A 57,671-nucleotide genomic window follows, 5' to 3' on the forward strand; every position below is an offset into this window, starting at 1 on the left:
AAACAGACCCGGCAATGGGTCGATGCCGGTTATGGCGAACTGACGATTTCGGTCAATCTTTCGCCGCTGGAGCTGGCACGGCACGAGGATCTGATTGAAAGTGTCGGCGATGTTCTGGAACGGTCACGTCTGAACCCGACCCAGTTGCAGTTTGAAGTCACCGAAAGTGCGGTGATGGATAACCCGCGCGAAGCGGCGATCACACTTGGCATTCTGCGCAATCAGGGGATCCGGATTGCGATTGATGATTTCGGGACCGGTTATTCATCGCTGGCCTATCTGAAACGGTTCCCGGTCGACAAGATCAAGATCGACCGGTCGTTTATCATTGATCTGGACAGTCGCGATGGCAATGCGGCAATCGTGCGCGCGGTGGTCTTCCTGGCGCGGTCATTTGGCATGGCGGTCAATGTCGAGGGGATCGAGACGGAAATGCAACTTGAACGCATCGTTTCCGAAGGGGTCGACGAGGTGCAGGGCTTCTATTTCAGCAAGCCAATCCCGGCCAGCGATTTTGAAGTGCTGTTGAAATCGAACGTGACCACGCCGTTCGATGTGTCCTTTGGCGGGAACTCGCGGCCGCACTGATCATGCAGGCGACCGCATTCCCGGTTTTCAACAGGTTTCGTCCGTTATCACGCGGCGCGGTGATCCCAGAAATCACCGGCCTTCTGGCGCACGCGATCCCGGTCGATCACGACCGTTAAAGGGCGTGACCGGCTTTTGCGCAGGACACCCTGACGACGTAGATCGGCAATCATGCGGCTTGCGGTTTCGGTGGTTGTGGCGATGATGCTGCCCAGCTTGTCGCGTGTCGGTAGAGGGCAGTGATCATCCTTGGCACTCCAGAGCAGGAACCGGCAAATCCGGCGCATCGCCGACCCGGTCCCCAGATTGACCTTCCAGTTATAGCCATCGACAACCTCGCGTGCGAGCAGGCGCAGGATTGCCTGTTGCAGTTCGGGGTTGTTTGTCTGGGCCATGCGAACACGCGCAACCGGAATGCGCATAAGCACCGTCGGTGTCAGGGTTTCGCTGATCAGTGCCAGACCCGGTTCGACAACGGTCTCAAGTCCGATGAGGTCGCAGGGGCGAAACACGCGGCAGACCTGACGTTCGCCATCTTCGGCATAGTGACATTGCATCACAAGGCCCGACAGGATGCGATAAATATATTCGCTGTCCCCTTCGTGATGTCCGATGGCTGTATTGGCCCCCATATCAAGGGCCGGGTTTTCAGCAAGTTTCTCAAGATGTTTCAAGGCGTCTTCGTTGTTCATGGGGGAACTCCCGATGGCACAAGGGAGATACGCGGCATCTTGCGGGGTGCCGCGTATCGACACCAGATCTTTTGTCCGGCCGGGTGGCCGGTTTGCTTTGTCTAACAATCAGGCCGCGCGTAATGCGCGGGCGGGCCGGGCAACAAACAACCAGTCCAGCAACCAGATCACCAGCATGGATGCACCGACAACCGGGTAAATGATGCCGCCAATCGCAAGGATTGCCGTGACACCGACCAGACTTTTTGTCCTTCGGGGCAAGGGTGGTACGCCAAGCGATCCGGCAGGGCGGCGTTTCCACCACATAACCCCGCCCGAAACGGCCATAAAGACAATTGCGGCACAGACAATCATCAGGAAAATCTGGTTGATCACCCCGTATTCCTGACCAAGATGGACATTGATCGACCATTCCATGATCCGGCCAAAGATGCCGTAATCCTGATATCCCATATTGATCAGTGGTCGACCTGAATACTGGTCCAGATGAATGACACGCTGTTGGGACAGGTCATCGGGATAGATTGATGCACTGTAAACACCGGTTTCGCCACCTGGCAGTGAAATCGCATAGCCCGGCGCAATGCCAAGTTCCTCGAACTTTGTCACGGCTGCATCAATGCCGATGGGCGTTGGTTTGACACCCCCGGCATTTGCGATGCCGTCAACCGACATCGGGATCGGGGCGTTTTCGGTGGTCCAACCGGTTTCGCCAAATGCGTCAATCATCGGCACGGTCGAAAGCGGTACTTCGACGCGCACACCCGATGGGTAGCCGCTGGGTGTGCCGTTGGCGAATTCGTTGGCATATTTGCCCCAGAACACCGACCAGAACATGCCGGTTGCGGCCAGAAACACGATAAAGAAGCCAACAAAAATACCGGTTACCGCATGGGCATCGCGCCACCAGCGTCGACGCGCAGGCGTATCGCGCACGGTCAGTACGCCGCCCGTCTGATCGCCGCGCGGCCACCAAAGGTATGTGCCGGTCGCGACCAGCAGGATGCTCCAGCCCGCGGCAATTTCGATCAGGTAATTTGCAATGGTGCCGAATTCGGCCAGGCTGTGGATGCGGCGCACCAGCCACATGATTGTGCCGCGATCAGGCATCGACCCCTGAACCAGTCCTGTATAGGGATCGACATAAACCGACCGACGATCACCGCCCGATGTGGCAATAACGATTTCGGTGCTGCGGTCCGGCGAGGCCGGCGTGATGATTTTGACCGGTTTGTCACCAACGAAATAGCGCACGGCGTCGACCTGCGTGCTGATCTGAAGCGGCGGTACATCCAGAACATTGACGAATTTCAGATCGGAATAAACCCAGTCATCGATTTCGTCACGGAAAAGATAGGCCGCACCAGTAACGGCCAGCAGAATCATAAAAGGCAGGACAAAAAGTCCGGCATAGAAATGCCAGCGCCAGACAGCGCGATAGAGGTTGCTTGTCCCTTTGGGCGCATTTTTGGCATGTGCCGATGTATTTGGCATCACGATATCCCCAATTCGGTCGCGGGTCTGTTGGAATACAGGCGCATAGGCCGGCCAATCCCTACCCGGAACTTAAACAATCTGAAATTGGCCGTGCTGGGTGGTCCGGCGCCAAGAAGGGCAACAGACATCATCCATCAGGCCGGGAGACAGTCAGACGGGAAAGGGCGGGGCACGCGGTGATGCCGCAATCGGGCAGAAGTCATGCAGGCGTGCCGTGATATGAAGGGCGGTGACCGTATTGGACATCCGCACGCGATGGATCAGGGGCAATTCCGGTTCGACGGGCAGGCCGACCGCATGATTGCCAAGGCCGCAAATTGCGCACTGGAAACCTTCATAGGCACTGGAATGGGGGGATGATCCGCCTTCTTCTGTAGCACCGGCAGGGACGGATATCGTCTTGATGCCATTGGCTGTACAGATGATCAGCGGAATAAAGTTCTGATCGGCGTTGCTTGCGGCAACGGCCGGTGTATTGGCAAGCGCGACCGGCGCATGCATAAAGCCGAACATCAGGGCATTCGCCAGCAAAAAGCACGCGACAGCAACCGACAGGCTGCGTCTGAGTGCCGAATATGTCTGGCAGGTTTTGATCACGGCTTTCAATCCATTCCGGAAAGATACACGCCTTCAATAATCCCTTGAAGACGGGGTGTCAAAACTTGTTGGTGTGAACCACTTATCACCGATTTTTTATAATCGTTCCTGTAATAATTGAAATCCGTTGGTTTGCCTTGGATACGGGGAAAGGTCGTCTTGATCTAACGTTCGGAAAGCCCAGGAAATTCCGTCTCCGGTTTACACGGCTTGATCGCCATCATGGCTATCGCGTCCCTCATGATGCTGTTGGCAAATAGTTTTCGGCGAAAACCCCGTTTCGGATTAGGCTGTTCATCCTGCTTTGGCCATTCGGGGAGAAGCCGATATGCAAGCCGATCAGCCCGGCGGTATGCGATTGCACACAAAGCCTTTGTGGTCGGCTGAGCGTGTCAACCGCGCGGTGCTGGCGTTAACCGTGACCGGGATTGTTGCGCATTTTGCCCTGATGCCGATAGGAATGGCACCGGTTTTCGGGGTTGCGGCAACGGATTGGCCGCTATTTATTCTTTTGGCCTTGGGCGGCGGGGTTTTGCTTTTTGAAATTGCCCAGAAGGTGCTGCAACGCGATTTCGGGGCGGATTTTCTGGCCGTCATTGCTTTTGTCACCGGTGTTATTCTGGGCGAATATCTGGCGGCGTCGCTAATTATCCTGATGCTAAGCGGTGGTCAGGTTCTGGAAGCCTTTGCCATGCGAAAGGCGTCATCGGCGCTGAACGCGCTGGCGGATCGCATGCCGACAATCGCGCATCGCAAAGACGGTGAAAACATCACCGATATCGGGCTTGATGATATTGCCATCGGCGACCTGATTGCCATTTTTCCCCATGATACCGCCCCGGTGGACGGGGTTGTTGTGGACGGTCATGGCAGCATGGATGAAAGCTATCTGACCGGGGAACCTTATGTTGTCAACAAGGCACCCGGGGCATCGGTGCTTTCGGGGGCGATCAATGGTGATGCTGTGCTGGTGGTCCGGGCCGAACGGCGTGCACGTGAGTCGCGCTATGCCCAGATCATGCAGGTGATGCAGGAAGCCGAACAAAAACGCCCGAAAATCCGGCGGCTGGGCGACCAGATCGGTGCATGGTTCGCGCCCTTCGCGCTGCTGGTGGCGTTTGCTGCCTGGTATCTAAGCGGCGATGCCGTGCGGTTTCTGGCGGTTCTTGTCGTGGCAACACCCTGTCCGCTTTTAATTGCCATTCCGATCACGATCATGAGCGCGATTTCCATGGCCGCAAGGCGCGGGATCGTGATCCGCGATCCGACGGTTCTGGAACGGTTGCCAACCTGCAGAACCGCAATCTTCGATAAGACGGGCACCCTGACTTACGGGCGTCCGGAACTGGTCGAAATCCTGCCGGCTGCGGGGAACTCGGCCAGCGATGTTCTGCGGCTTGCTGCCAGTCTGGAACGGTATTCGAAACATCCATTGGCGATGGCGGTTCTGGCGGCGGCGGATGCGCGAAAGCTTGCACTGGGTGATGTGGTACGGGTTTCGGAAAAACCGGGCCAGGGTTTGACCGGTGTAGTTGATGGCCATGAAATTGCGGTGACCCATCGTAAAAAGCTGATTGCAGGCGATCCGACGATGGCCGATATCCTGCCGCCCAGTGTCAGCGGGCTGGAGTGTGCGATTATGATAGACGGGGCTTATGGTGCGACCTTTCGTTTTCGCGATAGTCCGCGTTCGGACGGCAAACATTTTGTCGGTCATCTGGCGCCGATCCACCATTTCAAAAAGATCATGCTTTTATCGGGGGACCGCGAAAGCGAGGTCAGCCACCTTTCGCAATTGCTGGGTATTCAAGAAAGCCTTGCATCGCAAAGCCCGGAACAAAAGGTTGCCATCGTGCGCCGCGAGGCGGCAAGTGCACCGACGCTTTTCATGGGGGATGGCATTAATGATGCCCCGGCATTGGCGGCGGCAACCGTTGGCATCGCTTTTGGCAAGCACAGTTCAGTTACCGCCGAGGCCGCAGGTGCCGTGATCCCCGAAAGTTCGCTGCAAACCGTCGATGAACTGTTTCATATCAGTACCGCCATGCGCCGTATTTTATTGCAAAGCGTGATTGGCGGTATGGTGTTATCGATCATTGCCATGGGCTTTGCCGCCTTTGGCCTCATCAGCCCGGTGACAGGGGCAATTCTGCAGGAAGGTATTGATGTTATTGCGATCCTCAATGCTTTGCGCCTTGCACTTGTGCGTAACATCAATGCAGATTTGGTAGGGGATGAGGGCGAGTACAGGCTATAGTTGCAACTGGCGTCTTTGAAGCAAAGGAACAGGGTAATGACACTTATCGTGAATGACGGCACGCCGGAAATGCGCGGACTTCTGGAAAAGGGGCGCAAACGGTTGCGCATCGTCGGACTGGTTTTGCTGGTGCTCGGTATCCTTGCCGTTGCCTTTCCGTTTGCGACCACAATTGCCTTTAAAACCGTGATCGGCTGGTTGTTTATCATTGGGGCTGTCGGGCACTTTTACGGTGCATGGAATGCCGATACCCCGACACGACGCTGGATCGACATCGTTCAGGGTGTTTTGTTCGGGCTTGTTGGCGGGTGGCTTGCGTTCTTCCCGCTGACCGGGATTGTGACCCTGACGGTTTTGCTGGCGATCGCCTTTATCCTGCAGGGGGTTCTCGAGCTCGTCATGGCGTTTCGGCTCAGCCAGTTTCCCGGTTGGAAATGGATGCTGTTCTCTGGCGGGATTGCCGTACTTGCCGGTATCCTGATATTCGCCGAGCTGCCAAGTTCGGCCACATGGGCCATAGGGCTTTTGCTGGGTATCAATCTGCTGTCATCAGGTTTCAGTTACCTGATGGTGTCGATGGCGATGGGCAAGGTTTCCGTCCGCTAGCCACTGCCGGTCATGGATCATGCGGAAAGGCGCCGGGCGCGATCAGTTCAAGGTCAAGTTCCTTCATCACGACCTCAATCGGGGTGATGATGGTTGTGCCCGGATCGCGTGCGGTACTTTCCGATCCTGCAAACAGCAACCCGACGCAGACATTGTCATCGTCATAAACCAGCGAACCGGAATCACCACCGCGTGAAAAATCGCCCTGACCCAGCGGTTGGGAAATGATCACCTGATCGACGAAAACCGCGTTTCCGGCTTCGCCGTAATTGACCTGAACGGTGGCATAAAGACCCTGTATAGATCCCTTGGTATGGCCGGTGGTGCGCCCGGTTTTATGAACTGCCGTGCCAAGGTCGCCATCGCCAAGATTGCGGGTTTTTCCCGGTGTTTCCGGCCCGATATTCTGCGTGTGCCAGCGGACATATTCGGTCGCGGGTTCAAGCGGTGCGGCAATCGCCGCATCCATACGGTTTTCGGCATTGTCGCGAAAATCGATCGGTACAAACCGGGCCAGACCGGCAATAACATCATTCGAATCATGGCCACCATCGGCGATGCCTGGTTGCAGGATGGCATCGCCCGGCCGCGCATCGTTCGAATTGGCCAGAACATGATTGTTCGACAGGATGACGACCGTGCCGCTAAGCCGGTCACGCATCAATCCGCCCAGGGTTCCGGCGGTGATATCTGCATGGCCGATGCTGATGCCGCTGGTGGCCGGACGTTCGCGCGCGGTTAACGGACGGCGCGAGAAGCTTGCTTCCTGCACATCGGTAATGAAATCGACCGTGCCACCGCTACTGGCGGGGTGCTGTACCAGATTGGGGATGCGGTGCGACAGTGCAAGCTGGCTTGCCGCGATTTTCCGGTTCACGAAAATGACGATGGCAAGCTCGCCGGTATCAGTGCCCTTGACGGTTTTCCGACCCAGCGAATAACCGTTTATCTCGCCGCGTTCCAGCAGCGGATCGAACTGGTTGGTTTGACGGATGAAGTCCCGATATTGCGCAAAATTGGCCCGTGTCATGGTTGGAATTCCCTACTGCTGTTATCACGGCTTGCCCCGGATTATTCCGGCTTTCATCGCCGGTTTTATTCAGCATGGCAGGGGTTTATGGCACTCAAAAGGCTGTAAAACCCTTGCCTGGAATCAACTCTACGTCGTAGCCGTCAACATCATGGGGAACGCCGTCTGGCCAGCCGGGACAGGATACATAAACATGAATGCATTGGCGGTCGGGATGGATGCGCGACACACCGGCCGCCACGCCAACCACACCCGAGGCCGCCATAACCTCGGCCCGGCAATGTTCTATCGCTTCCTTCAGGGGTGGACGGGACATCGGTTTATCCTTTTATGTGTCGGTCCATTTCGCCCTTCGGATATGGGGTGAAAGGTCGCGTTGGTCAAACGCGCTTTGTCCATGGCCTTAAAATGCCCGAAGGCCTGTGGTCGGCAGCAGGACGGAATAAAGCGATCCGGTCGCGGTGATGAACAGGCGATTGTTTTTCGGGCCGCCGAAACAGACATTCGAGACCCGTTCAGGCACAAGAACCTTGCCGATCAGATCACCGGTATCGGTTAGGCAATGCACACCATCGGTGGCGCTGCACCAAAGCCGTCCGGTATTGTCCAACCGGAAGCCGTCAAACAGCCCGTTGCTGCATTGGGCAAAAACGTCACCTCCTGCAAGGCTGTTGTCATCGCGGACATCGAAAACCCTTATGTGGCGTTCGCCGCTTTCGAAATGGGTGGCACCGGTATCGGCGATGTAAAGTTTGCTTTCATCGGGGGAGAATGCCAATCCGTTGGGGCGTTTGAAATCATCGGCAACGCGGGTGATTTTGCCTGTCACGCGGTCAATCCGGTAAACGTGGCAACCATCCATTTCCGGGGCGGCGCGAAAGCCCTCATAATCGGAATCAATGCCATATGCTGGATCGGTAAACCAGATCGAGCCATCAGATTTGACGACAAGGTCATTGGGACTGTTGAACCGTTTGCCCTCATAACGGTCGGCCAGAACGGTCAAGCGACCGTCATGTTCGGTACGTGTAATGCACCGCCCGCCATGTTCGCAACTGAGCAGCCGACCCTGCCGGTCGACGGTATTACCATTTACATAGCGATCACGCCCGCCCATCAGAATGCCGGTCTGACCTGTAGTCTCGTCAAACCGCATCAGACGGTCATTCGGTATATCGGAAAAAACCAGCGATTTAAGCGCAGGGAAATAGGCCGGGCCTTCGGTCCAGCGGCCACCTGACCAGAGTTTTTCGATCACCGCACTGGTTTTCACCAGCGTTTTAAATCGCGGGTCAAGGATTTCAAAATCCGTTTCGGCCATATCGGTTTCCTTCCTGTAGGGCGAGTGCTACAATATTCATAGCAATAAAAGGCCAATTCGGCAAATGCTACCATTTGTGTAGCGCGTAAGAGGGACCGAAGGATGAAAATACCTGCCCCCGGAAAACCCGTTCGCGGTTCGCAAAGTGGCGCGCCGATCATGGCACTATTCGATCTTTTGGGGCGGCGTTGGGCGATGGGAATTGTCTGGACCCTGTCCGAACAGGGTCCCTGTACCTTCCGCGAACTTCAGGAAAAATGTGATAACCTGTCGCCCACAACGCTCAATACCCGGATCGCCGAGCTGCGCGCTGCCTGTCTTGTTGATCACGATGCCACGGGATATCGCGTTACGCCGCGCGGACGGGAACTTTATGAAATGCTGGTGCCTTTGGGATTGTGGGCGAAAGAGTGGGGGAAAGACTTGCAAGGTGTCCCAGGTACTCAATCCTGACCGGGGCGCAAAAATGTGCGCGTCTGTTCAATCGCTTCGCGCATGCCGACCCGCTGGACATTGACGTCTTCGGGGAATGCGCCCAGCAATCGCGATGGCATCCGATTATCAAGCAGCACAAATACCCCACGGTCTTCCGCGCGGCGAACAAGGCGGCCAAAGGCTTGCTTCATCCGCAGACGGGTCAGCATGTCGTCGTACCGCGCACCATGAAATGCGGCCTTGCGTGCCCGGTGCAGGATATCGGGGCGGGGCCATGGCACGCGATCAAAGACGATAAGGCGAAGGCTATCCCCCGGAACATCGACCCCGTCGCGTACCGCATCGGTACCCAATAGACAGGCATCACGTTCAACCCGGAAAATATCGATCAGGGTGGATACATCCATGCCGTCAATATGCTGCGCCAGAAGTTGCAACCCGGCATCATCTAGCGGCCCGGTCAGGCGTTCGTAAACCGCCCGCAAACGGTTGATCGCGGTAAACAGGCCAAGTGCACCGCCACCGGACGCGAGAAACAGTTCGCGATAGGCCGCTGCCACATGGTCGGGGTTATCGCGCCCAAGGTCATTGATGATGAAAACCTTGGTCTGTTTGGCGTAGTCATAAGGGCTCTTCATCGCCGCCCGGATCGCAGGCATCGGCATGTGCGACGCCCCGGTGCGGTCTTCGGCAACACCCCAGTCAAACATTTCATCGCCCGTGCCATCGCGGAGCGTGGCCGATGTGATCACAAGCCCATGGGCTGAGGGGGCAAGGGCCGCGGTCAGGGGCAGTGTGGGGTCGATATGATGGCGGTGCATGCCAACATCGAAATCGCGGCCAAACTGCCGTTCAATGGCAAACCAGTCGACAAATTCTGGTGGGGTGGCATCGACAAGGCTTTCAAGCATGCCGCGCCACGCCGCCACCTGCATGATCGCACGCCGTTCAAGGGAACGGATCGCGGCATCAAGACGCTGGCGTTCGGCACTTTCAAGCTCGTCTGCCTTTTCATCCAGCATATGGGCGATGATCTTGATCAGGGCCTTGGCCGGTTTTTCAAGGGCGGCCAGCGCACGATCAAGATCGGCCGCACTGGCCAGAACCGGGTCAATGGCCGGTTTGCAATCGGTTTCAATTGAATAACCCCGGTCGCCTTCGGCGGCACGTGCCATGACCTGTGCCCGCACATGGGCAAGGAACAATTCCGCTGGGCCCTTGGCATGTTCGGCACCGTCATGAATGCGCATCAGCCAGCCCTGTTCTGGCAGGCATTGGGCAGCCTGGATCACAGCATTGACGGCATCGCGGAGTTCGTCCCGATCCATGATCAGGGTTTCAAGCCGTTGCTTAAGACCACGGGCACGCGACTGGCCCTTGTTTTCCGCCCCCAATAGCCAGCGACGTAGCTCCGCGCCTTCCTGGCCGGTCAGGTGGGCGGAAAAGGCTTTGTCGGCGGCGTCAAAAAGGTGATGCCCCTCGTCAAAGACATAACGTGTCGGCATCGATGCATCGTCAAGCCCGCCAAGCGCAGCCTGAACCATCACCAGTGCATGGTTGGCGACCACGATTTCGGCCGACCTTGCACGTCGGACGGTTTTTTCAACAAAGCAGCGCGAATAATGCGGGCAGGCGGCATAAATACATTCGCCACGCTGATCGGCCAGTGCACCGGTAAAACGGTTGCCGATCAGTTCCGTCAGCCATGCCGGGAAATCACCGCCGACCATATCGCCATCACGCGTTTGCGATGCCCAGCGCGCCATCAGCCCCAGCGGGATCGCCTGATGGGGTTGTTGCGCCAAGGGTCTCTGGGCTTCTTCGAAATTCAGAAGGCACAGGTAATTTTCGCGACCCTTTCGGACAACCGCCTTCAGGCGTTTGTCCTTGGGATCGTCATAAAGACGGTTTAGTTCCTGATCGATCTGACGTTGCAGGTTGCGGGTATAGGTTGAAATCCACACCGCCCCGTCATTCTTCTGCGCCCAGATCGATGCCGGGGCAACATAGCCCAGCGTCTTGCCCGTCCCGGTCCCTGCCTCGGCCAGAACAATATTGGGCGTGCCTTCGGCGGTTCGGGGCGCGAAGGCCGAACAGACGGCGGATGCATAATCAGCCTGTTGCGGGCGTTCCTCCGCCCCTTCGCCCAGAAGCTTTTTCAGCCGTTCGCGGGCATCCTTGGGATCGACCGGAATATTGCCGGGCGGCGGCGGTGGGGCATGTTCGGCCCATTCGCCCATTTTCTTCCAGACTTTAAGGCCTTCATAGACGGCAAATTTATGCGGCCCGTCGCCATCGGCACCAAGGGCGGCCAGAACCGGCACCCCCCACATCCAGTGTCCGCGCGCCATTGGCCATGCGATGGAAAGGGCACGTGCACGTTTTTCACGCGGCAGGGTGGCAAGTTCCTGCAACAATCGTTTCATCGCCTCGGCCAAGGCTTCGGCCTGTCCGATCAGATCATCAGACGCCCGCTGCCCGGTCGCCATGGCAAGCCCGCGTGGGGTAGGGACGCAAAACTGCGCCGGGCGGACAAAGGCAAACAGTTCCAAAAGGTCATGGGCCGGAAACGGATCGGATTTCATCCGCCGTGCCGATGCCGGGGTATGCACAAGGATTGGACGTTGGGATCGCGCGCGTTTGGCGGCCGCGCCATGCGGCAGTTCCTCGACCTCGCCATCGGGTGACAGGAAAACAGCGTGCCGCAATCCGACGACCATGACAGGTGCGTCGGGCGGCATGAATTTCGGCGTGGGATCAGAACGATCATCGAACATTTGGGGGACTATAATCAGGTCCGGCCACTGGTGCCACCGGGGAAATTAACCTATCTTCGGATTTTCGCGTTTTCATTCCCAAAGATGGTGCGGGCGTTTCAATGGGCAAGGCAAAATCAGAGAACCAGTGTTTCTGGCGCGATGCCGGTCTGCCGTTTGTCGAGCTGCGCCGGGTCGATGACGGGCGGGCTGTTTGTTATGAACGCCACAGCCACGACACGTTTTCAATCGGCATCGTCAAGGGCGGGCGCAGTACCTATTGGAACCGGGGGAAGACCCATGAAACCGGCAAGGGATCGGTTGTTGTTCTCAATCCCGAGGATGTTCATGGCTGTAACCCGGTGCCGGGTGGTGGATGGTGCTATGATATGTTGTTTGTTGATCCGGCGTGGCTTCTGGATTTGCAAGTCGAAATCGATGCCGATGCAGCCGGGCGGTTTGCGATGTTTTCCGACACCATCAGCCATAATCCGGTGCTGTATTCCGGTTTGCAAAACCTTGCCGATACATTGATCAATCCTGATTGTGATCGGTTGGTCAAGGAAAGCACGATGGTCTCATTCTTTGCCGATCTGCATGTGGCGCTTGACCGGCGCGGTATATTGCGCAGGGATGCCGGTGCAATGGATAAAAGCAAAATGGATCGGGTGGCGGACTATATCCGGACCTATTTCGCCGAAGACGTCAATCTGGATGACCTTGCCGCTGTGATCGGGGTTTCGCGATCCTATCTGGTGCGCGCGTTCAAAAAGGCACATGGCATGACGCCCTATGCCTATCTGATCAATTGCCGGGTGCAGAAGGCGCGCCATGCGCTTAAGCGTGGGGAGCGGATTGTTGACGTAGCCCTTGATTGCGGCTTTGCCGATCAGGCGCATTTTCAACGTGTTTTCAAACGCCTGATGGCGACCACTCCTCGCCATTATGCGATGGCGCATGTTGCCTGATGCCATCAGTTGACGATCAGATAAGCCGCACTTGCGATCAATAGGGCGGCCATGATCCGGTTAAACAGCCGGATATGGGCGGCATCATTTAAAAATCGTCCCAGAAACGCCCCAGCATAAGCCCAGCATGTGACCGAGGCAAAGCATACCGCGAAATAAAGCACAGTGAATTCCCATACCAGTGCCGGTGCGCCATTGGCAGCGTAGGCCCCCATACCGGCAACCGCCGCCAGCCATGCCTTCGGATTGACCCATTGTAGTAAGGCACCGGTCATCATGGATGGGCCTTTTCCCGCGCGGGTTTTACCAAGTTCACCCGACGCGGAGGCAAGTTTGAAGGCCATGAACAGCAAAAAGGCGACCCCGGCCCATTGGATGATTGTCGTCAGGTTTGGGAAAATCACCAGCAATTCATGCAGGCCCAACCCGATCAAAAGCAGCAACAGGCAAAAGCCGCTGGTGGCCCCGAATACAAGCCGCAGGCTGGGACGGAAACCGTAATGCACGCCGGAACTCAAAATCAGGATATTGACAGGTCCGGGTGTGATGGAGGCAGCAAGTGCGAAGGCAGCCATTGAAAGATAAAGGCTTGGGGCGGCGGCAAGCATGGGGTGACGTTCCTCTGGTGTTTTTGATTGATCCCAGAATGCGCCGCGGGCTTGCCGGTTTATTGAACGATATTGCCCTGCCTGTTGTAATCTTCCTTAAAAAAAGCGGCATCCGGGAGTTGGCCCGAACGCCGCCTTGGACGGATCAATTACCTCGGGGGAGGTGATCCGCTTGGTTTATGTCAGCTTCATCAGCTGTTCCGCACAGGCGTCGGCGATTTCCTTGGTCGGGGCATCGTTACCGGGCATGGTGGCCCAGCCGCCTTCAACAACGAAGTCATCACGCTTGTAAGAGCTTTCCTCTTTAAGGGCGGCAAGCTGCATGGTCTGGTTGTTTGGTGTCTGGGCTTTGAACTGTGCCACACAGATCGGTGCAAGAGCGGTGATGACCGCATCCTTGCTTTGATTGTTAGCCATTTCGGTTGCAGTACTACCCGAAACGACCCAGCTTGCGCTAAAGCCGATAATTGTGATGGCAACCGCACCGATGACACCGCCCCAGATTGCGGGTTTTACCCAGACTGGAATTTCCATGTTCATAATATACTCCCATTGATTTTGTGAAATTTATAAACAATTGCTCGTTTTTATTTCGCAAAACTAAATCACGTGGGGTTAATATTAGCAAATGAACTATATTTTTATATAATTGATGTGGCTGTTGTGTTTTTTAAAATTTGCGCGTTTCGATTTTTATTGTGGATTTATTTTGGTGAATATTATGTGTGTCCAAGCAGGCTAACGATCCAACCCGCCCCACCGGCAATCATCGCATAGCGTGCGGCTTTGCCAATCGTCACCAGCACGATAAAGGGCACAAAGCGCACCCGCATGATACCGGCAAACAGTGTCAGCGGATCGCCAATGATTGGCAGCCATGCAAGCAGGAGCGACCAAAGCCCGTATTTGCCAAACCAGTGTGACGCGCGATCAAGCGCACCGGGTGATACCGGGAACCAGCGGCGATCCCTGAAATGATCGATATAAAGCCCGAGTCCCCAATTGACGCATGATCCCATGACATTGCCAAGCGTTGCCACCACGACCAAAAGCCAGACGGCATAATCGCCCGATGCGACAAGGGCCGCCAGCGCTGCCTCGGACGTACCGGGCAGGATGGTAGCGGAGGTAAAGGCCGAGAGCAGCAACGCAAAAAGCAAGGTCTGCATTCCGTCGGGGATTGGAGGAGAATGGTCAGGATTTGATGGTGAATTTCTGAATATTTACCGGCTCGGCAAGAACTTCTTCGCCGCCCTCGGCAAATGCGCGCAGATAAGGTGTGTCGAAATGCAGCGCCAGATCTTCGTCAGAACGCCAGTTTTCATACGCCATCCAGGTCGCCGGATCGTCGTTGGACTGGTGGATATCGTAGCTGATGCAGCCTTCTTCGGCGCGTGATGGTTCGACGAGTGCCAGAAGACGTTTGCCAAGTTCGGCTTCCTTGCCCGGCTTGGCGCGTGCGATGGCAATAACGGTAAGTTGTTGGGACATGGATGTTTCCTGTCTGATTTATATGGCAGTTTGATTGGTCAGGATCATCGGGGCAGGGGCCGGATCGGGCAACAGTTAAATTACCGGTAAAATAAAAGCCCGGTGCGGGGAGAGCACCGGGCTTGGCTTCGGCAGTTGCGGATCGGGGGAGGTCCCTGCCGAAGAGGGGAGGTTTTCGATCAGACGATGTGCGAGGTTACGTCGACATTGCCGCGGACCGAGTTGGAGTAAGGGCAGATTTTGTGAGCTTCTTCGACCAGCTTTTCCGCGTCGGCCTTATCAAGGCCCGGCAGCGAAACATGCAGGTCAACTGCAAGGCCAAAACCACCAGCCGCACGCGGGCCGATGCCGACAACAGCCTTGACCGAAACATCAGACGGAACTTTCGGGCCGCCCTGGGAGGATACGAATTTCATCGCGCCGATGAAGCAGGCTGAGTAACCCATTGCGAAAAGCTGTTCGGGGTTGTTGCCTTCGCCACCTGCACCGCCAAGTTCTTTTGGCGTGGTCAGTTTGACATCGAGGCTGCCGTCTTCTGTTTTCGCACGGCCGTCACGGCCACCGGTTGCACTTGCTGTTGCGCGATATTTGACATCTACAGACATGGTTTTCTTCCTTTGTTTGAACGTGATGGTTCGAAGGTTTCGATAAACCGGCTGATCAGGGCGTTGGTTCGGTTGTGCCCCAAGTGATATGTCGCCGGGTGGGTGGGGGCGCAACCGCGCCCCCGAAAGAAGTTGCAGAAAGTTCGGATCATTCGCCGTAGAAGGCGTTCTTCAGAAACTGGCTGGCCTGGGCGGTTGCGGCCTTGGCAGCCGGGGTATCGGCAACGGCATTGAGCATGACGAAATCATGGATCGTACCGTTATAGCGAACCGCGGTGACATCCACCCCGGCCTGGCTGAGCTTGCGGGCATATGCTTCGCCCTCGTCACGCAGCACGTCGTTTTCATCGGTGATGATCAGTGCGGGTGCCTGTCCGGCCAGCAAATCCTGCGGGGCGTGGATCGGCGTTACTTTCGGATCGGTGCGGTCCGTACCTTCGGGCAGGTACTGGTTCCAGAACCATTCCATTGCCGCCTTGGTCAACCACGGGCCATTGGCAAATTCGGTATAGGATCCGTTTTCAAAATTCGCATCGGTCACCGGGTAGAACAGTACCTGAGCGATGATTTCCGGTCCTTTGCGCTGTTCAGCCAGCAGGGAAACAACCGCGGTCATGTTCCCGCCGACACTGTCCCCGGCAATCGCCAGACGGGTCGGGTCGACGTTAAGCTGTTCGCTGTGATCGGCGACATATTTGGTGACGGCATAATCCTGTTCGATTGCGATCGGATATTTGGCTTCGGGTGAACGTTCATAATCAACAAAGACGACGGCGGCATTTGCCTGTACGGCGATTTCGCGGATCAGGCGATCATGGGTTTCCTTATCGCCCAGCACCCAGCCACCACCGTGGAAGTATACGACAACCGGCAGGCGGTCGGTGTTGCCTTCGGGGCGGACGATCCGGACCCGGGTTTCACCCGTCGGGCCAACCGGGAAGACGGTATCGGTGACGTCGGCGGCGCGTTTCGCAATCGGGCCTGCCTGTGCGCCGGCCAGAACGTTGCGTGCATCAGCCGGGCTGAGCGTGTAGATCGGTTCGCCACCCGAAGCGTTCAGGACATTGATGAAGTTCTGAGTGTTGTTTTCGAGAACCGGATCGGCCAAAGCGGTCGTGGCGGTCAGGGTGGTTGCCAGAGCAATCGCAGCGGAGGCAACAGTCGTTTTGAATGTATTCATGATCTTGTTCCTTTTAGCTGTCTGTTTAGAGCCGCTGTGCGGCGTTTTCCGTTTCGATGATTTTGTTATATCGCACGATTTAATCGTGTGCGATATAAATTTGAGAATGCGAGCCATGCAATTAAATCGCTTGTAATTTAGTCGTGTGCGATATATTAATGTGGGTTTGATCTCAAAACGGCCCTTACGTTAAGCCGCAAAGCAGACAATCGGAGCGCCATCCGACAGCCTGGGCCGGACAAAGGAGGACGCCACCATGGACGATCATGATAGCAACGCGCTCAGGCTTGAAAACTTCCTGTGCTTTTCGGTCTATGCCGCCAGCCACGCCTTCAACCGTATCTATAAGCCGCTGCTTGACGCGCTTGAGCTTACCTATCCGCAATATCTGGTGATGGTGACCCTGTGGGAGCAGGATGACCAGCCGGTGCGCAGCATCGGTGAAAAGCTGTTTCTGGAATCCAGTACGCTGACACCGTTGTTAAAACGTCTTGAGGCGGCGGGGCTTGTCAAACGGACCCGCGATCCGAAGGATGAACGTTCGGTGCGCATCACCCTGACCGCGGCGGGCAAGGCACTGCGCCAAAAAGCGCTTGATGTGCCACGCTGCATTGGCGAAGCGGCTGAACTTGATCTTTCAACTGTCAAACGCCTGATCGATGATCTGGGCCAGCTACGCGATACGCTTGAAGCAAACGCATCGCGGAAATAGTGGAAGCAATCGGCGTGTTGTGCGCTGACCCTAGCGTTTGCGTTTGTCGTGATGATAGGTCAGTGCCCAACCCAGCACTGTTTTAACCGGTCCTTCGGGCAGGGGGCGATCCAGCGGCAAGATGATTGCCCGGTTGCCCTCGCATTGCAAAATACCTTCAAAATGACTACGCACCCGGTCAATCAAGTCCGTCTGGCAATTGACATAGATGGCGATCTGACCCGCGGTCTTTGATTTCCAGTCGGCGCGAATGGTGGTGCCCGACCGGGACGGCGTCAACCATGCGGGTTCGCCCCATTTCAGGGTTTCGGTGATCTTGCCGATTGCGGGATCAGTCGCCGCCAGTTCGAAAATCCATCCCCGGACCTCCATCAACGCCGCGCTTGCTTTGCGGGGATAGGTGGCGAATTTGGCAGCTAATTCTACAGCCAGTCCGGGCGGGGGCCTTTTGGTGTTGATGGCAGCGGTTTGGGGCTATTGGTTCATGTTTCCGACCGGAATATCTGGCTTTCTATCCCGTCAATATAGTCCGGATAAAGAAAGGGCGCGACATCCAACCGGACATCGCGCCAAGTTTGCTGTTTTAACAGCAGGGAGGCAAAGACAGACGTTCAGGCAACCAGTTTCCGAACATGCTGGCGCATTTTTGCCAGATGATTGGTATCAAGCGGCAATTGCAGGATGCTGCAATCGCCTTCCTGGCGTGCAAGGCGGGCGCGAAGCGCATCGGGGACGTCCTGTAGACGCAGATCGACGATTTCGCCCGGTGTCACGGCAAGGGCCGGGCGTACCACCAGATGGGCACAGGAAATTTCCGTCGCACTCCCCTGCCAGTTACCATGATCCCCATCGGTCCGGGCGGCAACCGAAATTGCATGGCTTTCATAAGTGTCGTCATCGACATCATTGCTTTGCATGGCGCTCAGGAAGATCTCGACCTCGCGACTGAGCAGGGCGGCCTCGGCAGCGGTGGTGTTGGCCGCGTTATTAACTTCCTCGGCATCGGTTTTGACGTCTTCGACGCGACCGCGAATGCCGGTGATGTTGCTGGCAACGCGACGTGCGCTTTCGGAAACGAAATCGACACTGCGCGAGATTTCCTGCGTGGTGGCGTTCTGTTCCTCGATCGCGCCGACAATGGCCGATACATACTGGTCGATGCTGTCGACGATTTCGGAGACATTTGAAATTGCCTCGGCCGAGCTGTTGGAAACCTGCTGAATGCGGGCGACGCGATCCGAAATTTCCTCGGTCGCCTTTGCCGTCTGGTTGGCCAGCGATTTGACTTCGCCTGCGACCACGGCAAAACCTTTGCCGGCATCACCGGCACGGGCGGCTTCGATGGTGGCGTTCAGCGCCAGAAGGTTGGTCTGCTCGGCGATCTGGGTGATCAACTGCACCACCTGACCGATTTCATCGGCAACGGTCTGCAAGCTGCGCATTTCATTTTTCGAGGTTTCCGAATAGGTGACGGCGTTGCGGGCAACATCGGAAAACTGAGTAATTTGCGATGAAATTTCGCCGATGGCGGCCACCATTTCCTCGGTCGCGGCACTCAATGCCTGCGCGTTGCCAGATGATTCTTCGGCCTCGGTCGCCACAGATGTTGCGAGATTGTTGGTATCGCCCGAGTTGGCATTTACAGTGTTGGCGCGCTCGACCATTTCTTCGGAACTGCCAAGAATACGGGCAAAGACCGCACCGATCGAGGACCCAAAAACACTGACCAGATGGTTGCGTTCGGCCTGACGTTGCCTTTGTTTTTCCTCGATCCGCTTGTGGGCTTCTTCAAGCTCACGGGCACGGATCATGTTTTTCTGGAAAACCTTCATTGCAACGGAAATCTCGGCAACCTCATCCTCAAACCGGCTGTTGGGGACGGGCGTGTCGAGCTTGCCATCGGCAAGTTCGCTAAGTGCGAAGGTCAGCCGCTTCATCGGGATCGAAATGCTGCGGCCCAGAAGAACCGCCATCAGGATGCCGAGCAATGTCGCCAGACTGGACAGAATGGCAATCATCATCTTGCCGTTGCGTTCGTCTGCAAGGGCCATATTCATAGAGGTTTGGGTAAAACTGGAAATCCGATTGAGCAGGTTTTCAATCTCGGTATTGAGGTTTTCCTGTTCCGCTTCGGTGCGGATCACGGCCTCGATCAGGCTGGCGCTGTTGATGTCACCTTTAGCGACGCTGTCAAAGATGCTTTCGACATGATCTTCATACACGCGATGTTCCGTTTCGATCCGGTCAAGCGCGCCGGAAACAAGATCAAATTCCAGCCTTGTGTCTTCAGACAGCGAGGTTTTCAGAAATTCATCGACCATGGCGCGAGCGGCGGCAATTTCGACATCGGTCTGGGCTGCGATTTCCTCGAAATGGTGACGAACCGTGTCAAAAGTTTCGGTTTCCGCATGGGCGTTGACATTGCCGATGCGTAGGGCGCGTTCCATCAGGATGGCCTGTTCGAGCTGGTGTTGGGTAATTTTCTCCAGAAGCGCATTTAGCGGCAGGTCGCGATCAGCAACTTCTTCCAGTTCGTGGCCTATTTTCGTCATGGTATAGACGCCAAATCCGCCCACCAAGACGGTCGACAGGATCAAAAAGCCGACGAGGCTGAACAGGCGGTGCGAAATCCGTAATTTCCGAATAGCGGAGATCATGAGATTTACCCTTCCCATACTGGCTTCCGGTGCAGACCGGTAAAGCCGAAGTGAATTGACTAAGCGGAAGTATAGTTATTTCCGTTAGCCGCCATATCCTCATATGGGGAGGTAAATGCGATGCGTGTTGTTTTTTCACTGATAATTAAATCACGGGTTGCTTTCGTGCGAGAGGGCCGCTGCTAGATGCTTTGGAACAGAAGCCAGATCGCGGCACAACCCAGCACGACATGCTGGATCACCATCGCGGGTGCAATCAGGGCAAGGGTTCCGGTCAGTGTTCCCCATGCGTGAAGAAGGCGGGCAATCACGAAGGCCGCCGCAATCAGCCAGATGATGCCCGATGTTGCCAGAACAGCCTCGAGTGCCAGGACGACCAGAATGCAGAACGGGGCGTTTTCGGCAAAGTTGCCATGAGCCCGGATCCGGCGCAGCAGAACCTTGTCCCCGCCATCGCCAAGCGAGAGTTTAAGATCGCGCCGCCGCAGGGAAACATTCAGGCTGAGCACAATCAACATCAGGGCAAAGATGCCGGTCAGGCAGACGGTGACGGGGATCGGCAGCATGGGCATGGTCCTTTATCGCGTTATGATAAAACAGCTTTGCCCGATTGGCGGTCGGATGCAAGGGCTGCATGAAAACAGGCCGGATATTTCCGGCCTGTTTAGGATGCGGGCTGGACGACTGTGTTCGGGATTATTCGGCAGCGCGCAGCATTACCGGTTTGTCGGCTGCATATCGGATGCCCGTGTCCGGTTCGTCATTCTGGGCACGTTTCATGGCGGTGATGAACTCGCCGATTTTACCGTTCAGAAAATCGGCCTGATGGGCGGTGTGATCGGCATTGTCATGCACCGTAACCGCGCTGCTGCCGACGTTCGTCACGCTGGACTGAATGGTGGTGACATTTTCCGAAACCCGCTTGGCACTTTCGGACACGAAATCGACATTTCGCGCGATTTCCCGCGTTGTGGCATTTTGTTCCTCGACCGCACCAACGATGGCGGTGACATAGTTATCGATGCTGCCGATGACCGTGCCAATATTGTTGATGGCTTCTGTGGAATTGCGCGATACGCTTTGAATACGTTCGATCTTGCGGGTGATTTCATCGGTGGCCTTGGCCGTCTGATTGGCAAGGCTTTTGACTTCGCCTGCAACCACGGCAAAGCCCTTGCCCGCATCACCAGCACGGGCTGCTTCGATGGTGGCGTTAAGCGCCAGAAGGTTGGTTTGATCTGCGATCTTGGTAATCAACTGAACGACCTGGCCGACTTCATCTGCGACTTCCTGCAAGTTTCGCATTTCCGCCTGTGAGGTGGCAGAATGTTCAACTGCATTTTTTGCAATGCCCGAAAATTGCGTGATCTGGGATGATATTTCGTCGATGGCGGCGACCATTTCCTCGGTCGCGGCACTTAGTGACTGGGCACTTGCAGATGATTCTTCGGCTTCGGTGGCGACCGCGCCGGCAAGTGATCCCGCCTGTCCGCTTTGGGTTTGCATCATTTCGGCACGTGCCAGAACATCCTTGGCACTTTTGACGATATCGGCAAATGTTTCGACAAGGGTTTCGCAGAATTCCTTTACCAGACGGTCGGTTTCAGCGCGGCGTTTCTCATCACGTTCCCGCCGGGCGACCTGTTCGGCTTCAAGCGTGCGGGCCTTCATCATGTCGGCCTGAAAGACCCGCATTGCATCAGCCATGTCACCGACTTCGTCGCGGAATTTGGAAGCCGGAACCGGCGTATCAAGCTTGCCCTTTGCCAGATCGGCAAGCGCATTTGTCAGGCGACGCAAGGGCAGGGTGATGGAGCGGCCCAGAAGCCAGGCCAGTGCAATGCCCGACAGCAAGACAATACCGGACAAAGCGGTAATCAGTGTCTTGCCCATCCGTTCATCTGCAAGGGCGGTGTTCATGGAGGCAGTGGTATAGGCCGCGACTTCGGCGACAAGATCTTCAATCGCGGCATCAAGATCGTTTTGCAACCCTTCGGTGGCGATCACGGCATCAGCAACGTCCGACGGGCTTGCGCCATTATCGAGTGCTTTGAAGATATCGTTTACCTGTGTTTCGTAAGTGCGGTGATCGGTTTCGATACGGGCAAGGGCGGCTTCGACACCGGAAAATTCTGTTCGGGCTTCTTCGCTGATTGTATCTGCCAGATAGCTGTTGACCATCTGATGGGCCGTTGCGAGCTCGCTATCGGTCTGTTTTGCCAGTTCTTCAAAATGATGGCGGAGGTCGGCCTCGGTTTCGGTGGCGGCATGGGCATCGACATTGCGATAGCGCAGCGTTTTTTCCATCAGAATGGCTTGTTCGAGCTGATGTTGCGTGATTTTTTCAAGCATCAGGGTCAGGGGTAGATCGCGGGCGGCAACCTGTTCAAGTTCGTTGCCTATCACCGTCATCTTGTAAATCCCGACCGATCCGATCAGGCAACTGAATGCCAGAAGTATGGTCGCCAGTCCGGCCAGGCGATGAGTGATGCGAAAATTTCTGAACATGATGAGGCGACCCTTGAAGCCATAACTATTCGGGGATTATTACAACGTGAACACACTCATGCAGTTTAGTAGCATGTGCTAATTCTATTTTTGATTACAAGAGTATGTCCGGGAGAAATACAAGCTGAAAAAGTCTGATTATTGACATGAGACAAAGTCGCAAAACCAACGCTTTGTCTTCATGGACAGATTAGAATTTTTTCAGATGTCATTTCGCCGGTTTCGGGAGAGATACGGCGTGGCGGAGCGCCGAACAAGGAGCGGAATGGATAAAAAGCATTCCGAATTCTGCGCCGATTTCTGGAACCGGAAGGGTACGAACACGTTTTGTCCCGGGTAAGAGCTTTGCCGACAATCAGGATGGCAATATATTGCCATGATTGTCTGTCATTTCCGGCAATTCCTTCGAATGTTCAGTCTGTTGTATAACAAAGAGGGCAAAATTGCATAATTACGACACGAGCATCCCGCATGCTGCTGGTCAGGAGCCCGAACATCGTTTCGGGACGGACGGTATCCGTCCGATGGATCGTCCCAGTCGCATCACCCGGTTTTTCATGGGGATTGTTTCCCGCGCAGAACGGTTGAACCGGAAATATGCAAAGTTCGGCAATCCGGCAGTTTATGACAATGCAACCTTTCCCTGGGCTGCGGAAATCGAAAAAGAATGGCCTGCCATCCGCGAGGAGCTTGACCAAATTCTGCGGCGCAAGGACGAGTTGCCGTCGTTCCATGACATTTCGACAGATGTCAAAGAAATCTCCAGCGATGCGGATTGGAAAACCTTCTTCCTGTTGGGGTTTGGTTTGAAGTCCGCGCAAAACATCCGGGCTTGCCCCGAAACCTGGCGGATCATGAACAAGATCCCCGGTCTGACGACGGTAATGTTTTCAATATTCGAACCGGGAAAACACCTGCCGCCGCATCGCGGCCCCTATAACGGTGTGTTGCGGATGCATCTTGGCCTGATCGTTCCGGACCAACCAGATAAGCTTGGCATTCGGGTGGGCAACCGGACATGCCACTGGGAAGAGGGCAAAGTGCTGATTTTTGATGATTCCTATGAACATGAAGCATGGAACCATACGGATCAGACGCGGGTTGTGCTGTTTGTCGATTTCGTCAAGCCGATGAAATTTCCCGCCCGGCTGGTGAACTGGTGCCTGATGAACCTTGCGATTTTCACGCCTTTCATCAAGGAAGGGCTTGATAACCACAACAAGTGGGAAAAGAAGTTCTATGCCGAAGCCGAAAAAATGCGTAACCAGACAGATAACTGATCGTAAAGCTTGCCTTGTTGTCTTGACCTAGCGGGCAAGCTGCTGCCGGAGCCACTGCCGGAATGTCCTGAAAGCCGGGCTGTTTTTGCTGTTTGCCCAGCACAGATAATAGTGGCGCGTATTCTGTTCGGAGCATGTGTCATCGCCAAGCAATTGTATCAGACGCCCGCTGGTCAGATATGGGGCGGCATATACATGCGGGAGCCACGCGGCGCCATGCCCGTCTAGTGCCGCGACGAGTGTCAGCGCGCTGGGCAGTCGGGTGATCCTTTTATGCGCCAGATGGGCAACGCCATGATCATCGAACCAATGCGACATTTCGATGTCCCTGTCCTCGTCAAGTATCCATGGCAGCCCGACCAGATCCCGGGGCGTTTGAACAGAAACAGATTCAAGAAGCGAGGGGGCCGCGACGACGACATCCCTGCTTTCAAGAAGCCGTTCGCTGTTAAGTCCGGGCCAGTTGCCATCACCATGCCGGACCGCGGCATCGAAATCACCGTGTTCAAGATCATGCATGGCCGCATCGGCATTGATACGCAGGTCGATTTCCGGGTGACGTTTTAGAAACTCGCCAAGGCGCGGCAGAAGCCAGTATTGGGCGAAATGCGGTGTCACCGTGATGTTGAGGATATTTTCATCGCGCCGATATTGTTCGATGTCTCCGGCAATTGCCCTGAAATTCCGAAGCAGATTTTCGGCCAGATCGGCTGCTTCGGGCAGCATGACCAAGCGGTTGCCTGACCGCGTAAACAGTTTACGTTGCAATCGGTCTTCAAGACCGCGCAGATGCTGGCTGACGGCACCATGAGTCACGCTCAGCATTTCCGCAGCCGCCCCGACAGAGCCGGTTTCGTGAACTGCGGCGAAAGCCCGAAGGGAATTCAGCGGCAGCCACGCAATATCGTTTGACTTTATCATGATAGAAAAACTAACAGAGGCGCAGCTTTTCTGGCAAGCATGGATACTTCTGAAATGTTAGATTTATGGCATCGAAAGGCGAAGGAGAAGACAAGATGTCATGCAAATTTTCTAACAATCGTATCAAGGATGTCTCTCGCCATCCGGTTTCTGCCTTTGGCGCGGATCAGGAATCCCTTCACCAAATTCGCGAACAGGCAAGAATTGAGCGGGTAAAAGTTGTTCGCCAAGGTTTTGCGATGTTGAGGCGAGCCATATTCAGGCACCTTAACCCGGTAGATCACAGTCGCGGCAGCGAGGAAGCCCGTGAAATTTCTGAGAGGCGATGTGCAGGCATTTGAAGCCCGCGGTGGTGACTTCAGTCGAAGTCTTGTGCCTCTAAAACCGAGACATTCCGAAACGACTGAAATCACGTAGCGGTTTTCGGAGCAAGGGTCCACTATTCGGACCGACGCTTTAGATATGGCGCAACCGGTCAAGGAAGTTTTTGACCTGGGTGTCGAGGTTGCGGGCCTGTGCGGCAAGTTCGGTTGCCCCGGCCTGAACATTGGATGCGGCATCTCCGGTTTGTTGGGACGTGTTGCGCACAATCCCGATAGAGGATGATACCTCGTTCGTGCCCGCTGCCGCCTGTTGCACATTGCCCGAAATTTCGGCGGTTGCGGCACCCTGCTGTTCGACTGCGGCCGCGATGGCACTGGTGATTTCATTGATATTGGAAATCGTTTCAGTGATTTTTTCAATCGCGCCCACGGTATTGTGGGTTTCAGACTGGATCGATCCGATTTGCTGGGCGATATCCTCGGTCGCTTTGGCGGTCTGGTTGGCAAGGTTTTTGACCTCGCTTGCGACGACGGCAAAACCTTTGCCGGCTTCGCCCGCACGCGCGGCCTCGATGGTCGCGTTCAGCGCCAGAAGGTTGGTCTGGGACGCGATATCATTGATCAGGCTCACAACCTGACCGATGCGATCAGCGGCCTCGGCCAAGCCGGTAACCATGGCGTTTGCACGCGATGCTTCATCAACCGCATTGTTGGCAATTTCCGATGATCGTGCGACCTGCGAACTGATTTCCTGAATGGAAGCGGAAAGTTCCTCGCTCGCCGAGGCGACGGTCTGGACATTGGCACTGGCCTCGTCGGCGGCAGCGGCAACCACGGTTGCCTGCTCGGAACTTTCATCGGCCGCACGGCGCATCTGGCGTGATACCTTTTCCATGTCGCCCGCGCTATCGGTAACTTTTACAACGATGGAGCCGACCGATTTTTCGAACTCGTCAGCCATCTGAAGGCGGGTGCGGTTTCGTTCCTCGCTGGCGCGGTGTTCGGCTTCGCGTTTATCACGTTCGGCCTGCTGCATGCCTGCCGATGCCTCCTTGAAAGCTTCCAGCGCCTTGGCAATTGCACCGATCTCGTCGGAACGGTCATGATAGGGGACCGTGACATTGAAATTGCCCTTTTCCAGATCGGCAATCACACCCGCAACACGGGTCATCGGACGGGCAACCATGGCGTTGGTCGATAGCAGGATCACCGCAATCACCACAATCAGCAGAACCACACCACCGATCAGCGTTGCATTGCGCAGGCTGTCAGCCGGGGCAAAAACGGTTTCGAGCGGCACGTTGACAACCACACCCCACTGATTGGGATATCCCTCGATGGCGACCGGCACGATCAGGTGCATGAACTCGCCGTCATCAATCTGGCGCGACTGGCCCGATTTCATCGCATCGAGGATAGCGGCATCGGTAGTTTTGGCAGCATCCAGTTTGGTTCCCCGAATATCGGGATTTTCATGTGCAACCCATGTGCCCTGGGCCGAGACAAGATTGACGGTACCCGTACCAAAGGGGGCGAGTTGGGCAAACCGTTCGGAAAGTGCATTCAATTCAAGATCGACGCCCATCACGCCAAGGAATTTTCCGCCGCTGTCCTGCACCGGATAGACAAATGATGTCAGAACCACATCGCGGCCCTGAATGTCATAGGTGATGGCATCGGTCAGGTAGGGCTTATTGGTGCGTTTGGGTTCGGTGTAATATTCATTGACCTCTGGATTATCGAGCCCGGTCAGGTGGTAGGGGGTGATGCCGCCACCGAAGTTATAATAATAGGTGACGTATTTTCCGGTGCCGTCGCCAAACGGTTCGCCTTCGCCCTTGTAATCGGCATCCTTGCCATCAAGGGCATCGGGTTCGAAGCCCGACCAAGCCCCGGCAAGTGACGGGTTGTCGATCAGCGTGCGATTGAGGATTTCGTTATAGGCCTTGCGGTCTGCGCCGCCCTGCTCACGGAGTGCGCGAAATGCACCGGCAAGGTTTTTGGCAACCAGCATCCCGCCATTGAGCACGCGGCTGGCCTGCTCGGCGTGGAACTGTCCAACGGCACGGGCTTCGCCCACCGTAAGTTCTTCGGTTGTTTTGCTGGTTTGAGCCGTTTGCAGGAAGATGCCGACGATCAGGCAGAAGGCGATGGCAAGTGCGCTTACGCAGGTCAGCTTGGCGCCTAGAGACAGGTTGGAAAATCGCATTTAAAGGTCCCCTCAGATAAACCTATACCTCTGAAGTAATCCTGGTGGTCCGTCCCTGTGCTGCCTTATTCAAGGACTTGGCAGCTTTTGATAAGGAATGGTACCACGCAACCTATACTTTCGGTAAGTGGGAATTATCTGATTTGATGGCTTTTAAATGCGCGATTGTTTTATGAAATTTTCGCGTTGTGGTGTGTAACTGCGAAAAGTTGTTCGGCGGGTACAGGTTTGCTGAACAGGAAGCCCTGCAATTCGGAGCAACCCTGGGCGCGAAGGAAGTCCCGCTGTGCGGCGGTTTCGACCCCTTCGGCGGTAACTTTAAGCCCAAGGGTGCGTGCCATGGCGATCATGGCCTCGGCCAGGGCGGCATCATCGGTATTTTGTGGAATACCGTTAATAAAGGCGCGGTCAATTTTGATGCGTTCAATTGGCAGGCTTTTGATGGATCGCAGGCAGGAATAGCCGGTGCCAAAATCGTCGATCGCGACCGAAACACCGACTGCACGCAATTCATGGAGCGTATCAATCATGATGTCTTCGTCCTGAATCATGCTTTCGGTGACTTCGATTTCCAGCCATTTCGGATCAAGTCCGGTATTGGTCAGAACACTGTGTACGGCTTTGGCAAAGCCCGGCGAGCGCATCTGACGAACCGAAACATTGATCGCGATGCGGATCGGATTTTGACCTTCATTCTGCCAGCGGCTTGCCTGTGCACAGGCTTCTTCGACAACCCATTGGCCGATTTCGACAATCAGGCCGCTTTGTTCGGCGACCGGGATAATTTCGGCCGGACCCAGCAGGCCGTTTTCCGGATGGTTCCATCGGATCAGAGCTTCAGCCCCGGTCATTTCACCAGTATGGGCATCTACCTGCGGCTGGTAGTAAAGGCTCAATTCACCCTTTTCAAGGCCGCGTCTGAGTTCGAGGCTGCGGGTCATATAATGCGTGGCACTTTCGGTCATTTCCGATTTGTAAAACGCATAGGTACGGCGCCCCTGATCCTTGGCGGCATACATGGCGGTATCCGCCAGCCGGATAAGGTCCTGCGGCGAATGGGCATTTTCGGGATAAAGGGCAATGCCGATACTGGCGGACAATGTCAGTTCGTGACCGACGATGTAGAACGGCTTTTGCAACTCGTGAATGATCTGGCTGGCAAGGTTGCCCGCGGCAGCCTGGCTATGCATGTTCTCGCGCACGATCAGGAATTCGTCCCCGCCAAGGCGTGCGATCGTATCGGTGCGATCAGTCAGTGCCTTGATGCGGGTTGAAACAATCAGCAGGACCTGGTCCCCGGCGGCATGGCCCAGCGTGTCGTTGATGTTCTTGAAATCATCGAGATCAAGGAACAGGCAGGCGACAACCGCCCCGGTCCGCTCACAGCGTTCAATCGCACGGTTCAGGCGGTCAGTTGCCAGCAACCGGTTGGGAAGGCCGGTAAGCCCGTCATATTGGGCCAGATAATGCAGCTCCTGCTCTGCCTGCCGGATAGCAGTACGGTCGGAAATCATGGCGACGAAATGGGTCAGAACCCCGTCATCATCCTCGACCGCGATGATCTGCATCACGATTGAAATCGGGTTGCCCGACATATCGCGCGTATCAATCTCGCGGTGCCAATGGCGACGTGTGCGCAGCGTATGGAACAGTTCCTGATAGAAGGCAGGCGGAAACTGTTCGGGCACGATCATATAGGGAGGGGTGCCGGTCACAGTCAGGGGATCGGCACCGGTGATCTGGCAGTAGGCACGATTGGCACTGGTGATGTTCAGGTCCGGATCAAGGATCAGGATACCATCCTGGGTCGTTTCGAAAACCGTCATTGCCTGACGGAGTTTGTCATTGGTGATGCGCTGATCGGTAATGTCCTGCATCACACCGATGATGCGCTGGGTGCCCTTGCGGTCATTGATATAGGATTTACCGCGGGCCCGGAACCAGCATTGATGGCTGTTATCGTGGGATTGGCCGCGAAATACGATGTCGTAAAATTCGCCATTCAGGACGGCGTACTCAAATGCCTTGCGGACCATGTCCCGGTCTTCGGATGAGACACGTTCAAGGAAACCATCCCAGCTTTCGGTGATGGTTTCGGCATCATGTGTCTCGCCGGGGATGAATTTTCCAAGACCGGTGCTGTGCATTTTGCGGGTGGAAACATCAACTTCCCAGCAGCTCATCTGGGCAGCATGCATGGCAAGTGATAGCCGTTCCTGACTTTCGCGAAGGGCCAGTTCGACTTCGCGGCGTTCAAGAGCCATTTGGATGGTTGCGTGCAGTTCGCGTTCAGAAAACGGTTTTAGCAAAAAGCCGTAGGGACGGGTTTTTCGCGCACGTTCCAGTGTGGTGTCTTCTGAATAGGCGGACAGATATATGATCGGGATCATCAGATGTTCAGGAATACCCGCCGCGGTTTCGATGCCGTCGAGATCACCGTCAATGCGGATATCCATCAGGATGATGTCGGGTGCATCGGTTTCAATCGCCTTAAGGGCATTGATCCCGGCACTATGGACCGATGTCCTGTCATAGCCCAGCCGCGCAAGCTGTTGGCGCAGATGCAGTGCGACGATCCGTTCGTCTTCAACAATCATGACATGGATCGGTTTGCGCATGGCGATCCTCAATCCTGTATCGTGAATCGAATGGTGATGCGGGTCGGTTTGCCGGACCGGATATCCAGCGTTCCGCCCAGTTGATCGGTTAGCAGTTCAACCAGTTGCAAGCCAAGCCCGTCGCTGCTGTCGACACAAAATCCGTCGGGAAAACCGACGCCGTCGTCCGTCAGGCTCAGTTCGATCAGGTTGGAATCAAGTTCCTGCGCCACCAAGCTGATATTGCCGGGGCTGTTCCCCGGAAAGGCGTGTTTGAGCGCATTGGTAATCAGTTCGTTGGCAATCAGGCCACAAGGCACGGCCTTGCCAATCGGTAGCGACACTGATCCCAGATCGCGTTCGAAATTGATGCGGTCGGGATCGGTATTGAAGGTCACCAGCAGCGAATTGATCAGTGCATCGCAGAAATAGTTGAAATCCACGCGCGAGACATCCTCGCTTTGATACAGGGTCTGGTGAATCTGGGCCATTGACCGGACACGGTTGCAGCTATCGCGCAGGATTTCGCGTGCCAGATCATCCTTGACGTTTGCGGTCTGCATATCAAGCAGGCTATGGACGATTTGCAGGTTGTTTTTGACCCGGTGATGAACTTCCGAAAGCAGAATTTCCTTTTCCTGCAGGGATTTTTCAAGCCGTTCCTGACGGCTTTTGCGATCAGAAATATCGACAATCGCAGCCAGGACCTGCACGCGGTCACCTTCGGCAATCGGGTTAAGGCCGATTTCGACGGGAAACTCGCTGCCATCCTTGCGCAACGCATAAAGATCACGCCCTGGCCCCATCGGGCGTGGGCCGGGGGAGGCGATGAAGCTGTTACGAAGGCCTGCGTGATGATGTCTGAACCTGTCAGGAACAAGCACATCGACCGGCTGGCCCAGCAACTCGTCGCGGGTATAGCCGAATACCTTTTCTGTTTCGGCGTTGACCATTTCAATACGGCCTGTGGCATCGACCAATATCATCGCGTTCGGCGCATATTCGACAACGCGCCGGAAACGATGGTCTTCCTCGAATGCAACATGCTGTGCGGTCATCGTACTTCCCGAGCCATCGGTGTGCGACGCCGACAAATCCTGAGTGCCTGAAGTGTCAGCCAATCACTAATTCTCCCGTGCGTGGCGATAAGTTGCCTGAATTGGTGGTTTGTCCACCTGATCGTCGCCAGTTTGAATGACCCACTCCCGGATCTGTTATTGTTTTGTGGCTGCACGGATAGTTCTTCAACTTTGTCCATATCTGCGTTCGACAAGTGTTTTTCAACCACTCGTCGGTGTAGGTTTATATCTTTTCACATTTTTGGCGTATGTTGCTGATCTGATAAGCGAATTTTGCGCATCTCATCGCCAGTACTCTCTGCCAGAGTAGGAATGAGCGAGGCGCTTTACCTGTGAAATTGCGCGCTGCAGCCCGGTCATGCCCGATCCGGGCTTGATCTTGCGGGCCTGCGGGGATAGCTTCGCGCACGCGCGAAATCCGGGTGATTTCATGCGTGGCCGAATTTCCAGATAATTCAACGATACAACTGACAAACAAGGTTTCAAAAATGACAGCCGATCTTCGTGATGCCGCACTAAACAGCAACGTCTGGGCTTTTCAGGAAGCCCGCAAGCTGGTTGAGCGGTATAAACAGAAGAAGCCTGAAAAGGGCTATGTGCTGTTTGAAACCGGTTATGGGCCGTCGGGCCTGCCGCATATCGGGACCTTTGGCGAAGTTGCGCGCACGACCTATGTGCGTCGCGCGTTCGAAACCATGTCCGATATCCCGACCAAGCTTTTCTGCTTCTCGGATGATATGGATGGCCTTCGCAAGGTGCCCGATAATATCCCGAACAAGGACATGGTCGCGCAGCATCTTGGCAAGGCGCTGACCAGCGTGCCGGACCCGTTCGGTACGCATGAGAGCTTTGCGCATCATAACAATGCGCGTCTTTGCGATTTCCTTGACAGCTTTGGCTTTGATTACGAATTCAAATCTTCGACCGAATGCTACCGTTCGGGCATGTTCGATGCGGCCCTTCTGCGTCTTCTGGAACGGTATGATGCAATCCAGAAAATCATGCTGCCGACCCTTGGTGAAGAACGCCGCGCGACATACAGCCCGTTCATGCCGGTCGAAGAGGGTACCAACAAGGTCCTGATGGCCAAGGTGACCAAGCTTAACGTTGAAGCCGGGACCATCGTTTATGAACATCCCGAAACCGGCAAGCTGATCGAAACCCCGGTCACGGGCGGGCATTGCAAATTGCAGTGGAAGCCGGACTGGGCGATGCGGTGGTATGCGCTTGGCGTTGATTACGAAATGGCGGGCAAGGACCTTATTCCGTCGGTCGAGCTTGGCAACAAGATCGTCAAGGCGCTTGGCGGTACCCCGCCGGAAGGCTTCAATTACGAGCTGTTCCTTGACGAGAACGCGCAGAAAATCTCGAAATCCAAGGGCAACGGCATTTCGATGGAAGACTGGCTGAAATATGCGCCGGAAGACAGTCTTTCGCTGTTCATGTTCCAGAAGCCGAAAACCGCAAAGCGCCTGTATTTCGATGTTATCCCGAAAACGGTTGATGAATATCTGACCTTTGCCGACAAGCTGAAAACCGAAACCGACCCGGAAAAGCTTTTGCAGAACCCGGCATGGCACATCCATGAAGGCAAGGCACCGGAACGTGATATTCCGTTGTCATTCGGTATTCTTCTGAATCTGGTTTCGGTCTGCAATACCAGCGACCCGGAACTGCTTTGGGCGTTCATTTCGCGTTATGCCAAGGGCGCAACGCCGGAAAACGCGCCGTATCTCGACAAGCTGGTCGGCTATGCGATCAACTATTACAACGACTTCGTCAAACCGACGAAAAAATACCGTGCCGCGACGGATGCCGAAAAGGCAGCCCTGACCGAGCTTCGCGATATGCTCAAAACCCTTGATGCCGACACCGATGGTGGTGACATCCAGACGCAGGTGTTCGAGGTGGGTAAAAACCACAATTATGAAAACCTGCGTGACTGGTTCAAGGCGCTTTATGAAATCCTGCTGGGGCAGGAACAGGGGCCGCGTATGGGCTCGTTCATTGCGCTTTACGGTATTGATGAAAGCATCCAGCTGATCGACCGTGCGATTGCCGGTGAAGAACTGGGCGCGTAAACGTTCGGGTTTAAAGACTGCCGTGAAATACCAAGCGACCCGTCATCTGGCGGGTCGCTTTTTGTTTGATCCGGTTTCATTTCGTTCAATAAGTTTGATGGCATATCCCGGATGGTGATGCTTTTGCATCTGACCAAGGCGGAGTTGACGATGGGTTTCTGGCAAAAGGCGATGATTTCGGTGGCATGCAGCCCCGCACTAAGACGTATGGGCGAGGCAGTTGGGCGGAAAACCGGGCTGGCGGCGCAATTTGTGAGTGGTTCCGATGGAGCCGATCATGTGGCACGAGCACGAGAACTGGACGGGCAGGGTATCCGGATTTCCAGCTTTTATCTGGGTGAATATGTCACAGACCCGGCACAGGTCACGCGCACGGTTACCCAGCTTGCCGATCTGGTCCCGAAGTTGGACGAGGTTGGGCTTGATGTCCATGTTTCGGTTGACCCGTCGCAGCTTGGTTATATGCAGGACCCGGCGATGTTGCGGAACAATGCGCAAAAACTGGCCGGGATGATTGGTGAAATCGCGGCCGGGCAAAATGACGAACGTTGCCGTCGCCTTATGATCGACATGGAAGATTTCGACATGATCGATGATACGTTGGCGTTGCATGATCAATTGCGTGATTTGGGTCTTCCGGTTGCCCAGACCTTGCAGGCGCGGCTGTTTCGGACCGAAGGCGACCTGATGCGGAAGATTGATCAGGGCGCGATGGTGCGTCTGGTCAAGGGGGCGATGGCCCCGCCTGCCAGTGTGGCTTTTACCCGACGTTCCGATATTGATGCCAATTACCTGAAGCTGGCAGATATGATGTTGTCCGACCGGGCGCGTGAGACAGAATTTTCCCCGGTTTTCGGCTCTCATCATCGCGAGCTTCTGGAAAAGATTGCCAGCCTTGCCGACGCACGTGGCTGGCCGCGCGATACATTTGAATTTGAAATGCTTTACGGTGTCAATCAGCCGTTGCAACGTGATCTTGTTTCGCGTGGTTACCGCTTGCGGCTTTATGCCCCGTTCGGGGAAGACTGGTGGGCCTATGCCTGGCGGCGTGTCGGAGAAAATCCGCGGAACCTTGGCCTGCTATTACGATCCGGGTTTAATCGTTAAACATGCCGGTCTGCCATCGGGTTGCCAGAATGATAGAATTGAATTTCAAACGAAATCAGGAATTTCCATTCACCGGCTTCATCGGTAGAATGCCGGTAAATGATAGTCAATATCAACGGGCAAACATCGAAAGGATGACCGCATGAATATGGTCAAGATCATGATGGCGGGTGCAATGGCGATGCTGCTGTCGGCTTGCGCGACAGGCCCGCGCGTCTATACCGATGCCGATCCGGCGGCCGATTTTTCGCGTTACCGGACCTTTGCCTTTTATGAGTCAGCCGGAAAGTCGGACGAAAAATACGCCACCCTGCATGGTCAGCGGATCGAGGACGCTGTCAGCGCCGCGTTAGAGGCGCGGGGATACAGTGTTGATATCAATACCCCCGATATCCTGATCAACTATCATCTCAAGACCGAGGAAAAAACGCGGACATCGCCGCCGGTCTATTATGGGGGATATTACGGCTATCGCAGCGGGATGTATGTCGGCTGGCCGGGCTATGTCGAACCGGGATATGTTGACAATTATACCGAAGGAACGATCACCGTCGATATGGTGGATCGCCGGACAGACCAGATGATCTGGGAAGGCACGGCTATCGGGCGCATCGATAGCGAGTTTCGCAATAATCCCGATCTGGGCGTGCGCAACGCCGTCGCCGCGATCTTTGGCAAATACCCCTATGTCGCTGGCAGCAGTGTACCGGTGATGCCTGCTGCACAGTAATTACGGGATATTTTCCAAGTAAAACTAAAAAAGCGGGCTGATCATAAGATCAGCCCGTTCTGCATTGTATAGACCGTTCGATTAGCTGTTTTCCGCAAACGCCCAGTAAAGTTCCTGTGCGCGTTTGGTCATCGGGCCGGGCTGGAGGTTACGAGCATCAAGCTTGACGCAGGGTGCGACCTTGTAATAGTTGCCGGTGCCAAAGATTTCGTCGGCATTTTCAAGTTCGCTGTAGGTCACGGTTTTTTCTGTGATGTCTACGCCGTCTTCGCGCAGAAGCCTGATCACGCGTTGGCGGGTCAGGCCGTTCAGGAATGTGCCGTTGATCACGGGGGTAAAGACCTTGCCATCCTTGGCGTAGAATAGGTTGGCATAGGAAAATTCCGCGACATTGCCGATCGGATCGAGCATTACGCCGGTATCGAAACCGTCCTTTGTGGCCTCGGAAACCGCGCGGCCGACATTGGGATAAAGGCAGGATGCCTTGGCCTCGGTCGGAGCACTTTCGGGCGAGGGGCGGCGGAAACTTGATTTGCGGGCGGTAAAGCCGGTTTTGATCGCGTCCGGCAGGTCGGATACCGAAATGCAAAGCACGAACTGTGCGCTTTCGGGGGTCGGTGCAAGGAAACCTTCGCCGCCATAGACAATCGGTTTGATATAAAGGGCGAGCGACGGATCGAATTTCTGAACGCCTTCGCGGACAAGGGCGACGATTTCATCAGTGGTGATTTTCGGGGCAAGACCCATCAGTTCAGCCGAGCGCAGCACACGGGCGCAATGGGGCACAAGATCGGGCATCTTGCCATTAATGCGGCGCGCACCGTCAAAGACCGTGGAGGCCATCCACATGCCATGGGTCTGCGGACCGATAATCATCGGATTGCCTGCGTGCCATTCGCCTTTGTACCAGGTCCATGTCGTGACGGCTTTGGTGTCTGCGGTGGTGGCGTGACCCATTCTTCTTGCTCCTGATCGAATTTCGGGTGGCATTTGCATGTCGCGGGCGATGCAAGGCATCCAGAATAGGGTCTTTGCGTGATCGTGGTCAAAGAAAACTGACAGGAGAAATGCCTGTTTGAGGCCGTTTTTAAGGAAGTTGCGATAAATGACAGTTCTGTGAAATATCTCGCATCATGCACACGTGTGCGTTGGCGGATCAGAGGGGCTGTGCTATGTGTTTTGCCTTAACGGGGCCCGTGAAATCAGGGTGTAAAAGCATTTTGGCCCGGTATGACGAGGGAAATGTCGGGGATGAGCGAGGCAAAACACAATCGCGCAAACGCAGACGGGGCGGAACCCGGCCGTGATATGCAGCATATTGTGACCTCGGCCGATGTTGCGCGCGAGGCCGGTGTTTCAAGATCCACCGTTTCGCGCTGTCTGTCGGGCGACCGGCGGATATCGGATGCGACCCGCAAGCGCGTGCAGGAAACCGCCAACCGGCTTGGCTATCATGTCAATAAAATCGCCCGGTCGATGAATACGCGCAAAAGCGATCTGATCGGATTGGTGACATCGGGGCTTTCCGATCCGTTCCGCGTTGAGTTCCTGGATAAACTGATCCTTGCCATTCAGCAGTCCGGTTATCGTCCTCTGGTGATTGATGTGTCCGACCCGGCCCAGATGGGCACATCGATGATGCATCTGTTGCAATATCAGGTGGCCGGTGTGGTTGTGACATCCGGAAGCCCGCCGCCCGAGGTGGGCGTGCATTTCCTGAAACGAAATGTGCCGGTCGTTTTGGTCAATCGCGCGGGGCGACTTGAGGGCGCGGATGTTATCAATTGCGATAATGTGCGCGGTGGTGAAATGGCCGCTGACCTGCTGCTTGAAACCGGGAAAACCCGGTTCGGGTTCCTCAATGTCAAGGGTGGTACATTTAGCGGCAATGTTCGCGGGGAAACCTTTGTGTCGCGCATCGCGCCGCGCTTGGCGAATGGGGATATCAGCTTTACCCCGCTGGTCTGCGACAGTGCCGATTATGACGGCGGCTTTAACGCCGCGTTTAAATTCCTGGCAACACCCGAAACCGCGCCGAACGCAATTTTCTGTGCCAAGGACCATATCGCGTTGGGTCTTCTGGACGCGGCCCGGTTTGAACTGGGCCTGCGCATCCCCGAAGATATTGCCGTGGTCGGGTTTGATGATATCGCCGCAGCCCGGCAGGGGGCCTATCAATTGACCACTGTGTGCCAAAGTGCCACGAAGCTCGCCGAAATGACGGTGGATCGGTTGCGCCAGCGCATCCGGGGCGATGCCCTGACCGATCAACGGCTGATCCTGCCAGTTGAAATGACACGCCGCCGGACGGCCTGAGCCGATCTTTATCGTCGCTTTCCGGCCAGTTTTTCCTCCATTTTTATCCAAAACGGCTGACTCGCGGTGTTTCTGCGGATCATGCGCACACGTGTGCCATTGATTTCGGGCTGGAACCATTGTGTTGGGCTGCGTATGGATTTGTGTGGGGTATTTTCCGGTTCGATAAAATAATTAATTAAATCAGTTCATTAATGGGTTTTAGGGAGCGCTTTTTCTCCTTAAATGGAATTTTTCTGTCATTTTTTGGAATTTATGATTAAATCATTCCAGCACGTGATTTGCGCAATGGTAATGCACACGTGTGCATTCAACGAAATGCAAACCGGGAGGAAACCCAAATGACGATCAGAAATTCTCTTTTTGCGACGGTCGCGATTTCAGGCCTGATGGCGGTTGCGACCACCGGTTCGGCCAATGCGGCGGGTCGGCTTAATGTCATCTGCTCGGCCGATAATGAATGGTGCGAGATGATGGAAACCGCGTTCGAACTGGAACATGACATCGATGTATCGATGGTTCGCAAAAGTTCGGGCGAGGCTTATGCACAGGTGCGCGCCGAGGCTGCCAATCCGAAGCTTGATATCTGGTGGGGCGGGACGGGCGACCCGCATCTTCAGGCCGCTGCCGAAGGCCTGACCGAAGTTTATGAATCCCCGCAACTGGGCGATTTGAACGATTGGGCAGTGCGTCAGGCCAAGAATGCCGATTATCGCACGGTTGGCGTTTATGCCGGGGCGCTTGGCATAGGGTATAACAACGATCTTCTGGCAAAAAAGGGCCTGCCGGCACCGAAATGCTGGGAAGATCTGAAAAACCCGGCTTATAAAGGTGAAATTCAGGTCGCCAACCCGAATTCTTCGGGGACGTCCTATACCGCTCTTGCGACACTGGTGCAGCTGTTTGGTGAGGAAAAGGCGTTTGATCTGCTGAAGGAAATCCACAAGAACGTCAACCAGTACACCAAATCGGGTTCCGCCCCGATCAAGGCGGCTGCGGTTGGGGAAACCACAATCGGTATTACCTTCATGCATGACATGGTCGCCCAGATCAAACAGGGGGCGAACCTGACGGTGGTGTCGCCGTGCGAGGGGACCGGTTATGAAGTGGGCTCCATGAGCATCATCAAAGGTGCACGTAACCTTGAAAATGCGAAAATCTGGGCCGAATTCGCATTGTCACCGAAAACCCAGTCGATTGCCGAAGACGCGCACAGCTATCAGGTGCCGTCCAACAAAGAGTCCAAAATTCCCGATGGCGCGCCGCGCCTGACCGAATTGAAGCTGATTGACTATGACTTCGCGAAATACGGGGATGCGGAAACCCGCCGTCATCTTCTGTCGCGTTGGGACGAAGAAGTCAAAACCGCGCCGCAATAAGCGTGATCTGCCTTAACGGTTCTGTCCGTCCGGTGTGACCATCGGGCGGACAGGGCCAGACTTCCCAATTCGGCGTGCAGGAGAGTTTCGGTGAACCGGATGCTTTGGTTCTGGCTGGTGATCGGCTGGATCGGTTTTGCAATTTTACCCTGGTATCAGCAGGAATACGGGTTCTGGACCCTGGAATGGCTGTATGATGGCTATCCGATGTATGGCGATTATTCGCCTGCGATCCTGCAAGCGACCTTCCATCAAAAATTCTGGCTGTTGCCGGTTGCGGCATTTCTGCTGGCACCACTCGCACTGGTGCGCGCCGGGCGCGATCATCCGCATTATGCCCGTATCCTGATTTCATGCGGGCTGGGTGGCTTGATCTATCTGGTCGGGCAGGGCTTTTTGGTCGGCATTTCAGGCTGGGGATTTGGCTGGCTTGATGCGATATTCGGCCCGCTTGATGTCCGGCAATATGGCCTTGGCTATGGCGCGATGTTTACCGCGGCCTGCCTGCTTGTAATGCTTTGCACCGGTCTTGCCGCGGCGGGGGCGATGCGGGGCGATGTGTTTGTCACATCCGCCATCGGGACGGTTATTGCGCTTGTCGGGTTGTTTGTATTCTTTCCTGTTGCGCGCATTTTCATCGGATCGTTTGTCGATATTGATGGCAACCTTTCGGGTGTCGCGTTTATCCGCAATTTCTTTGACGACAGCATCTGGGGGCTTGGCTGCCTTGCCGGGGGTGTTTGCGGGGTTGCGTGGAATACGGCGTTTCTGGCGGTTCTGACCGCTGTTTCGACCACTTTGCTGGGGCTTTCATTTGCGCTTGTCGTGACGCGGACGGGGTTCCGGCTCAAAAAGCCGCTTCGGGTTTTGACGGTACTGCCGATCATTACCCCGCCATTCGTGATCGGCCTGGCATTGATCCTTCTTTTTGGCAGATCGGGGGCTGTTACGCAGTTCTTTGCTGATCTGCTCGGGGTGGAGGCAGAGCGCTGGCTTTATGGCCTCCCTGGAATCTGGCTGGCACAGACCCTGTCCTTCACCCCGATTTCTTTTCTGGTGCTGATCGGTGTGGTTGAAGGTGTCAGCCCGTCGATGGAAGAAGCATCGCAGACCCTGCGGGCCGGGCGGTGGCAGACATTCGTTAATGTGTCGCTGCCACTGATGCGCCCCGGTTTGGCCAATGCCTTTTTGCTGGCTTTCATTGAAAGCATGGCCGATTTCGGCAACCCGATGGTCCTGGGCGGTAATTACGAAGTGCTGTCGACCGAGATATTCTTTGCCATTGTCGGCGCACAGAACGATGCCGGGCGTGCAGCCGTTCTGGCGATGATCCTGCTGTTCTTCACACTTTCGGCCTTTGCAGCACAGCGTTTCTGGCTGGGCAAAAAATCCTATGCCACGGTGTCGGGCAAGGCCGATAACGGGGCGCATGTCGGGCTTAATCCCGGTATGCGTCTGGCGTGCTATTTCACAGCCATTCCGTGGGCGATCTTTACGGTCGTGCTGTATGGCATGATTTTCTATGGCAGTTTTGTCAAACGCTGGGGCTTTGATAACAGCCTGACGTTCGATAATTACAGCGATGCGTTCGGTGTCGGCTGGAGCGAGCATGGCATCGTCTGGGCCGGGGCGGCATGGGACAGTTTCTGGACCACGTTAAACATCTCGGCGATTGCAGCACCTTTGACCGCAGCGGTCGGTCTGACGACGGCCTATCTGCTGGTGCGTCAGAACTTCCGGGGCAAAAGTGCCTTTGAATTCGGCACGATGTTAAGTTTTGCCATTCCCGGTACGGTGATTGGTGTCAGTTATATTCTGGCGTTTAACGTGCCGCCGTTCGAATTGACCGGAACGGGCGTGATCCTTGTGATCTGCTTTATCTTCCGCAATATGCCGGTCGGGGTGCGCGGCGGGATTGCCGCCATGAGCCAGCTTGACAAAAGCCTTGATGAGGCATCCCTGACACTTGGTGCCAACAGCTTTACCACGTTCCGGCGTGTGATCCTGCCGCTTCTGCGCCCGGCGATTGTTGCGGCACTGGTTTACAGCTTTGTACGCGCGATCACGTCGGTCAGTGCGGTGATCTTCCTGGTTAGTGCGGACCACAATATGGCGACATCCTATATCATCGGGCTTGTGGAAAACGGGCGATACGGCGTTGCGATTGCCTATTGCAGTGTCCTGATCCTTGTCATGCTGACCGCGATCCTTGTTGTGAACGGCCTGATCGGGCAACGGCGTTTGCGCCGCGAGGACCGGGTTGAAGCAACACCGGACAAGTCAGCGACAGGAAATCTGAGAGAGAAGCATTCATGAAACTGAAAACGCGTGCGGGTTCGGTCGTATTCGACAATGTCACCAAGACCTATGGTCACGGGGCGGTTACCGCGATCGACAATGTATCTTTCACCATCAATCCGGGCGAGCTTGTGACCCTTCTGGGGCCAAGCGGCTGTGGCAAGACCACGACCCTTCGGATGATTGCCGGGCTTGAACATGCGACCACGGGCAAAATCCTGATTGGGGGCAAGGACGTTACACAGCTTCCGGCGACGGACCGTGATGTCAGTATGGTGTTTCAGTCCTATGCCCTGTTTCCGCATATGACGGTGGCGGAAAATGTTGCCTATGGGCTGAGTGCTACCGGCGTTGCCAAGGCCGAAGCCAGGGAAAAGGCCGAGGAAGGTCTGAACCTTGTGGGCTTGGGCGGATATGGCAGTCGCCTGCCATCCGAGCTTTCGGGCGGGCAGCAGCAAAGGGTTGCGGTGGCGCGTGCGCTGGTGCTGGAACCCGAAGTACTGTTGCTGGACGAGCCGTTATCAAACCTTGATGCCAAGCTTCGTCGGCATGTGCGGACCGAAATCCGCGATTTGCAGCAGAAACTTGGCCTGACCGCGGTTTATGTGACCCATGATCAGGAAGAAGCATTGGCCGTGTCGGACCGGATCATTGTGATGAACCGGGCGGTGATCGCGCAGCAGGGCACGCCACGCGAATTATATGAACAGCCGCAATCGGAATTTATCGCCGACTTTATCGGGGATGCCAATCTGGTCGATGGTGAGATCGTCAATATTGATGGCAATCATGCCCGTGTCGATATCGGCGGGGCGCAATGCAATTTGCGCCATCGCGGGCAGGCAAAGGGACCGGTCCGGGTTGCCGTGCGGCCCGATGCGGTGCAACTGACCGGATTGGCGGCGATTGCGGGTGATGCGCATGTCATTGAAACGTCGCTAAAAGGTCACATTACGCATGCAGCCTATCTTGGTAGTCAGATGCAGTATTCCGTGGCAACCCCGATTGGCGAGCTGTTTGTGATCGATCACCGGATCGATACACCGATCATCGCGGGCGAAGAGGTTGCCATCGGCTTTTCTGAACGCGGCATGGCCGTGGTTTCGGCAGAATAATCGATCAACAACAAAACTGTTTCAGGCAGGGACAAAGTGGAAAAAGCATTCTCGGGAATTGATATCGAGGCACGGTTTGAACATGCGCGCGACGTGATCCGCGAGGCGGGTAAACGCGCCATGGAGTATTATGAAGGCGACGCCGCCGATCTTGCGATTGAAACCAAAACCAACGCACTTGATATGGTCAGCATCGCGGATAAAAACGTCGAGGCGATCATTCGCGACCGGATCGGTGATGCCTTTCCCGAGGATGGTTTCCTTGGTGAGGAAATGGGCATCGAGAAGGGGGACAATGACTGCCTTTGGGTGATTGACCCGATTGATGGCACGGCGTGTTTTGTCAATCAGATGCCGACATGGTGCATTTCGGTGGCCCTTATGATCGGCAAGGAAGCCGTCATTGGCCTGATTTATCATCCGTGCAATGACGAGCTTTTCAGTGCGGTGATCGGCGACGGGGCGCGTGTGAATGGCGAGCCGGTGAAGGCCAGCAATGCCAAACGGGTCAGCGATGGCGTGATGGGGATCGGCATGTCGCATCGCCTGCCCAGTAGCTCGATCGTGCCGGTGATCGGCCAATTGCTGGACGAGGAAGGCATGTTTATCCGCAACGGATCATGCGCGTTGATGATGGCCTATGCCAGTGCCGGGCGTCTGATCGGCTATTATGAACCGCATATCAATCCGTGGGATTGCATGGCGGGGATTGTCCTGATGCGTGAGGCGGGTGGCTGGTGCAATGACTTCCTTGATCTGCCCAACGTGCTTGAAGATGGTGGGCCGATATTGGCCGCCGGGCCCAATGTTGCCAAACATCTGGCGGATATGATCGGGATTTCGTATCGGGGCTGATTACACCTGATGAAGCAATATTGAATGCATGCTGACCGGTATCGGGTTTAGTCCCCGGTGCCGGTCAGTTGCTGTTTGCGTTCAGACAGCATGCGGTAATCAAGGCGTGCGAGTTCATGGTTGATGGCCTTGATATCCAGCGGCTTGGTGCAATGGGCATCCATGCCGGCCTCGCGAAATTCGGCCAGATTGTCGTTTGACGTGTCGGCGGTCAGGGCCAGAACCGGGATGGTTGCCTTGACGGGGTCAGCAAATTTGCGGATCTGGCGGGTGGCTTCTATCCCGTCCATGACCGGCATATGCACATCCATCAGAACCGCGTCGAAATCCTGTTCCTGCAACAGGTTGAGGGCTTCCTGCCCGTTGGTGGCAACACTGATTTCATGACCCTGCTGTTCAAGCAGTTTCTGGGCGAGAATGCGGTTGATCTGGATATCTTCGACCAGCAGCAATTTGCGCCCCAATACGCGCGGCTTGTCGGGATCGGCAAGGCCGAGCTGACTGTCGTCTTCGGCGTCGCTGCCGAGTTTTGGCGCGTCCGTCAGCGGCAGGTTGAGGTCAAACCAGAAGGTGCTGCCCGTACCCTCGGTGCTTTTGACATCAATCGTGCCGCCCATCGCAAGGATCATTTTCTGACAGATGGCCAGACCAAGACCGGTGCCGCCAAAGCGGCGCGTTGTCGATGTGTCGACCTGAGTGAAGGCCTCGAAGATCGAGCGTAATTTGTCGGCGGGGATGCCGATCCCCTCGTCGCGCACAGCAATGCGGAATGCCATGCAACCGTTGGCAATTTCCTGCGGTGTTGCGATGACATGGATATCGCCAGACCGGCTGAACTTGATCGCGTTGGAAACAAAATTGGTCAGCACCTGCTTGATGCGGACCGGGTCGCCGATTACCCAGCGCGGCATATCAGCCGGGATTTCAAGATGCAGGCGGTTATCCTGATTGCGCGCCGGGACCATCATCATGGAAACGACTTCCTCGCATATCGCGTGGATGTCGGTCGGGACTTCTTCAAGGACAAGTTTGCCCGCCTCGATCTTTGACAGATCAAGAACATCCCCGATCAGCGACAGAACATGCCGCCCGGCACCGTTAATCGTGGACAGGTAATTGCGCACGGTTTCGGACGGTTCGTGTTTGTCGATCCCGTCGCGGGCGAGTTGGGCGTAGCCCAGGATCGAGGTCATTGGCGATCTGAATTCGTGGCTCATATGGGCGATGAATTCGGATTTTGCACGGTCGGCCTGCTGCGCCTGATTCATCGCGTTTTCGGCTTCCTGCCGGGCATTTTCAAGTTCCAGGGTGCGCTGATAGACCAGATCGACAATCCGCCTTTCCGTTCGGGTCAGCGAGCGCAGATAAACCATCAAAAGGATGCTGATGGTCGCACCGAACACAAAGATCGCCCAGGGCTGCCAGTATAAAAGCCCGTTCAGGCGTGCCCCGGGTCCGTGCAGGACAATCGTCCAGTCACGGAAACCGAAAGTAAAGGTCGATACTTTGGGGTTGTAGCCTGCCGTGATTTCGTCTGCGATGTGGCTCATCGCGTAGTCGGGCCTGCGGTTGGAATAGATCAGTTGATGGCCTGCCGGTGCATCCAGATCGGCCAGATGGATTTCAAAATCCGATGGCAGGCGCGCAATGCGTGCCGCGCGCGTGATCATGTTTGTCAGGCGCAGCACACCCACGGCAAGACCAAGCGGTGCCGCGCCGGGATTGCGCCGGTTCGGGACATTCAGAAAGGCAAGGGCTGTGACCTCGGACGAGGCGGACTGAACCAGTTTGACCGGCTCGGTCAGGGTAATGTTGCCGGTACGGATGGCGGTTTGCAGGGCGCGATTGCGGATTTCCTCGCTGGAAAGGTCAAAGCCGATCACGTTTTCATTGCCGGATCGCGGAAAGATATAGAAAACCGGGAAATAGGCATCGCGTTCCGGCGCCGGTTGCATTTGGCCATCGACCAGACTGCGGATTTCAAAATTTTCAACCCCGCGCAGCGATGCGTTTTCCTCGATCAGGGCGCGGGCGCGGCCTTCGATATAGGGTACCCATTCCAGCGCCCCGACACCCGCGCGCCGTTCCACCCACGGGCCGATCATGGCGTTGAACGTGTGGAATGACACGTCACCATGCACGTCAAACAGGGTGCGAACCGCAATCAGGCTGTCGGTGGCACGGCCGAGTTCCTCGCGAAGGGATGCCTCGAACGCGCGGCGATATTGTTCGGTCTGGGCATCGGTGGCCTCGTTGATCTGACCGAACGTGTACCACGCCGCCAGCCCGGATATTGAAAAGCCCAGCAGACCGACAATCAGCGCAAGATTGCGGCGCAGCCGGTGAATATCGTTTGAAATCCTGCCGTCGCGGGTGCGCGAGGTGACGATGTTGATTTTTTCGATCCCCGCCCCCAGCAACAGGGTGCCGATGGTGACCACGATGACATAGCTGTAAAGGTTTGCCAGCCCGACATTCATATTGATGTTGAGAAACGTGCTTTCGCCCATTGCGGCAAAAACCACGATATCAATCACGACAAGGGCATTGACCAGTGCCGCGCCAAGCAGCCCGAACCGGATGGCCCCCCACAGGACAAAGGGCAGGGAGACAAAGATGAACAGATATTCTGGCTTGGCGATCAGCGGCGTGGTTTGCACGGCAGACGAAACAATGATCGTTGCAACGCAGACAAAGGCAAGTTCGGCATAATAGGCCAAGCCGTTTGCGCGCCATTTCTGATGGATCAGGCGCAGGACTAGCGGCCCGATCACCAGAGCCCCCACCAGATCGCCAAGCCACCAGCCGTGCCAGATGGTGGTGAACTGATCGAAATTTCCGATTACCGTCAGGCTGAGGCTGAGCGTGCCACAAAGGGCGGCAAGTGCCGGGCCGCCGATCCCGCCGATGGCAATCAGGCCAAATATGCCGCGCGCGGACAGAAGGGGTGTCTTGCTGCAAAATCTGACGATCAGAAGCGATGAAAGGGTTGCGGCCAGAGTATTGCCGGTTGCGATCAGAAGGGCCGTTTCCGGCGGTGCGGATGTTGTCAGATTGACAAGAAGTGCGCCCAGAAATACCGCCGGAAAATATCGCCACCCCCACGCAACCAGAGCGCCCAACGCAATCCCGGATGGGGCCCAGATCAGGGTGACGCTGCTGCCGTAAAAGGGAAACTGCAACCCGGCATAACCGAAAACGAAATAGGTTAGCGTGATCGCCGCAAAGCGGATGATATGAACAGGGCCCAGACGCAAATTCGATCCTTCCCGGGGTTGGGGCGCTATTGCTTCAGATGGGAAATCATACGCAAAAAGGAATATCCCAACCGCATTGTTTCAGATCGATTATCACGCAAATTCCCCGATGCACCATCCCCATTTGAGGAGATTGCAAAGGGCGGGGGGCTTTTACTGGCTGACCCAAAGGACGCGCGCGATCCAGTCAATGTCGCGGGCCTCGACATAGCGGTCTTCATAAGCCGGGTTGAGGGATTTCAGTTCCACCCCCATCGCCCCGCGTCGGACCAGTTCCTTGGCCATGACTTCGCCCGATGTGGTTTTCAGAACCACGCGATCCTGCGGGCGGATATTTGATGCCGGGGAGACGACAATCAGATCGCCATCGCGAAAGACCGGGGCCATGGAATCGCCTGCAATCCGAAGGCCATAGGCGGTCGGATCATGCAGGGCGGGAAAGGTGATGTCTTCCCATGCGCCGCCGACCGGATAACCGGCATCATCAAAAAAGCCGCGATTTCCGGCCTGGGCAAAGCCGATGACCGGCACGCGCCCGGCCCCGTTGCCATCGACAAGCTGGGCGAATTCCTGAAAGGTGACATTGGCCACCGAAAGCACCTTTGAAATGCTTTCGGTCGAGGGCCAGCGGGGCTTTCCCTGATTTGTCGTGCGTTTGGACCGGTTGAATGTGGTCGGGTCAAGCTGCGCCAAGCGGGCCAGTCCGGAGGGGGACAGCCCGTTATCTTCGGCGATCTTGTCAAGCGCGCCCCATATCTGTTCTTGCCGGATCATGCGTCATCCTAGCAGGATGAAAGGGCGACCGAAAAGGAACAAATTCCTTTCATGCACGAAAGTCGAAGCAAAATCGCGAAGCACCTGAAAAGGGTATCGACCCCGGCAATGGATGCCGGGGTTTTGTGTTTCGCAGAGGGGCTTAAGCCGTGGCGTCATGCACCGGAACGTCTTTCGATGCTTTCAGCAGATCGATGCTGTGGATGCAGTCGGCTTTGGCTTTGTAGCCCTCGCTGCTCATCGCGATTTTAAGGCCGTTGCGCGCGATATAGGTCCAGCGCCATTCGCCTTTTTTGTCCTTGTAAAGCTCGTAACGCGGGGACGGGGGATTTGCCATGGGAGACTCCTGACTGTCAGTGGATCGGCATGCAGTGGACCGCATGGCCGGTGATGTAAAATTGCCCGGTCGGGCATCCCCGGTCAGGCATCCATGAAGACAGTTCAGAAGCGGTTTTGTGATGAAACGGGGCAGGAAGGGCGCGGGATTAGCGCAGAAGTGCAATCCCGTCATCATGGCCCGCCAGCAGGATCACATCCTTTTTCGACGGGGCCTTGCATTTCGTGGCCGGGCGGAGTGCGAGCAGGGAGGCGGCAATTTTCTGCGCGCCGGGGGAGAGGAAAAACGCGTCATCCGGCCCGAGTTCGCGCGAGCAAAAAAGGGCGGCATCGCGCGGTTTTTTGGCGGAAATGAACAGTTTTTCAAACGCATCGACAAAATCGGTCGATATTCCCATTGCTTCCTGTTCCGTCATTTTGATGCTGGCCCAGCTCATGGGAGTCTCTCGTCTGGTTGCGGATATCTGTAAGGCCATTATTCATCCGGTGACCGCCAAGTCGAGCATTTTTGCGGTTGTTCGTGCAATAGGAAATTAATCCTTTACAATGAGAACAAAAAGGGATTATAGCTTGTGGATCAACACCGGAAGTGCATCCGGAAATAGCTTTGATGCGGTCGGAATGGCGGAAAACGGCATGTAAGCCGGGTTTTGCACGTATCACGTTGGCAATCTTTACATATCCGGCAATTGGCGGTTTTGCGCAGTCGATGATGCGCAAAAGGGGAGATTTGCACGCTTTTTCGGGGTGTTGATGCGAGACAGGCAGTTCAGCAGGAGGGCGAAATGAGTGAACAGAGACTTTTTCCCAAGCCGATAGCGGACCGCGTGACGACCCCGTTTTCCAGTGCCATGCAGGCGTGGTTCTGGTTTGTGCGGTGCCAGGCGTCACGGATCGAAGGGGCGCGTGTGGTGGCGGATGCCAGCGATGTTGTGCGCCCGTGCGACCCGGATGATATCTATAACGCGGTCATGCGGTTACGGCGTGAAAATGTGCTGGGTGACCGGCATTTGCAGGTGATCGAATATTACGGGCTGATGGAACGTACGCCCGATCCGCGCGATGGGCGTGAAAAGCGGAAATATGACCTTTGGTGCGATGCGATGGCGGCCTTGCAGGATGTGCTGATTGCGCGCGATATCGTCCTGCCGGGGGCCGAGGATGCCTTTCACCATCCCGAGAAAATGATCAAAATGACGGGGGAATTGCCGCCATGCAGACTTTGACCCGTGAGGCGATCACACCTGCTTTGGCAGCAGTGAAACAGCCCGTATATCCGGGTGCAAATCCGCCAACCGAACCCGTCATGCGCGATGTGCTTGTCGTGTTTGCCGATGCACCGGAAAAGCGGGTTTTGCGGTGGCTGAAACCCGGTTTCCGGCATTGTTTCGTGCTGATGTCGGGCGGACGTGCCGGGGAGTGGATCTGCCTTGATCCGCAAAGCCACAGGATCGCGTGTGATGTCTGGCACTATTCGGTTCTGTTTGACCCCGAAGCCCATTACCGCGCGCGCGGATTTGATTGCATCTGGGTCAGTTATCCGGCGGAAGTGCCAAGGCGGGTGCGGTTGGGCGCGTTTACCTGTGTCGAGTTCGTCAAACGGTTGCTGGGCATTTCCGGGTTCTGGATCATGACGCCCTATCAACTTTTTTGCGCGATTAAACGCGCGGAAACAAAGGCTTATCGTGGGAGAGTGTTTTTTTCTGAAAAATGTTCTTGATTTGTTCTTTTTCTTGTGCCATAAGGGAGAAGTCAACACCACAATTGCGCCCGCATCGCTTCATCGCGTTGCGGGCGTTTTTGTTTTCAGCTCCGTTTCGGGGCTTTTTTGCTTTTGGGCCCCGGTTTGGGGCATTTGGTTTTTCAGGTCCCGTCTATGGGATGAGGCAGAGGGAGGCAAAGGGGCATCATGGGCAGTCTGTTTTCGACACCAAAACCATCCGCGCCACCACCAATTGCCACCAGTCCGTCCGCAAACCCGGCGTCCGTCGATGATGGGGAAAGTGCGGCAGAAGCGGCAAGACGGGCGAGGTCCGAGGCGCTGGAGCGGCGACGCTATGGCCGGGCCGGTCTGATCGGCACGGGATTTCGCGGGTTGCTTTCGGACCGGATCGACCGTGCGGCGGGCGGCAAAAATCTTTTGGGGGATTAGGCGATGACAGAACGGCAGAACCGCAAAGCGCGCCCGGTCCGCCCGGCGCGGAAGACGGGTGTGGCGGCAAAGCGTCCGACGTCTGATCGGGCCGCCACCGATGGGCCAACGGGCAACGGTGCGGAGACGCGGCGTGGTGATGGTCTGGTTGGAACAGGTCGGGTTGGAGCTGGCCGGACGGGAACCGACAAGGCTGAAGCCAGGCCGGGGGATGTCCGCCTGTCGAGGGCAGACCAGACTGCGGCGAAATTTGGCCGGATGGCGAAAGAGCCGGTCGGCCGCCTTGGAGCAGGTGCGGGGACAGGCAGCAATGCCGGGACCGGAACCAAAACCGGCACGATTGCGATTGCCGATTTGCGGGCCCGGTTTCGGGCGGCGATGGGGCAGAAGCGCGGTTGGATGCGCCACTGGCAGGAATGTTATGAATTCGCCCTGCCGCAACGCAACGGGGCAAGCGAGCAACCGGGAGCATCCGGTGGTGCATCTGGTGGGGAAAAGAAATTTGATCGGGTGTTTGATGCCACGGCCCCGGATGCGGTCGAGCAGCTTGCGGCCAGCCTGATGGCGGAAATCACCCCGCCGGGTGGTGGCTGGTTCACGTTTGAGCCGGGCGGCAATGTGGCGGATGCGGATCGGGACATTCTGACCGCGCGGCTTGCAAGGGCCGCGAGCATTTTGCAGGGGCATTTTGACCGGTCCAATTTCGCAGTCGAGATGCATCAGGCGTTTCTTGATCTGGTGACGGCGGGGACGGCGTGCCTTCGGCTTGAGGCGGATGATTTCCTAAGCCCGTCAGCCTTCCGGTTTACGGCGGTGCCGCTTCGAGACGTGGCGTTCGAGGAACGCCATGATGGCAGAATGGATGCGGTGTTTCGCAAGCTGTCGCTGACCCGGGACGAGATTGCAAGGCAATGGCCGGAGGCGCGGTTGCCCGATGGGGATCAGGGTGCGGATCGGGATGAGGGGCAGAGCCCGAAACGTTATGCGGTGGTCGAGGCGGTTTTGCCCGATCCGGGGGCGTTTGGCGGTTATCAGCTTTGCGTATTCTTTGAGGATGGTGGGCAGGTTTCTGGTGGTCTGGCCGGCGAAGATGGGGTGATCCATCGGGACCGGTTTGATGTGTCGCCCTATATCGCGTTTCGCTGGATGAAGGCACCGGGCGAGGTTTATGGCAGGTCGCCGGTGATGAAGGCGCTGCCCGATATCAAGACCGCGAACAAGGTGGTGGAGCTGGTGCTTAAAAACGCATCCATCGCGGTGACGGGCATCTGGCAGGCCGATGATGACGGGGTTTTGAACCCGGCGGCGATCCGGCTGGTGCCCGGAAGCATCATCCCGAAGGCGGTTGGATCGGCGGGTTTGACGCCGCTTGATGCGCCGGGGCGGTTTGATGTTTCCGATCTGGTGCTGTCCGACTTGCGCGATCGTATCCGACGGTGCCTTCTGGCTGATCGGCTGGGGCAAAGTGACCAGCCCGGCATGACCGCGACCGAGGTTCTCGAACGGGCATCGGAAAATGCCCGGTTGCTGGGGGCGACTTATGGACGGTTGCAGGCGGAACTGCTTTATCCGCTGATCAGGCGGGCGATCCATATTCTGGTGCGGCGTGGGGAGTTGCCCGACATGCCGCTTGACGGTGATGTCGTGCAGTTGCGCCATAGCGCGCCGCTGGCGCAGTTGCCCAAACGGGTACAGGCCGGGCAGGCGATGGATTGGTTATCAAGGATTGCGACGCTGGGGCCGGAGGCGCTGGGCGAGGTCGATATGCCCCACATGGTCCGCTGGCTTGCCGATCAGTTTGGCGTGCCGGACCATTTGCTCAGGCCGATGATGCCGGTTTTGCCGGTTGAGGCATCACTTGAGGCGGGCGTTATGGAGGATGCGGTATGAGTGGCTGGGACTGGTTTGAGGGCTTGGCCGCCGCCGACGAAACGGATGAAGCGGATCGGGTGCATTGGCAGCAATGTTTTGGCACGAGTGCGGGGCAGAAGGTTCTGGCGGAGCTTGAACGCAGCATCCTTAGAACCGCGCTTGGCCCGCAAAGCCCGGATCGGGCGATCTGGATGCGTGAAGGGCAGCGGGCGCTGGTTTTGCAGATGGCGCGGCTTGCACGGGGCAGCGTAGATGGAGGCGCGGCGGATAATAAGGGATGACAGGCCTTTGCCTTGGCGGAGATCAATGTTGTTGAGGAGCCTGCGGCACGATGGACTCCCGCGTTCGCGGGAGTGACGGGGAGGGTGGGGCGTGACTATTCGTTTCAGTCGTCATTCCCGCGAAGGCGGGAATCCAGACTTGGTGCCGCGTGTACCGTTAATCAGGAAAAGCGCAATTTTATGAACAGGAACCGGGCAGCAAAGAAGCTGCGCGGACAGGGGAGAGTGCAGCATGACCATTGATCAGAACCTGACGCGGCCAGAAGCCGGGGAGAGGGTGGAGGATAATCTGTTGCGTCCGACCGATGTGGCGGGCGGGGTAACTGAGGTGTTGGAAGATTTGGCCGAGGGCGGGGTTTTGGATGCCGGGGCCTTGCCGGAAGGTGAGGTTGAGGCCGATGAAGCCATCGCGGCCCTTGATCCGGCCAGCATTCCCGAAACGCCCGACGGATACGAGATTGCAGTTGATGACGTGCTGGGCGCGGTTGATCCGGCGGTGAATGCGCGTTTGCATGAAGCGGGATTTACCGGTGCGCAGGCGCAGCTTGTTTATGATCTGGCGGCCGAGGTGATCGGGCCGTTAATCGGCGAGGTCGAGGTTGCAGGCAAACGTGCCACGGATCGCGCGGCACTGGCGGCCGAGTTTGGCGGGGTGGAGAACTGGAAACGGTTGGCCCCCCGGATTGAGAAATGGGGGCGTGAGAACCTGCCCGACGCGGCGTTTGAGGTTCTGTGCCAAACGGCAGACGGGGTGCGCAGTATTCATCGGTTGATGAGCGGCGGGGCGGAGCCGGGACTGAGCGGCGGACGGCCAAGCGATGCGACAGGTGATTTACGTGCTGATATCCGGGCCAAAATGAATGATCCGCGATACTGGCGCGACCGTGATCCGGCGATGGTGGCCGAGGTGCAGGCAGGTTTTGACCGCCTGCATGGCATTTCCTAGTTCACCTGATAGCGGCCATCGGTTTTCTGGACTTCGGGGGGGATGCGGGTGCGCTCGAACGCTGCGTAAACGTCATAAAGGCCCGGCGCCGGGACGCTGGCAAAGGCGTCTTCGGTAAGGGTCACGGCATCATCCATGTTCTGGCGTTTTTCAAAGACGTGAACGGGCACCTGTGCCTGACCGGCGCGAAGGGCCGTATCGATCAGCATATAGACCGGCTCGATATCGCCGTTTTCAAGGGCGATGCCGCCCGTGCCCTCGCAATTGCCGCGAAGGGCGGGTTGGCCGGTTTGGGCCTGTTCTGCCATTTCTTCGGGGCTGCCCGATGTGAGCGGGGTCAGGGCGATTTCAAGGTGATACGGGCTGTTGGGGGAAAGGTCGTCGCGCGTGACATGGTAAACGCCAAGATCGGCAGCATTGCCGATGGTGGCACTATCGGCACCGGTGGAGTTTCCATCGCCGTCACTGGCGTGGGTAATGGCATCGGCATCACAGAAATTATAGCGGGTAAACAGGCGGTAACGGTTGTTTGCCTTGAGCCAGACTTCGATATCGCGGTCGGCATTGAAGATGCGCACGAAAACAGGTGCGCCAATTGCCAGATCGGCGTTGGATAGTTCGGCTTCGAGATCGGGCAGAACCCGGTTGCGGATATTTTCCGCGCCAAACCCGGCAAGGGCCGAAACCCGGCTGGTGAAATCGTTGAAATAGCCGGGAACAGGGGTATAGGGCAGCAGGGTATAACCCGCTGCCCCAATCCCGATCAGGGCGATGGTGGCAAACAGTTTTGCGCGCAACGCAAACTCCAGATCATCAATTTTGCAACAGGTCCGGCCAAACCGGACAGGTGTTCGAAACCGGCCGAGCAGGCGGGGTTCCGAACGACAACACCAAACCACTCAACCATGACCGCAAGATGACCGGTTCGGGGTGCAAATAAGGCGGAATTGCCTGATTTGCCGCGCTGTCGGGCTGTTTCATCGCCACTGTGGTCGGAAAATTGTTTTAGGGCAGAAGGATACAAAACCAATGAGCGTGACAATCGATAAAAGCTTTGTCGATCATTTCCAGGCCGATGTGCATCAGGCCTATCAGCGGATGGGATCGAAGCTTCGCAATACCGTCCGGGTCAAAAACAGTGTGAAGGGGGCCAGCACGGTTTTCCAGAAAGTTGGCAAGGGCAAGGCCACCACCAAGGCACGCCATGGCAAGGTGCCGGTGATGAATGCCGAACATGAGGCGGTGCGCTGTGATTTGCGTGATTATTATGCCGGTGACTGGGTCGATGCGCTGGACGAGCTTAAGACCAATCACGATGAAAAGATGGTTCTGGCCAATGCCGGTGCCTATGCGCTGGGTCGCAAGACCGATGATCTGATCATCAATGCACTGGCAAGCGGCGAGGAGCTTATTGATCACAATGATACGGGGTTGACCCTTGGCAAGGTGATGGCAGCCTTTGAAGGCATGGGCAACCGCGATGTGCCCGATGACGGGCAGCGTTATGCGATTGTCGGCTGGAAACAGTGGTCCGAATTGCTGCAGATCCCGGAATTTTCCAATGCCGATTATGTCGGTGATGACGATTTGCCGTGGAAGGGCACGCAGGCCAAACGCTGGCTTGGCACGCTGTGGATGCCGCATTCGGGGCTTCCGGTGGCGGACGGCATCCGGTCGTGCTTCTGGTATCACAGAACGGCGATTGGCCATGCGATTGGGGCGGATGTGCAGTCCGACATTACCTGGCATGGCGACCATGCCGCACATTTCGTCAACAATTCCATGAGCCAGGGTGCAGTGCTTGTTGATGATGCCGGGGTGAGCTGCATCCGGGCCAAAGAGTAAGCCGCGGCTTTTGACGATTTTTCATACAGATAACGGAGACCAAAATGGCAGAAGGTTTTAAAGCCAGAAACCTGAGTGTTCTGGCCTATGCCAACGGCTTTACGCTTTGGCATTACATCACCCCGGATTTCGCCGCCGATGTCGATACGGCGGGTTACTTTGCCGATGCCCGCGACATGCTGCGGGTTGGCGACATCATCATCGCCAATACCAACCGCGATGCCACCATGTCAGGCGGGTTGTTCGTCGTGGCGAGTTCGGGGGCTTTGGGTGTTGATGTCCGCGATATGACGGCGATTGGCAGTTCGAATACGGACTGATCGGGGCCGCCCCGCCCGGCTTTGCCGGTTTTACCAACAGATTTTTACGTTTTCCCTCGACCCGTTTCTGCCCCGGCAGGAGCGGTTTTTTTATGTCCAACATTTTATGTCCAACAAAGGAGAATGCCCATGCAGGGTTCCAAACCAGTCGAATGCGAAGTGCTTAACGTTATCCAGGCGGCAGGTATCTGGCCGGACTGCGATGACAAGACGCAGCTTTTGCAGGCGATCAATACGCTGATTTCGGGTGGTGGCAATGGTGGTGGCGGTGGTGCGACACCGCTTGGCACGGTGCTGCCGTTTGCCGGTGCGACGGCGCCGGAGGGCTTCATGCTGTGCGATGGTACCGAACTGCTGGCCAGCGAGCATGCCGATCTGTTTGCCGTGATCGGTACGGTTTATGGCGAAGGCGAAGCACCGGGCAGCTTCAAGCTTCCTGATCTGCGGGGCCGCACCGCGATTGGTGCCGGTCAGGGTGTTGATCTGACGGATCGGCCGCTTGGCCAAATCGCAGGAGCGGAAACTCATAGGCTGATTATCGCTGAAATGCCGTCGCACAGTCATGGAAGCACTTTCAATACATCCGGGCCTCACAACGTTGGCTCGAACGGCAACGGACAGTTTGGCTCGACCGGCTCGACCGGGGGCGATCAACCGCACAACAACATGCAGCCTTTCGTGGTGTTGAACTACATCATCAAGGTCTGATTTTACCAAGTTCCTTCGACCCGGCAGCATCCCGCTGCCGGGTTTTCTTTTATCCAAAACGGAGAATATCCATGCAGTGTAATACACCGGTTGCCAGCGAAGTTCTGAACGTTGTTCTGGCGGCCAATATCGCGCCGGATCGCCAGGATGACACCCAGCTTTTGCAGGCGATCAATACCCTGATTGCCAATGGTGGTTCGGGCGGTAGTGGAGGCAATGGCGGCGGTTCCGGTGCCGAAATCGGCTCTGTCACCGCCTTTGCCATGCCGACCCCGCCGGAAGGCTGGCTGGTCTGTGACGGTTCGGCGGTTTCTCGGACCGACTATGCTGATCTGTTTGCTGCGATTGGTACCGTCTGGGGCGATGGTGACGAGATCACCACCTTTAACCTGCCGGACCTTCGCGGTGAGTTCATTCGCGGTTTTGATGCCGGTCGGGAGGCGGATGTCGGACGCGAGTTTGCTTCTTGGCAGGCTGATGAATTTAAACGACACACTCATACTTATACTCGCCGATCTGGTACAGCCGAAGCTGGTAGTTCTGGACCGGGTAGCCGTACCAATCTGGAAACATTGAACACTTCAGAGACGGGTGGAGATGAAACCCGCCCGCGTAACATCGCCATGACCTATGCGATCAAGGCGTTTTATCCGGGTGGCGGCTTCGGCCTGATATCTGACGGATGAGTGATGGGCGGGGGCCGGGTTTCCGGGCCCCGCTTTTACCTGCGGCGCGAAGGACTGGATTCCCGCCTGCGCGGGAATGACGGCAGGGAAAAGCTCCTTTCCCCGTCACTCCCGCGAAAGCGGGAGTCCATCGTGCCGCATCCTTATAACCGGCGATGAGCCTGCGGTCCGATGGTTTTACTGTGCCCCTTTTTCCGCCAGATATCTGGTGACCTGGGCAGCGGCGCGGGTGCGTTGTTCGTAGGTGACGGAGGGGGCGGCGACTTCGATCCAGGTTTTGGCTTCGACATGATCGCGCGCAGCCGCGATGGAAAGATAGTACCAGGCAAGTTCGAGGTCTTCGGTGGTGTATTCGCCGTAATAATGCATCCGGCCCATGGCGGCAAAACCGTTGGTATCGTCAAGTTCGACGGCCTTCTGATACCAGACAATTGCGCCTGCCGGGTCTTCGGGGCCACCGATGCCGTATTCAAGGAAATGGCCGTAATAGTAAGGGGCATCGGGATCGCCGTTTTCAGCGGCAAGCTTCATCCACTTCCGGGCCAGCACCGGATCGGGTTCGATGCCCTCGGCCCCGGACTGGTAGATGGCGGAAAGGCTGTATTGGGCGTAGGCGTCGCCGTCGGAGGCGGCCTTTTCATACCATTCGCGTGCGCGGGGGAGGCTGACATCGACCCCGATACCATGCAGATAGCAATCGGCCAGATTGACCATGGCAGACACATCGCCCAGATCGGCGGCGCGCCGATAGTGATAGGCGGCTTCGGTGGCGTCGGGTGCGACGCCCGATCCATTGAGATACATGACGCCAATCAGGTTGATCGCGCCGGCATGGTTATGATCCGCCGCCTTGCGGGCCAGTTCCATCGCGCGGGTGAAATCCTGCGGCACGCCATCGCCATAATAGGCGGCCAGCGCATCGGCAAAGAGTGGTTCGGTATCGGGTGCCGGGGCTGAAACAGGAGCAGGAGCAGCAGGAGCAGGAGCCGGTTCGATCACGATGGATCTGGAGGATGTAAAGCGTTCGGTTATCGTGCCGTTGGCATCCATGGTCCGGTTGGTGAAGGGGCAGGGTTCTGATGCCGGGTAGGTCGTAATCGCATCGCCGTCGGCCAGAACCGCGATGGCCGGGGCGTAACCCTGTTTGGCAGCACAATTGTACCAGCCTTCGGCTTCTTCGAAGGCATCAAAGAAGAGGAATTGTCCTTCGAGATATTCGGCGAGCGCGAACTGTGCGGCGGGATCGCCATTCATGGCGCGGGTGCGCAGGGCGTTTTCATCGCTATCGTAGCTGTTTGCGGTGTCGGAAGTGTCTGGTGCGTTTTGCTTCTGGTCGGCGGTGTAACCGGCCCCGGTGTAATAGCATTCGCCGGTTTCGCTGATATCGAAATTGGCGTTGATGTTTTGCAGCTGATCAATGGCGGGCTGGTCACCCTGCAGGGCAGCGCATTCAAGCAGGCGGGTGATGGTGAAGTGTTCATCATCGTCAATGTGGCCGTCTTCGGCATAGTCGTAGGACAGTATGGCGCCCAGTATGCGCTGGGCCTCTGCATCGCCTGCGTAGGACTTGCGCCAGTATTCCCGGATCAGGGGATCGTCATCGGTGTTCTGGGCGATTTCCGCAGGGGTGGTCAGTGTTGGTGTGGCGAAGGACGCCAAGGCCGGGGCCATTGCAGACAGGCCCAAAGTGCCCGCG

General features: G+C 56.3%; 54 protein-coding genes (2 of these 54 cut by a window edge). 26 read left to right on the forward strand and 28 right to left on the reverse strand.

The window, feature by feature from the left end:
- On the forward strand, positions 1-588 hold the 3' end of the coding sequence (locus R1T41_RS13055; protein ID WP_317337410.1) for an EAL domain-containing protein. Its footprint begins 2,550 nt before the window's first position; only the last 588 of its 3,138 coding nucleotides appear in the window; its start codon lies off the left edge, out of view; it ends in the stop codon at positions 586-588.
- Positions 589-635: 47 nt separating this feature from the next.
- On the opposite strand, the gene R1T41_RS13060 is transcribed toward R1T41_RS13055, so the two are convergent.
- From R1T41_RS13060 to R1T41_RS13070, 3 genes are all read right to left on the reverse strand, one after another.
- Positions 636-1,280, reverse strand: coding sequence for a Crp/Fnr family transcriptional regulator (locus tag R1T41_RS13060; protein ID WP_317337411.1), 645 nt, complete (start codon positions 1,278-1,280; stop codon positions 636-638).
- A gap of 108 nt (positions 1,281-1,388) precedes the next feature.
- A complete protein-coding gene (locus tag R1T41_RS13065) occupies positions 1,389-2,774 on the reverse strand; it encodes a PepSY domain-containing protein (RefSeq protein ID WP_317337412.1) in 1,386 nt (461 codons plus the stop codon).
- A 153-nt stretch (positions 2,775-2,927) separates the two neighbouring features.
- Entirely contained in the window at positions 2,928-3,374 is a 447-nt protein-coding gene (locus R1T41_RS13070; RefSeq protein WP_317337413.1) for a DUF2946 family protein, read from the reverse strand.
- A gap of 328 nt (positions 3,375-3,702) precedes the next feature.
- Between R1T41_RS13070 and R1T41_RS13075 the strand changes: the two genes are divergently transcribed.
- Positions 3,703-5,631: a heavy metal translocating P-type ATPase gene (locus R1T41_RS13075; protein ID WP_317337414.1), complete on the forward strand. Its 1,929-nt coding sequence runs from the start codon at positions 3,703-3,705 to the stop codon at positions 5,629-5,631.
- A gap of 36 nt (positions 5,632-5,667) precedes the next feature.
- Positions 5,668-6,237, forward strand: coding sequence for an HdeD family acid-resistance protein (locus R1T41_RS13080; RefSeq protein WP_062960948.1), 570 nt, complete (start codon positions 5,668-5,670; stop codon positions 6,235-6,237).
- Positions 6,238-6,247: 10 nt separating this feature from the next.
- Here the strand turns inward: R1T41_RS13080 and R1T41_RS13085 are convergent, their stop codons facing one another.
- From R1T41_RS13085 to R1T41_RS13095, 3 genes are all read right to left on the reverse strand, one after another.
- Positions 6,248-7,267: a hypothetical protein gene (locus R1T41_RS13085; RefSeq protein ID WP_062960947.1), complete on the reverse strand. Its 1,020-nt coding sequence runs from the start codon at positions 7,265-7,267 to the stop codon at positions 6,248-6,250.
- A 94-nt stretch (positions 7,268-7,361) separates the two neighbouring features.
- Entirely contained in the window at positions 7,362-7,583 is a 222-nt protein-coding gene (locus R1T41_RS13090) for a hypothetical protein (protein WP_062960946.1), read from the reverse strand.
- An 87-nt stretch (positions 7,584-7,670) separates the two neighbouring features.
- Positions 7,671-8,588 (reverse strand): SMP-30/gluconolactonase/LRE family protein, encoded by a 918-nt coding sequence (locus R1T41_RS13095; protein ID WP_317337415.1) that lies wholly within the window; start codon positions 8,586-8,588, stop codon positions 7,671-7,673.
- Positions 8,589-8,690: 102 nt separating this feature from the next.
- Between R1T41_RS13095 and R1T41_RS13100 the strand changes: the two genes are divergently transcribed.
- Positions 8,691-9,041 carry a helix-turn-helix domain-containing protein gene (locus tag R1T41_RS13100; RefSeq protein ID WP_317337416.1) on the forward strand — a complete coding sequence of 117 codons (351 nt, stop codon included), beginning with the start codon at positions 8,691-8,693 and terminating at the stop codon, positions 9,039-9,041.
- On the opposite strand, the gene R1T41_RS13105 is transcribed toward R1T41_RS13100, so the two are convergent.
- Positions 9,032-11,800 (reverse strand): ATP-dependent DNA helicase, encoded by a 2,769-nt coding sequence (locus tag R1T41_RS13105; protein WP_317337417.1) that lies wholly within the window; start codon positions 11,798-11,800, stop codon positions 9,032-9,034. The genes R1T41_RS13100 and R1T41_RS13105 overlap by 10 nt on opposite strands.
- Positions 11,801-11,901: 101 nt before the next feature.
- Between R1T41_RS13105 and R1T41_RS13110 the strand changes: the two genes are divergently transcribed.
- The gene (locus R1T41_RS13110) at positions 11,902-12,747 is read left to right on the forward strand and encodes an AraC family transcriptional regulator (protein ID WP_317337418.1); all 846 of its coding nucleotides are present in this window, start codon (positions 11,902-11,904) and stop codon (positions 12,745-12,747) included.
- Positions 12,748-12,752: 5 nt separating this feature from the next.
- Here the strand turns inward: R1T41_RS13110 and R1T41_RS13115 are convergent, their stop codons facing one another.
- From R1T41_RS13115 to R1T41_RS13140, 6 genes are all read right to left on the reverse strand, one after another.
- Positions 12,753-13,355, reverse strand: coding sequence for a LysE family translocator (locus R1T41_RS13115; protein WP_082832843.1), 603 nt, complete (start codon positions 13,353-13,355; stop codon positions 12,753-12,755).
- A 177-nt stretch (positions 13,356-13,532) separates the two neighbouring features.
- Positions 13,533-13,895 (reverse strand): hypothetical protein, encoded by a 363-nt coding sequence (locus tag R1T41_RS13120; protein WP_317337419.1) that lies wholly within the window; start codon positions 13,893-13,895, stop codon positions 13,533-13,535.
- Between the two features lie 179 nt (positions 13,896-14,074).
- Positions 14,075-14,515 carry a YqaA family protein gene (locus R1T41_RS13125; protein ID WP_197468306.1) on the reverse strand — a complete coding sequence of 147 codons (441 nt, stop codon included), beginning with the start codon at positions 14,513-14,515 and terminating at the stop codon, positions 14,075-14,077.
- Between the two features lie 34 nt (positions 14,516-14,549).
- Positions 14,550-14,846 carry a putative quinol monooxygenase gene (locus R1T41_RS13130; protein ID WP_317337420.1) on the reverse strand — a complete coding sequence of 99 codons (297 nt, stop codon included), beginning with the start codon at positions 14,844-14,846 and terminating at the stop codon, positions 14,550-14,552.
- A gap of 179 nt (positions 14,847-15,025) precedes the next feature.
- Positions 15,026-15,451: an organic hydroperoxide resistance protein gene (locus R1T41_RS13135; RefSeq protein ID WP_062952767.1), complete on the reverse strand. Its 426-nt coding sequence runs from the start codon at positions 15,449-15,451 to the stop codon at positions 15,026-15,028.
- Between the two features lie 148 nt (positions 15,452-15,599).
- Positions 15,600-16,631 carry an alpha/beta hydrolase gene (locus tag R1T41_RS13140; protein ID WP_297010292.1) on the reverse strand — a complete coding sequence of 344 codons (1,032 nt, stop codon included), beginning with the start codon at positions 16,629-16,631 and terminating at the stop codon, positions 15,600-15,602.
- Between the two features lie 256 nt (positions 16,632-16,887).
- Between R1T41_RS13140 and R1T41_RS13145 the strand changes: the two genes are divergently transcribed.
- Positions 16,888-17,343, forward strand: a complete 456-nt coding sequence (locus tag R1T41_RS13145; protein WP_062952765.1) for a MarR family winged helix-turn-helix transcriptional regulator — start codon at positions 16,888-16,890, stop codon at positions 17,341-17,343.
- A gap of 30 nt (positions 17,344-17,373) precedes the next feature.
- Here the strand turns inward: R1T41_RS13145 and R1T41_RS13150 are convergent, their stop codons facing one another.
- The 4 genes from R1T41_RS13150 to R1T41_RS13165 form a co-directional block, all read right to left on the reverse strand.
- On the reverse strand, positions 17,374-17,715 hold the full coding sequence (locus R1T41_RS13150) for a DUF1801 domain-containing protein (RefSeq protein ID WP_317337424.1): 342 nt from the start codon (positions 17,713-17,715) through the stop codon (positions 17,374-17,376).
- A gap of 239 nt (positions 17,716-17,954) precedes the next feature.
- Complete coding sequence (locus tag R1T41_RS13155) at positions 17,955-20,000, reverse strand: methyl-accepting chemotaxis protein (protein WP_317337425.1); 2,046 nt, start codon at positions 19,998-20,000, stop codon at positions 17,955-17,957.
- A gap of 182 nt (positions 20,001-20,182) precedes the next feature.
- Entirely contained in the window at positions 20,183-20,566 is a 384-nt protein-coding gene (locus tag R1T41_RS13160) for an MAPEG family protein (protein ID WP_114111046.1), read from the reverse strand.
- Positions 20,567-20,696: 130 nt separating this feature from the next.
- Positions 20,697-22,508 carry a methyl-accepting chemotaxis protein gene (locus tag R1T41_RS13165; protein WP_317337426.1) on the reverse strand — a complete coding sequence of 604 codons (1,812 nt, stop codon included), beginning with the start codon at positions 22,506-22,508 and terminating at the stop codon, positions 20,697-20,699.
- A gap of 443 nt (positions 22,509-22,951) precedes the next feature.
- Here R1T41_RS13165 and R1T41_RS13170 point away from each other — a divergent pair, with 443 nt between their 5' ends.
- Positions 22,952-23,788: an aspartyl/asparaginyl beta-hydroxylase domain-containing protein gene (locus R1T41_RS13170; RefSeq protein ID WP_082832841.1), complete on the forward strand. Its 837-nt coding sequence runs from the start codon at positions 22,952-22,954 to the stop codon at positions 23,786-23,788.
- Between the two features lie 27 nt (positions 23,789-23,815).
- Here the strand turns inward: R1T41_RS13170 and R1T41_RS13175 are convergent, their stop codons facing one another.
- Positions 23,816-24,709: a LysR substrate-binding domain-containing protein gene (locus R1T41_RS13175; RefSeq protein WP_317337427.1), complete on the reverse strand. Its 894-nt coding sequence runs from the start codon at positions 24,707-24,709 to the stop codon at positions 23,816-23,818.
- 95 nt (positions 24,710-24,804) lie between these two features.
- On the opposite strand from R1T41_RS13175, the gene R1T41_RS13180 reads away from it, so the two are divergent.
- Complete coding sequence (locus R1T41_RS13180) at positions 24,805-25,050, forward strand: hypothetical protein (RefSeq protein ID WP_317337428.1); 246 nt, start codon at positions 24,805-24,807, stop codon at positions 25,048-25,050.
- Between the two features lie 115 nt (positions 25,051-25,165).
- On the opposite strand, the gene R1T41_RS13185 is transcribed toward R1T41_RS13180, so the two are convergent.
- The 3 genes from R1T41_RS13185 to R1T41_RS13195 form a co-directional block, all read right to left on the reverse strand.
- Entirely contained in the window at positions 25,166-27,241 is a 2,076-nt protein-coding gene (locus tag R1T41_RS13185; RefSeq protein ID WP_062960932.1) for a methyl-accepting chemotaxis protein, read from the reverse strand.
- 170 nt (positions 27,242-27,411) lie between these two features.
- Positions 27,412-29,859 (reverse strand): EAL domain-containing protein, encoded by a 2,448-nt coding sequence (locus R1T41_RS13190; protein ID WP_317337429.1) that lies wholly within the window; start codon positions 29,857-29,859, stop codon positions 27,412-27,414.
- An 8-nt stretch (positions 29,860-29,867) separates the two neighbouring features.
- The gene (locus R1T41_RS13195; protein ID WP_247742090.1) at positions 29,868-30,959 is read right to left on the reverse strand and encodes a sensor histidine kinase; all 1,092 of its coding nucleotides are present in this window, start codon (positions 30,957-30,959) and stop codon (positions 29,868-29,870) included.
- Between the two features lie 446 nt (positions 30,960-31,405).
- Between R1T41_RS13195 and R1T41_RS13200 the strand changes: the two genes are divergently transcribed.
- From R1T41_RS13200 to R1T41_RS13210, 3 genes are all read left to right on the forward strand, one after another.
- Positions 31,406-32,998 (forward strand): lysine--tRNA ligase, encoded by a 1,593-nt coding sequence (locus tag R1T41_RS13200; RefSeq protein ID WP_317337430.1) that lies wholly within the window; start codon positions 31,406-31,408, stop codon positions 32,996-32,998.
- Positions 32,999-33,148: 150 nt separating this feature from the next.
- Positions 33,149-34,105 (forward strand): proline dehydrogenase family protein, encoded by a 957-nt coding sequence (locus R1T41_RS13205; protein ID WP_317337431.1) that lies wholly within the window; start codon positions 33,149-33,151, stop codon positions 34,103-34,105.
- Positions 34,106-34,247: 142 nt separating this feature from the next.
- Positions 34,248-34,835 carry a DUF4136 domain-containing protein gene (locus R1T41_RS13210; protein WP_062952755.1) on the forward strand — a complete coding sequence of 196 codons (588 nt, stop codon included), beginning with the start codon at positions 34,248-34,250 and terminating at the stop codon, positions 34,833-34,835.
- Positions 34,836-34,916: 81 nt separating this feature from the next.
- Here R1T41_RS13210 and R1T41_RS13215 read toward each other — a convergent pair whose 3' ends face one another.
- Positions 34,917-35,792, reverse strand: a complete 876-nt coding sequence (locus R1T41_RS13215) for a branched-chain amino acid aminotransferase (RefSeq protein ID WP_317337432.1) — start codon at positions 35,790-35,792, stop codon at positions 34,917-34,919.
- A 294-nt stretch (positions 35,793-36,086) separates the two neighbouring features.
- On the opposite strand from R1T41_RS13215, the gene R1T41_RS13220 reads away from it, so the two are divergent.
- From R1T41_RS13220 to R1T41_RS13240, 5 genes are all read left to right on the forward strand, one after another.
- Entirely contained in the window at positions 36,087-37,151 is a 1,065-nt protein-coding gene (locus tag R1T41_RS13220; protein ID WP_317337433.1) for a LacI family DNA-binding transcriptional regulator, read from the forward strand.
- A 341-nt stretch (positions 37,152-37,492) separates the two neighbouring features.
- Entirely contained in the window at positions 37,493-38,530 is a 1,038-nt protein-coding gene (locus R1T41_RS13225) for an ABC transporter substrate-binding protein (RefSeq protein ID WP_062952750.1), read from the forward strand.
- 99 nt (positions 38,531-38,629) lie between these two features.
- Complete coding sequence (locus R1T41_RS13230) at positions 38,630-40,846, forward strand: iron ABC transporter permease (protein ID WP_317341580.1); 2,217 nt, start codon at positions 38,630-38,632, stop codon at positions 40,844-40,846.
- The gene (locus R1T41_RS13235) at positions 40,843-41,943 is read left to right on the forward strand and encodes an ABC transporter ATP-binding protein (protein ID WP_317337434.1); all 1,101 of its coding nucleotides are present in this window, start codon (positions 40,843-40,845) and stop codon (positions 41,941-41,943) included. Before R1T41_RS13230 ends, R1T41_RS13235 begins: the two co-directional genes overlap by 4 nt.
- A 36-nt stretch (positions 41,944-41,979) precedes the next feature.
- The gene (locus tag R1T41_RS13240; protein ID WP_317337435.1) at positions 41,980-42,798 is read left to right on the forward strand and encodes an inositol monophosphatase; all 819 of its coding nucleotides are present in this window, start codon (positions 41,980-41,982) and stop codon (positions 42,796-42,798) included.
- Between the two features lie 47 nt (positions 42,799-42,845).
- Here R1T41_RS13240 and R1T41_RS13245 read toward each other — a convergent pair whose 3' ends face one another.
- From R1T41_RS13245 to R1T41_RS13260, 4 genes are all read right to left on the reverse strand, one after another.
- The gene (locus R1T41_RS13245; protein ID WP_317337436.1) at positions 42,846-46,055 is read right to left on the reverse strand and encodes a CHASE domain-containing protein; all 3,210 of its coding nucleotides are present in this window, start codon (positions 46,053-46,055) and stop codon (positions 42,846-42,848) included.
- Between the two features lie 153 nt (positions 46,056-46,208).
- Entirely contained in the window at positions 46,209-46,829 is a 621-nt protein-coding gene (locus R1T41_RS13250; RefSeq protein ID WP_062952746.1) for a S24 family peptidase, read from the reverse strand.
- A 142-nt stretch (positions 46,830-46,971) separates the two neighbouring features.
- Positions 46,972-47,166 carry a YegP family protein gene (locus tag R1T41_RS13255; RefSeq protein ID WP_297010232.1) on the reverse strand — a complete coding sequence of 65 codons (195 nt, stop codon included), beginning with the start codon at positions 47,164-47,166 and terminating at the stop codon, positions 46,972-46,974.
- Positions 47,167-47,314: 148 nt separating this feature from the next.
- A complete protein-coding gene (locus R1T41_RS13260; protein ID WP_317337437.1) occupies positions 47,315-47,602 on the reverse strand; it encodes a hypothetical protein in 288 nt (95 codons plus the stop codon).
- A 348-nt stretch (positions 47,603-47,950) separates the two neighbouring features.
- Here R1T41_RS13260 and R1T41_RS13265 point away from each other — a divergent pair, with 348 nt between their 5' ends.
- From R1T41_RS13265 to R1T41_RS13290, 6 genes are all read left to right on the forward strand, one after another.
- A complete protein-coding gene (locus R1T41_RS13265) occupies positions 47,951-48,391 on the forward strand; it encodes a hypothetical protein (protein ID WP_317337438.1) in 441 nt (146 codons plus the stop codon).
- Positions 48,379-48,885 carry a hypothetical protein gene (locus R1T41_RS13270; RefSeq protein ID WP_317337439.1) on the forward strand — a complete coding sequence of 169 codons (507 nt, stop codon included), beginning with the start codon at positions 48,379-48,381 and terminating at the stop codon, positions 48,883-48,885. Before R1T41_RS13265 ends, R1T41_RS13270 begins: the two co-directional genes overlap by 13 nt.
- A 189-nt stretch (positions 48,886-49,074) precedes the next feature.
- Positions 49,075-49,317, forward strand: a complete 243-nt coding sequence (locus tag R1T41_RS13275) for a hypothetical protein (RefSeq protein ID WP_007092512.1) — start codon at positions 49,075-49,077, stop codon at positions 49,315-49,317.
- 3 nt (positions 49,318-49,320) lie between these two features.
- A complete protein-coding gene (locus R1T41_RS13280; RefSeq protein WP_317337440.1) occupies positions 49,321-51,207 on the forward strand; it encodes a portal protein in 1,887 nt (628 codons plus the stop codon).
- A complete protein-coding gene (locus tag R1T41_RS13285; protein WP_317337441.1) occupies positions 51,204-51,470 on the forward strand; it encodes a hypothetical protein in 267 nt (88 codons plus the stop codon). Before R1T41_RS13280 ends, R1T41_RS13285 begins: the two co-directional genes overlap by 4 nt.
- 232 nt (positions 51,471-51,702) lie before the next feature.
- On the forward strand, positions 51,703-52,416 hold the full coding sequence (locus R1T41_RS13290) for a capsid assembly protein (protein WP_317337442.1): 714 nt from the start codon (positions 51,703-51,705) through the stop codon (positions 52,414-52,416).
- Here the strand turns inward: R1T41_RS13290 and R1T41_RS13295 are convergent.
- A complete protein-coding gene (locus tag R1T41_RS13295) occupies positions 52,413-53,213 on the reverse strand; it encodes a hypothetical protein (protein WP_317337443.1) in 801 nt (266 codons plus the stop codon). The two genes, R1T41_RS13290 and R1T41_RS13295, sit on opposite strands and share 4 nt — an antisense overlap.
- Positions 53,214-53,445: 232 nt before the next feature.
- On the opposite strand from R1T41_RS13295, the gene R1T41_RS13300 reads away from it, so the two are divergent.
- From R1T41_RS13300 to R1T41_RS13315, 4 genes are all read left to right on the forward strand, one after another.
- Positions 53,446-54,261, forward strand: coding sequence for a phage capsid protein (locus R1T41_RS13300; protein WP_114111027.1), 816 nt, complete (start codon positions 53,446-53,448; stop codon positions 54,259-54,261).
- 44 nt (positions 54,262-54,305) lie between these two features.
- Positions 54,306-54,581 (forward strand): hypothetical protein, encoded by a 276-nt coding sequence (locus tag R1T41_RS13305; RefSeq protein WP_037991859.1) that lies wholly within the window; start codon positions 54,306-54,308, stop codon positions 54,579-54,581.
- A gap of 129 nt (positions 54,582-54,710) precedes the next feature.
- On the forward strand, positions 54,711-55,289 hold the full coding sequence (locus R1T41_RS13310; RefSeq protein WP_317337444.1) for a phage tail protein: 579 nt from the start codon (positions 54,711-54,713) through the stop codon (positions 55,287-55,289).
- A gap of 71 nt (positions 55,290-55,360) precedes the next feature.
- Positions 55,361-55,975 carry a phage tail protein gene (locus R1T41_RS13315; protein ID WP_317337445.1) on the forward strand — a complete coding sequence of 205 codons (615 nt, stop codon included), beginning with the start codon at positions 55,361-55,363 and terminating at the stop codon, positions 55,973-55,975.
- Between the two features lie 177 nt (positions 55,976-56,152).
- Here R1T41_RS13315 and R1T41_RS13320 read toward each other — a convergent pair whose 3' ends face one another.
- Positions 56,153-57,671 carry the 3' portion of a tetratricopeptide repeat protein gene (locus tag R1T41_RS13320; protein WP_317337447.1) on the reverse strand. 35 nt of this gene lie beyond the right edge of the window, so only the last 1,519 of its 1,554 coding nucleotides appear in the window; its start codon lies beyond the right edge, outside the window; its stop codon occupies positions 56,153-56,155.

The organism is Thalassospira lucentensis (assembly GCF_032921865.1).
GTDB classification, from domain to species: domain Bacteria; phylum Pseudomonadota; class Alphaproteobacteria; order Rhodospirillales; family Thalassospiraceae; genus Thalassospira; species Thalassospira lucentensis_A.

Excerpts from the sequence above, each read along its gene's own strand:
- R1T41_RS13255 (WP_297010232.1), bottom strand. The coding sequence starts at position 47,166 with ATGGCAAATCCCCCGTCCCCGCGTTACGAGCTTTACAAGGACAAAAAA.
- R1T41_RS13310 (WP_317337444.1), top strand. The coding sequence starts at position 54,711 with ATGCAGGGTTCCAAACCAGTCGAATGCGAAGTGCTTAACGTTATCCAG.
- R1T41_RS13265 (WP_317337438.1), top strand. The coding sequence starts at position 47,951 with ATGAGTGAACAGAGACTTTTTCCCAAGCCGATAGCGGACCGCGTGACG.
- R1T41_RS13270 (WP_317337439.1), top strand. The coding sequence starts at position 48,379 with ATGCAGACTTTGACCCGTGAGGCGATCACACCTGCTTTGGCAGCAGTG.
- R1T41_RS13160 (WP_114111046.1), bottom strand. The coding sequence starts at position 20,566 with ATGCTGCCGATCCCCGTCACCGTCTGCCTGACCGGCATCTTTGCCCTG.
- R1T41_RS13110 (WP_317337418.1), top strand. The coding sequence starts at position 11,902 with ATGGGCAAGGCAAAATCAGAGAACCAGTGTTTCTGGCGCGATGCCGGT.
- R1T41_RS13145 (WP_062952765.1), top strand. The coding sequence starts at position 16,888 with ATGGACGATCATGATAGCAACGCGCTCAGGCTTGAAAACTTCCTGTGC.
- R1T41_RS13220 (WP_317337433.1), top strand. The coding sequence starts at position 36,087 with ATGAGCGAGGCAAAACACAATCGCGCAAACGCAGACGGGGCGGAACCC.
- R1T41_RS13200 (WP_317337430.1), top strand. The coding sequence starts at position 31,406 with ATGACAGCCGATCTTCGTGATGCCGCACTAAACAGCAACGTCTGGGCT.
- R1T41_RS13065 (WP_317337412.1), bottom strand. The coding sequence starts at position 2,774 with ATGCCAAATACATCGGCACATGCCAAAAATGCGCCCAAAGGGACAAGC.
- R1T41_RS13185 (WP_062960932.1), bottom strand. The coding sequence starts at position 27,241 with ATGCGATTTTCCAACCTGTCTCTAGGCGCCAAGCTGACCTGCGTAAGC.
- R1T41_RS13115 (WP_082832843.1), bottom strand. The coding sequence starts at position 13,355 with ATGCTTGCCGCCGCCCCAAGCCTTTATCTTTCAATGGCTGCCTTCGCA.
- R1T41_RS13150 (WP_317337424.1), bottom strand. The coding sequence starts at position 17,715 with ATGGAGGTCCGGGGATGGATTTTCGAACTGGCGGCGACTGATCCCGCA.
- R1T41_RS13305 (WP_037991859.1), top strand. The coding sequence starts at position 54,306 with ATGGCAGAAGGTTTTAAAGCCAGAAACCTGAGTGTTCTGGCCTATGCC.
- R1T41_RS13155 (WP_317337425.1), bottom strand. The coding sequence starts at position 20,000 with ATGATCTCCGCTATTCGGAAATTACGGATTTCGCACCGCCTGTTCAGC.
- R1T41_RS13105 (WP_317337417.1), bottom strand. The coding sequence starts at position 11,800 with ATGTTCGATGATCGTTCTGATCCCACGCCGAAATTCATGCCGCCCGAC.
- R1T41_RS13060 (WP_317337411.1), bottom strand. The coding sequence starts at position 1,280 with ATGAACAACGAAGACGCCTTGAAACATCTTGAGAAACTTGCTGAAAAC.
- R1T41_RS13100 (WP_317337416.1), top strand. The coding sequence starts at position 8,691 with ATGAAAATACCTGCCCCCGGAAAACCCGTTCGCGGTTCGCAAAGTGGC.
- R1T41_RS13215 (WP_317337432.1), bottom strand. The coding sequence starts at position 35,792 with ATGGGTCACGCCACCACCGCAGACACCAAAGCCGTCACGACATGGACC.
- R1T41_RS13180 (WP_317337428.1), top strand. The coding sequence starts at position 24,805 with ATGTCATGCAAATTTTCTAACAATCGTATCAAGGATGTCTCTCGCCAT.
- R1T41_RS13210 (WP_062952755.1), top strand. The coding sequence starts at position 34,248 with ATGAATATGGTCAAGATCATGATGGCGGGTGCAATGGCGATGCTGCTG.
- R1T41_RS13275 (WP_007092512.1), top strand. The coding sequence starts at position 49,075 with ATGGGCAGTCTGTTTTCGACACCAAAACCATCCGCGCCACCACCAATT.
- R1T41_RS13250 (WP_062952746.1), bottom strand. The coding sequence starts at position 46,829 with ATGATCCGGCAAGAACAGATATGGGGCGCGCTTGACAAGATCGCCGAA.
- R1T41_RS13235 (WP_317337434.1), top strand. The coding sequence starts at position 40,843 with ATGAAACTGAAAACGCGTGCGGGTTCGGTCGTATTCGACAATGTCACC.
- R1T41_RS13230 (WP_317341580.1), top strand. The coding sequence starts at position 38,630 with ATGCTTTGGTTCTGGCTGGTGATCGGCTGGATCGGTTTTGCAATTTTA.
- R1T41_RS13315 (WP_317337445.1), top strand. The coding sequence starts at position 55,361 with ATGCAGTGTAATACACCGGTTGCCAGCGAAGTTCTGAACGTTGTTCTG.
- R1T41_RS13090 (WP_062960946.1), bottom strand. The coding sequence starts at position 7,583 with ATGTCCCGTCCACCCCTGAAGGAAGCGATAGAACATTGCCGGGCCGAG.
- R1T41_RS13300 (WP_114111027.1), top strand. The coding sequence starts at position 53,446 with ATGAGCGTGACAATCGATAAAAGCTTTGTCGATCATTTCCAGGCCGAT.
- R1T41_RS13075 (WP_317337414.1), top strand. The coding sequence starts at position 3,703 with ATGCAAGCCGATCAGCCCGGCGGTATGCGATTGCACACAAAGCCTTTG.
- R1T41_RS13260 (WP_317337437.1), bottom strand. The coding sequence starts at position 47,602 with ATGAGCTGGGCCAGCATCAAAATGACGGAACAGGAAGCAATGGGAATA.
- R1T41_RS13225 (WP_062952750.1), top strand. The coding sequence starts at position 37,493 with ATGACGATCAGAAATTCTCTTTTTGCGACGGTCGCGATTTCAGGCCTG.
- R1T41_RS13120 (WP_317337419.1), bottom strand. The coding sequence starts at position 13,895 with ATGAACATGGAAATTCCAGTCTGGGTAAAACCCGCAATCTGGGGCGGT.
- R1T41_RS13130 (WP_317337420.1), bottom strand. The coding sequence starts at position 14,846 with ATGTCCCAACAACTTACCGTTATTGCCATCGCACGCGCCAAGCCGGGC.
- R1T41_RS13165 (WP_317337426.1), bottom strand. The coding sequence starts at position 22,508 with ATGTTCAGAAATTTTCGCATCACTCATCGCCTGGCCGGACTGGCGACC.
- R1T41_RS13205 (WP_317337431.1), top strand. The coding sequence starts at position 33,149 with ATGGGTTTCTGGCAAAAGGCGATGATTTCGGTGGCATGCAGCCCCGCA.
- R1T41_RS13190 (WP_317337429.1), bottom strand. The coding sequence starts at position 29,859 with ATGCGCAAACCGATCCATGTCATGATTGTTGAAGACGAACGGATCGTC.
- R1T41_RS13175 (WP_317337427.1), bottom strand. The coding sequence starts at position 24,709 with ATGATAAAGTCAAACGATATTGCGTGGCTGCCGCTGAATTCCCTTCGG.
- R1T41_RS13080 (WP_062960948.1), top strand. The coding sequence starts at position 5,668 with ATGACACTTATCGTGAATGACGGCACGCCGGAAATGCGCGGACTTCTG.
- R1T41_RS13095 (WP_317337415.1), bottom strand. The coding sequence starts at position 8,588 with ATGGCCGAAACGGATTTTGAAATCCTTGACCCGCGATTTAAAACGCTG.
- R1T41_RS13140 (WP_297010292.1), bottom strand. The coding sequence starts at position 16,631 with ATGAATACATTCAAAACGACTGTTGCCTCCGCTGCGATTGCTCTGGCA.
- R1T41_RS13280 (WP_317337440.1), top strand. The coding sequence starts at position 49,321 with ATGACAGAACGGCAGAACCGCAAAGCGCGCCCGGTCCGCCCGGCGCGG.
- R1T41_RS13135 (WP_062952767.1), bottom strand. The coding sequence starts at position 15,451 with ATGTCTGTAGATGTCAAATATCGCGCAACAGCAAGTGCAACCGGTGGC.
- R1T41_RS13285 (WP_317337441.1), top strand. The coding sequence starts at position 51,204 with ATGAGTGGCTGGGACTGGTTTGAGGGCTTGGCCGCCGCCGACGAAACG.
- R1T41_RS13290 (WP_317337442.1), top strand. The coding sequence starts at position 51,703 with ATGACCATTGATCAGAACCTGACGCGGCCAGAAGCCGGGGAGAGGGTG.
- R1T41_RS13085 (WP_062960947.1), bottom strand. The coding sequence starts at position 7,267 with ATGACACGGGCCAATTTTGCGCAATATCGGGACTTCATCCGTCAAACC.